A 57,671-nucleotide genomic window follows, 5' to 3' on the forward strand; every position below is an offset into this window, starting at 1 on the left:
TCAGCCGGGCCCAGGGCAGGGCGCGGCAGAAGATATCCGTGCTCAGGCTGTTGCGGATGGTCCAGACTTTCAGATGTTTGCCCTGCAACTGCGGCTCGACCAGGATGCGGCGGCCGGTGGCCGCGATCCGGTAGCCCAGTTCGATATCCTCGATCGAGGGGACCTCATAGGTTTTTACGTCGAACCCACCGACCTCCAGAAACACGTCGCGCCGGATGGCGCCGCACCCGGCCCAGAAGGTGCGCGCCTCGCGGCGGGCCCGTTGATGGTGATAGCGATGCAGAAGGTTCTTGTAGCGTGAAAACCAGGCCTGCCCGTCCGGGGCATCATCATAGGATCCGAACACGGCACCGACATTGTCTTCGGACATCGCCCGGCGAATATGTTCCGGGCCATCGGGCCAGGCGATGACATCGGAATCCACGAACCACAGGATATCGCCCGTGGCCTGCTGGGCGGCCAGGTTGCGGGCGGCTCCGGGACCGCCATTGACGGGCGTGGCCAGAACGGTTGCGCCCATTTCCCGTGCCAGCGCCGCAGTGCCGTCCGGGGACTGGTCATCCACCACCAGAACCTGCTGCACCTGTCCGGTATTCAGCATTTCAATCAATGGGGGCAAAACGCGCGGCAGCAGATGTTCGGCGTTGTAGGCCGGCATGACCACGCTGATGGAAAGGGATTGATCTGAACTCACGAAGGATCTCCGGCAATGATACGCGAAGCGCCTGAGCGCTGAACAAGGAAAAGAAAGGCCGCTGTAAAGGGCAACAACCACATCACGCGCGCGCCGTAACGATCCGCGGGTTGAGATACTCCTCCGCAGACCAGAGCGTTGACCGCTATTCCGATCAGGATGAACAGCGCAAACAGCTTCATGTCACGCGACACACGACCCGGCCGCAGCAGAACAAACACGATAAAGGCAAAAGACACGGCATAGATCGCGCCGTGCACGATATCGGCCGTTTCTATCCAGCCCCTGTCCCAGGCCAGATTCCCTTTCTGAATCAAATCGTACTGCGCCTCGTCGAGGCGAGCCAGGGTGCGCGCGTTGGTCAATTCCACATCCGTCGGAATTGTCATGTTGACGCTATAGCGCATAATCTGGTGATAGCCGTTTTTGGCCAATGCGAAAGACGTCGCAATCGGCCTGGACAGGAAGACTGCCTTGGCAAAGTTCCCCTGTGCCAGCGCCACTTGTTTTTGCTCCTCCGGCGACAGCAGACGGAACGACCCCAACTGAGAGGAGCGCTCGAAAATGATATGGGATGCGGTCAGTCTGTAAGGGTCATCCGACCATGAAAGCGCCTCATGCAGCGCGCAGGTTGGTATACTTGCATCCGGGCAGACATCCTTCAGATAGTCCATCCCCGGCCCGTCAACGATAAGCCGCGCAGTGATATGCGGGGTATAGACAACTTCCTTGTTCATCTGGGCTTCAACGGTGATCTGGAAGGCCTTGCGCTCGGCCGCCGCAAGCGTCAGGAGCATCACCATCAGGACCGTTGCGCGCCAGCGCCCCGGCATCCTGCGACCCAGAGCCGTCAGGGCGACAAAAGGGATCATCAGCCCTGTGATCGCCAGATGCGACGGATGCAGCACAATGCAGAACAGAGCCAGCCCCGAGATCAGAAAAAGCTCCCAGAGGCGCATTGTCTGCCCAAAGGCGGTGAGTGCGGCAATCGCGATCAGGAGAATTGGTGCGAATATGTCCGGCATCATATAGGCGATGTAAAACGGCAAAGAGGTGCTGGCCGCCGCCAGAAGCGGGATTGCCGTCATCAGCATTGTGTTCTGCGCACCGCCCAGAGACCGGCCCGCCGTCCGCGCCAGCATCCAGGCTGTAAAAAGCGTGGCAGCCAGATGGATGACCGGAACAGCGTAAAGGGCGTCGGCGCGAAAAAACGCGGCCATGATGAGGCCATAAATCAGCGAGCGGGAGCCGGTTGCAGTCCCGTCCTCATCTGCGGTGTAAGTGCCGCCTGTCGTGCTGGTCTCGTTCACCGGCGGCAGAAGGCTGTTGAGGGCCACGCTGCCCTGCCGGATGTAACTGCCTGTGTCAAAATAATAGAGCGGACCACCGTTGACCAGAAACACGGACAGGCAGGCAAGAACCGCCAGCGTGGCCAGCAGGGCCGACCGGGTCTGCAAGGCCAGTTTGTCCGAAGGTGCCGATACGCTCATGTCATTTCCGCAGCATTTGGTCTGGTCTCGCGGGATGCAGCCACATCTGGACCGGGCCCGATGTCCGGGCGCGTGTCATTGAGATTTGAAACAGACGTGTTCATCAGCGTTCCTGGCTGCCTCTGTCCAGCGGGCTGTGGGGCCGAATTCCACTGTGGCCACCGCCCAAAATCGCGTTAAGCAATCATTTGATAGCAAGAAAACCTTCGAAACAAATATACTTCTGAATACTCATCACATCCTTGAAACCGGCCCGGCCCAGCAGATCCAGATTGCCCTGGGTGGAAAATGGCTCCAGCACGCTTTTCAGGCTGCGCGCCTTTTCGACGATTTCCTCGCTTGAGAATCCGTTGCCGATTTTGAATTCGTTGTAGAGCTGAGTCACAAGATCTTGAAACCGCGCATCCGGCCCCCGGACCTTTTCGAACATGACAAACGCACCGCCCCAGTTCAGGGTGTTGTAGATCTTGGTGAACAGTTCCTGCCGGTACCGGGGCGGGATGAACTGCATTGTATAATAGCTGACGATCATGTCCGCCTTTTCCATCTCCATATGACGGGCATCGTCATGAAGAATGGAAATGTTCGGGACGTCCGCGCAATGAGCTTCGGCGACCTTCACCATTTCGGGTTCGACATCGATGCCGATCCAGCGTGCGTCCGGCTTTCCCGCATTGTGTTCTGCCAGCTTGCGGATCAACTCTCCGGTCGATGTGCCGATTTCATAGCAGAGACTGTCATTGCGGACGAAGAAATCGGAAACCTGACAGATCAGGCCGTGACCCATTTCATAAAGAGGAACAGACAATTTGATGTGGTCTACAAACGTATCGGGAACACTGCCCCCAAAGGTCCAGTTCGCATTCTCAGCGGCTATGTTCTGGCCAACGCCCATGCGCAATGTCTCCTCGCTAAATAGGCAGGCACAATAGACAAACGGCTAAACAAGGGCTTCCGATTGAAAATGCGTGCCTGAACTTGGTACAATAACAATCCAAAGCTACACGAAACTTTCGGACCGTCGAAGAAGAAATATGGCGGAGCCCGGGTTTGTGGCCTTTTTCCCTTCTGTCGCGATCCGCAGGGCCCTTGTCGCGGGCCGAAAGTGGACAGTGCGCTGAAATGATTTGTATTGTTTCTTGCCTTGTGCGGCACGGGGGCGCCCGTCATGTGAAAAGACGTGCCGGCTGCATTTCATGACAGAGTGATCGGGCGTGGTTCTGCATTGCCTGAACCGGTTCGGATTATGCTTGGTGCAATGTGAAAACGCTTGGAATCGCCGGCAAGTCGGCATGTTCTCCAGACGCAGATTCGCCTTATTCGGGTGATTCTGGTTCACGATAGGGAAACAAACTGTAACTCAGGTATCCATTGTGCCGGACAATGGGCCCTTGCGACAAAAAAAAGCCACAATTCCGAGGAAAATCCTTCGCAATCAAATGGAAATGAATTATTAATAATTGCAGTAGGTGCCCTGCCGGGATTTCGAGCGGGTTGTGTTATAAAAATCAAAGGTGGGACTTTGTATGTTTAAAAGTTTGAAAATGATGGCGGCAGGGATTGTTGCTGCTGTGATGATGGCCGGATCGGCCAGCGCTCTGACCTCGGTGTCAGCGGGTGGTGGTCCTCTGCTGGGGGGTGGATATGACATCACCTCCGACACGCTCTTCTCCGGTACGGTTTCCACGATGGGTGGACCTGGAATGTACGCAGTCAACTTCCAGTCGCCCCGTGATCCTCTTTTTGGTGTAGCGAATGCTTCGATCACTGTAAATTTGCTGGGTACCTTCACGGCTCTGACAGTGAGCTGGGTCGACGCATTAAATCCTGCCAACGTATTGGCATCAACGTCGGTTCTGGGCGGTGTTCAGACGACACTCAGCACACTGTTCAGCAGCGTCAGCCCGAACAGCTTGAGCCAGAATTTGGTGTTCAGCTGGGCCAACTCTCAAGGGGCGACCGATGCCAATGGCAATCCGGTGCCGGTTACGTTTGATTTCGACGTCGCACCAGTTCCGCTGCCCGCCGGTGGTCTGCTGCTTCTGACAGCGCTTGGTGGTTTGGCTCTGACGCGTCGCCGCAAGGCCGCCTAAGCGACACACAAACCTGACAAACAGGACAAGGGGCCGTTTCGCGGTCCCTTTTCTTTTGATCAGATGTCGCCACCTGCTGCCTGGCGCAACATCCAGATCATCCGCTGACATCTGAGCCGGAACAACGTGATGACCGCCCGACTGGTTTCGCCCGCCGAGGCCAGCTTGTCGCTGGTAAGGATTTTCGGGGTATGCACAATTGCACTGGCCGGCATGGCCAATCCACGGATCGCCCACCGCATGCGCGCGGCGGCGTTGGTGCCATGCAGCAGATATGCCTCTTGGGTCGTGCGCCGCCACTTGGCCTTGAGGGCGGGCCAGTTCTGCCGGGATGGATGGCTGACACGAAAGTCGTCCCGGTAGATCAGGCTATACCCGCGCGCGACCGCGCGCATGGTCCATTCCCGATCTTCCGAGACACCGTTGATGAACCCGCCGATCGCATCGAACACATCGCGCCGGGTCAGCAGGTTGCCGGCGCCGGAAAACCCTTGAACCTCGATATACCTGCGGAAGTTGAATGCAAAAACGGCCTCGAACGCTTCTGCGCCGCTGCGCGGGGGCGGGGTTTCGTCAAAGACATCTACCCGGCCACCAATCAGATCGGCTTGATCCGCGACCTGACGCCCGACGCTCAACCAGTCCGGCGCGGGTACGCAATCGGCATCGATGAAAAACAGCCGGGGCGCCCTGGTTTCTGCAACCCCGCGATTGCGGGCATGGGCCGCGCCCTTTTGGGTTTCCACCACGAAACGCACCTCGGGGAAGGCCTGGCGCATCGTGTCCAGCGACACCGGAGAGTTATTGTCAACGACAACGATTTCGGTCGCCGTCAGATCGTTCTCTCTCAGGGCAAGAAGACATCGTTCCAGCCGGGGCAAATCGTTGTAATGGGGAATGATCACCGCATCGGCCGGAGCCGTATCAGTAGGATCCGTACTCATTGCCAAACGTCCCGCTGATGTATCGGCATTTGTTCAGCACGATCCCCATGACGCTGGTCAGTTCCGCCAGTTGCTGTTCGGAAACGTCGATATGGTCGATGCTGGTTTCTTCGGCCGCAGCCAGAAGCAGGGCACAATCGACATTCCTGAGAAAGCCGTGGCTGTCATCGCTCATCATCAGGGGGGGCGTGTCGAACAGAATGACGTCGGGTTTGTAATCCGCCTCGAGCTGTTCGAGAAATTCGATCGCCCGTCGGCTTTGCAAGATTTCCGCCGGGTTGCGCGTGGGCGTGTAATTCAGCCCGAAAATCACGTTCTTGCCATACCGCAGCGCATGTTCGTGAAACGGCACCGATCCCTGAATGACGTCGGCCATGCTGTGGTTGCCGGTTTGCTTCAGAATCTCGGCCAGCCCCCTGCGCCGCATGTCGAAATCGATCACGATCGTCCGCAGATCTTCCTGCCGCCCCAGGCTGAACGCCAGGTTGGCCGTCGTCGTGCTTTTGCCGCACCCGCTGTACGGGGAGGTCAATGCCACCCTGCGCCATTTGTTGGACAAGATCTGTTGCAGCATCTTGGTCCGCAACATGTCATAGGGGGTGGCGTCTCCGCCGCCAGCAAGCGATGCAAGCCGGTTGCGCACTGCAAGTTTGGGGTCGATCTGTATCTCGGGCACGCTTTGCCACCGGGCGTCACGAGCGTCTTCTGACGGGGCATGACGGGGCGGTTGTTCCATGACCGGCGGCGGGCTTTCGCGGCTCTGCCGTTCCTCGCGCGCCTTTTGAATCGCTTTCTGAAGACGGTCCATCACACATTCACCAAATCAATCGAAACAATACTCACCAGTATGTCTCCAGTTTATCCATCACTCTCTCGGTAATAAGATCGAGAGGCAGGTAATAGGTATGCACTGCCCAGACCCCGGCCGGCACTCCGATTAGAATGGCCAGTATGATCCCACCCCATACCGCGCGCTGCATCAACACTTCACCGCGGGACGGAGCATAGGGAATAGTGGCGATCGGCCAGACATCAAGCTTGCTGATCAGGTCTTCGGGCCGACGCACGGAGCGATTCAGGATCTCCAGCAGGACCACAAGCCCCAGCCCCAGTGCGATGCCAAAGGCAGCGCCCCCGCCGGCGATCATCAAGCGGTTTGGCTTGGCCGGCTCGCTTGGCGTAGAGGGATGCTCGATGACGGAAATACGTTGCCCCTGGGACGTGACTTCGATCCGTTCCCCGGTTGAAGCATCGGCCAGGCGACTGATCGCGACGTTGTACTGGTTCTGAATATTGTCGTGTTCGCGTTGCAGTTCTGCAAGCGTGATGGCGTTGGCCGGGGTCTGGTCAATCGTCAGGGTCAGCGCGTCGAGCCTGTCCTGAAGCACCCGGCGCTGATCTTCGAGCGCTGCAATCTGCGAGTCGATCTGCGCCAGTTGCAGGTCAAGGGATGAATTTCCCGTCTGGTTAGATGGCGCCGGGGCGTTTGCTTGTTCGGCAGCTACAACTTTCTCAAGCTTTTCAATCCTGGCGCGCAGCAGTTTGATCTGCGGGCTGTTCTCGGAATAGACCACAAGCTGATTGTCGAGCTGTGACTGCAGCTGACTTAACTGCTGTTGTGCCGGGGTCTGGTTTTGTTGCGGAGGCCCGACAACCTGCCCTGTCGAACTGAAGATATTCATGAGATTTTCCCGCTGTGACTTAAGGGAAAATATCTGCTGATCCGTCTGTTCAAGATTGGTCTGCAATGCCCCTTGCTGCGCCAGCCTGAACTGCAGACTGTCGGGGAGCGCATCGGAATTATCATTCTTGAACTCGAGAATGCGGGCGCTGCGTCTGCTTAGCTCGTTGCTCAGGCGGTCAACTTCCAGCTGGAAAAAGGCCAGCGTGTCGGTCGCGCGCTCCTTGCGATACGAGACGTCCAGCTTCTGGATTTCCGTCAGATACGCATTCAATACACCAGCTGCGATCGGACCGGTTCGCGCCTCGAAACTGATGGTCATCAGGTTGGCCTGATTGAGACCGCTTGAAATCCAGATCGAGGTGTTCTTGCGCATGGCTTTGACGATCTGGTCAGGGCTTGCTTCATCCTGGTCGGGCAGCACCTGAAACTCGCGCGCAATTTCCAGAAGGATCGGACGGGTCAGCAGGCGCTGTTCGATGATCTGAAGCTGTTCCGCCGCGGGTGTCGTGACGGTGCTGGCCGCCAGGTTGCCCGGAATCTGAGGCGATTCAACAATCAGGCGCATGGTCGAGACATACGTGGCAGGCAACGTTCTGGCGACAATGAATGACGCTACAGACACGATCAGGGCGACGATCAGGAAATACGGAAACCGTCTCAGGAAAATGGAAAAGTAATAGCGAACCGGGCCCATATCAGACTGTCAGCTCCTTCTCGAGTGAGTTTCCGCCAAAGAACACGCCATCTTTGACCACCTGCTCTACAACCTCTTCATCCACCTTCTCGGCCTCATTCGTCCAGGCATAAAGCAGGGCAAAGTCGCAGAACTGGTTCACAAGTCGCGGAACACCGCGCGTTTGCTTGAAAATCTGCTTGCAGGCCTCTTCGGTGAACTCATCGCCTGAACCGCCAGCCGTTTTCATCCTATGCCTGATATAGGCTTCGACCGAAGACTCATCCATCCGTTCAAGATGAAAACTTGCGGCCACGCGCTGTGTCAGCTGGCGCATCTTGGGATCAAGAACCATGTCGCGCAATTCAGGCTGACCAACCAGAACAAGCTGGATCAGCTCATCCGTGTTCGAGTTGATATTGGTCAGCATCCGGATTTCTTCCAACCCTTCGACGGTCAGGTTCTGCGCTTCGTCAAAGATCAGAACCACACGCCGCCCTTCTGCATATTCCGCGACCAGGAAATCCTGTAATTCCCGGAACAGCTGTACATAGGGGGCGTCGTTGTCGATTGGCAGGCCTAAAGCGTGCAGGACCCATTGCAGCAGCTCTCCTCGGCCGCCTTGGGCATTCGAGATCAGCCCTACGGTGATCGACTGCTCCATCTCGCTGAGAAGATGCTGTACCAGGGTGGTTTTTCCGGCCCCGATTTCCCCGGTCAGCACGGTGATGGGCGCACAGCTCATGATGCCGAATTGCAGGACCGAGTAACCGCGCTTGTGCAGCGGCGACCAGTACATGAATCCGGGATCCGGAAGCAGCGTGAAGGGCCGTCGGTCAAGCCCGAAATAATCTAGATAAAACCCGTCGCTGGACGCCATTGCACCTCGGTTGCCTTCTGCCTTGTCAAACCTCGTACTGGCCCCCCGGAGATTATCCAAACTCATACTCTGAACCACCAGAAATCCCTTACACAAAGAACACATCACAAAACAAAAAGTACTTGGGTACTAGTTTGTCACAAAATCAAGATAGCAGGCACCACTAAACTGCACACGCGGTGAATTGACCTTTCCGCTTTCTCAATCTGAGGTGATCGGTGCGATTGTTTCCGTTGCGCCCATATTGGGTTGACCGAGAAAGAGGCGACCAGAACCTGGTGTGATCACACATTAAAAAAGATTCTAAAGGTGGAAATCAAACCTAAAGGGTGAAATTTTCGCTCATTGTGTCCCGTGAGGAAACGAAAATTCATGAATTTTCGTCGGATCAGCTGGGCGCAGCTTTACGATACCGTAAAAAAGCACCTGTATTCAGCAACCAAAGAACACGTTCGCCCGCATTAATGTTTTGCAAGGCAGGTGGAATTTGTTAACAGTTGGATACGGGAAAGCGGCCTCGCAAGTGAGTAAGTGCAGGGCCGAAGTGGTATAAAAATATAAGATTTTAAATATATGTGGTTGAGGTCGAGCGTGTTCGGTTCGTAAGTTTGGTGAGTGGTTCGTGAGTAATTGTGTGTGTTGGGGGTTTAAATAGTGACAAGTCATTCGAAAGAAGTGGCCAACGCTGGCGCGGGCTACTCCGGCATTTCTGTTGTGCCTGCCGCAGTGTCATATCCAGGGATATACAGAAGCGGAGGCAAGCGTCTTTTTGACATAGCGTTCGCAGTGCTTGCAGCGCCTTTTGTCGTGCCGGTGGTGCTGTTGCTGGCTGCGTTTCTTGCCTGTCAGGGCGTGACCCCGTTTTATCGGCAGGAACGTGTCGGCAAGAATGGCAAAGCCTTCAAGATGCTTAAATTGCGCACCATGGTCCATGATGCTGAAGCCGTGCTTCAGGAACATCTGGCGAAGAACCCCGAAGCCCAGGAAGAATGGGACCGTGATCAGAAGCTGCGCAATGACCCGCGTATCATCAAGTTCGGAACTTTCCTGCGCAAATCCTCGATGGATGAGCTGCCGCAGTTCTGGAACGTTTTTATCGGTGAAATGTCCGTGGTCGGCCCCCGCCCGATGATGGTGAACCAGAAAGAACTTTATCCTGGAAAATTCTATACCGCCATGCGCCCCGGCCTTTCGGGACCCTGGCAGGTTTCGAAACGCAATCAGTCCACATTTGCTGAGCGTGCGTTTCACGATACCGAATATTGGAAAAGCATGTCGTTCAGCACAGATGTTTCAATCGTGTTCCGGACCATCTTTGTTGTCCTGCGCGGCACGGGTTGCTGAGAACGGGCCATACAGCCGAACAGGTTGATTGGTTGTATGCTTTTTCCTTGAGTTTTGCAGGAGAACAGCAATGAGCTGGATCGTACCTCCTATTGGCGCACGGCTGATCGCGGCCCTTTTTGCGGCGGCGCTCCTGCTGAGCGCATGCGACTCGGCCGAGGAACGGGCCGAAGCGCATTTCCAGGCCGGGCTGGCCCATCTGGAAGCCGGTGATGTCGAACGCGCACTTGTTGAGTTCAGGAATGTTTTCAACCTCAACGGCCAGCATAAAGAAGCACGCCTGACCTTTGCCAGGGTGGAGCGCGAGCGCGGCAACATCTCGGTTGCATATGGTCAGTATCTGCGGCTGATAGAACAGTATCCAGACAACCTTGAGGGCCATCGCAACCTTGCTGAGATGGCTCTGGAAGTGGGGAATTGGGAAGATGTCAGGCGTCACGGCGCATTGGCAAGCGCTCTGGCTCCGGATGATATCGAAATCAAATCCATCAATAACATGCTGGCTTATACCGACGCTGTCAGGGATGGGGATTTCGCAGGTGTGGACGTCGCCGTCCATAGGGCCCGCGAGATGATCAAAAGCCATCCGAAACTGATGACCGCGCGCCAGATCGTAATTGACCATCTGATCCGCGATGAGGACTGGCCCGGTGTTCTGGAGGAAACAGAGGTGGCCATAGCCACCGATCCAATGGAAGAAAGCCTTTATGGAATCCGGCTCCGCGCACTTCAGGAACTGGATATGCCCGCAGAAATCGAGGCGTTTCTTCGGCAGATGGCCGTGACATTCCCTGACGATGAGGGCGTCGAGCAGTTGCTTGTGGAACACTATATCGATCAGGGGAATCTGGATGCGGCAGAACAGATGCTGCGGGCCGAGGTGGATCCGCTTGCTGAAGATCACATGCCGACACAGCGGCTGATCGCCTTTCTGAACGATAACCGCGACTCTGCGGCGGCCATTGCCGAGCTGGATACGATCATCTCTCAGAACGGCCCGAACACGTTCCAATTCAAGACGGTGCGTGCAGCGCTGAAATTCCGATCGGGTGATGAACAGACCGCGATCGCCGAGATGCAGACACTGCTGGAAGGGGCGGAAAGAAACATACAGACCCGCGCCAGTGAGGTAGAGTTTGCCCTCATGCTGTTCCAGGTCGGCCAGCCTGATGAAGCCCGTGCTTTGGTTGAAAAAGTCCTGTCCGAGGATGCAGCTCAGGTCAGCGCTCTCAAGTTCAAGGCGTCCTGGCTGATTGACGAGGACAAGACCGGCGATGCGATTGTGCTTTTGCGCGAAGCGCTCGGTCAGGCACCCCGCGACCCGCAATTGATGACCCTGATGGCCCAGGCGCATGAGCGCAACGGAGACAGGGAACTGATGGGCGAGATGCTGGCGCTGGCGACGGAAATTTCCGGGAACGCACCGGACGAAACGCTGCGCTATGCCCGATTTCTGATCGCGGAAGGTGATCTGGTGATCGCCGAACGTGTTTTGGCCCAAGCCCTGCACCAGGCTCCGGAACATTCCGAGCTTCTGCTTCTGTTGGGAGAAGTATATCTGAGCATGCAGGATTGGGACCGCCTGGAAACCGTCCTTGATGCCATCAGGGATCTGGACAGCCCGGGAACACGACGCTCTGCGAATGAGCTCAGGGCGCATATGCTGGCCGCACAGCAACGCACACAGGAGCTGACCTCTTTCCTGAACGAGCTGGCGGATGATCCCGAATTTGGCCTGCCCGCCGATATCGCGCTTGTTCGCCTGATGCTTACAAAAGGGCAGACGGTCGAAGCCTTCACCCATCTTGACCAGTTGCTTGCGGAAGACCCAGATTCTTTGCCAATCCGTCTGATCAAAGCCCATGCGTTGATCAGTGAAGGCGACCGCGGTGAGGCTGAGCAGCTCTACCGTGTCATTCTTGAGGAGTATCCGACTACGACGCGGGCATGGATTGCGCTGCACGGATTGGCAACGGAACGGAACGCGCCCGATCAGGCCAGGGAAATTCTGACCGAGGCATTGGCCAATCTGCCTGAAAACCCGGCCTTGCTCATGCTGCAGGCGACGGATTACGAACGCAGCGGAGATCTGGACCAGGCAATCGCAACATACGAAAAGCTTTATCCGATCACCAATCGCTCTCTGATTGTAGCCAACAATCTTGCAAGCCTGCTGACAACATATCGCAACGATGAGGAGAGTCTGCGGCGCGCACAGGTTTTGGCGCAACGTCTGCGTGGCACACAGGAACCGGTCTTCCAGGAAACATATGGCTGGGTCGCCTACCGGGTGGGAAATTATGAAGAGGCCGCCGCCTATCTTGAACCTGCGGCAGCGGCGTTCCCTGAACATCCCCTGGTACTATATCATCTGGGAAAAACATATGCGGCTTTGGAGCGGAACGAAGATGCGCTGCGTCTTTTCCATAAGGCCAGGGCTTTCAGCGGGGCTTCTACGGAAATCGCGTCATTGGTGGAGGCTGAGATTGAACAGCTGAACGCTGTACCCACCAACAGCCACTAACACAGAGCCAATGATGCCGCTGCATTTCTGCCGCATCTTGTATGTATCAGACTCCCTGCTGATTGTTTTGCAGCTTGTGGGAAGGCATAAGTAGGAAAAAGTGAGAGATTTGAATATGCGTACAGTCCTCGGATCATTAATCGCTCTTGTCATTACCATGATCGTGGCCACCGCATCATGGGCGCAATCCTATCAAATCCAACCGGGTGATGCGCTGCAGGTTGAAGTTCTCGAAGACCCCACCCTGAATCGGACCATCCTGGTTCTGCCGGACGGGTCCATCAACTTTCCGCTTGCCGGCTCGATCCGTGCGGCCGGCCAGTCGACCAGCGGATTGAGCGCGTCGCTTTCATCGGCGTTGGCCTCGAATTTCAATACGCCGCCGACAGTCTTTATTTCAGTGGCGTCGCTGGCTCCGCCGCCGCTTCTGGGCGGACAGGCCGCATCCGGACCAACCATCGATGTTTTCATCATGGGTGAGGTCAATGTGCCCGGCAAGCATCTGGCAACCGAAGGCACGACAATTCTTCAGGTTTTGGCTCAGGCCGGTGGTCTGACCAATTTCGCGGCTCGCAAGCGCATCGAATTGCGCCGGGCTGACAGTAAAACAGGCGTGATGAGAAAATATACCTATAACTACAAAGGCTCGGGCGGTGGCATCCAAGGCAATACAGTGCTTAGACCCGGAGACGTGGTTGTCGTACCAGCACGCCGCTTGTTCGAATAGGGGCTGATACAGGTGGGGAAATCCAGGAGCAGGCTGTCCACCATTCTGGGGGGTGGGATCGCTGTCATAAGTTCGTTTACACCAGCCGTCGGGCAGCAGGCCTCGACACAGCAAACGACTGCGCAGCAAACACAAACCTCGACACAGCAAACATCCGTGCAGCAGACAACCGTCGCATCGACGGTTGTGCAGCAGACACCCAGCCAGCAACTGATCGCACAACAGGCACAGCGAAATCCGGCCCGAAGGGTCGGCCTGCCGACCGGTCAGCAGATTGGGACCGGGACCGGCCTGAGTGTGACCCTGGATTATCTCTCGTCGCTCAGACATGACAGCAATCTTCGCCTGACCGACCCTTCGCTTGGGTCCACGACCTGGTGGGAGAATACGCTGGCCCTGGGTATTCTGAAACAGACCTCGGATTCGAGACTGGCTCTTGACCTTTCCGGGCTGTACCGGATCGCCAATGAGCCGATTATCGGGACGGATTCCAGTTTTGCGGACCCGACTGCCCGCCTGTCGTATCAGCGGTCGCGCCAGAACAGCCAGCTTGACCTGCTATTGGATTACCGCGAACAGGATCTGGCTTTTAATCGTTCACTGACCGACACCAATCTGGATGGCAGAATTGATGCCGCCGATGTGACCGGAACCATCGGGGATCAGGTCAACTCCCTGGGCAACCTGAATTGGCAAACCGGCCTGAATGATCCAATCGGGTTCCAATTCATCTACAGCTATAGCGAACGCACTTATACAAACACAATCGATCCGAACCTGTTCGACAACAAGTCAAGCGATTACACGGCGATCACGACATTGCGGGTGTCACCGGTTTTCCAGGCCAACTTGCGTCTCGGCTACACTGATTTCTCGGCAGAAGACAACGTGCGAACCGATGAGCAAACGACGGTTGTGACAGTAGGGGGGACCTATGACATATCCCCTGTCACCACCGTCAGTGCGAATATCGGTTACAGTCAGGTGGATGACACCCAGCGCACAACCAATACCAACACCGTGACCGAGGATTTCGTCTGGGATTTCGCATGGAACAAAACCCTGCCAGACGGCTCGGCGGATTTTCAGATTGACCAGACATTCGGGGTCAATGGGTCACGGATAAACGCAACGGCCGGCCGCAGTTTTCAGCGCGCCAACGGACTATTCAGCTTCAACCTGGGCCTGACCAGAGGACCATTCGACGAAGTCACGCCGATCGGGCAGCTTGACTACAGCTACCAGCTGGCCAGTTCCCGGATCGGAGCAACGGTGCAACGCCGGGTCGGCACCAGTACGCAGAGCATAGAAACACGTGAAACACTGGTGTTTCTGACATATGACTATTTCATCAACCCGGTATCGGGTCTGTCTTTCAGCGTCGATTACATCGACCAGGAAGACGAGGGAACCGGTCAACCCAACCCGCGCCAGCGCGGTACGTTCAGCGCGTCCTATACACGGGCGGTCACGAAAGACTGGGCTGTAAACGTGGGATACCAATATGAAATGGACGATCAGAACGGCTTTAAGGCAACTTCAAACTCGGTCTTTCTGACTTTGGGCCGACGCTTTTCTCTCAAACCCTGACGTTCATTCACGCGGTCCATGGTATCGACAATCAGGACAACCCGCGCTCAATGTCCCGAAAACGGATCAAAATAGCGGGAGCTTGGGCCGTCATAATTTCAGGCCACACCTTATTGTGCATGATGGACCGTGATGCATCACCTCGATTCGAAAAACAGCCGCAGTAATATCCTTGAAGCGGCCAGAAGAGGCTTGCCGGTCATGAACACCGTCGGGCTGTTCTGGTTTGTCCTGCTGCTGCTTGGGTCGATACCCGTCTTCTGGATCGGGATCGTGTCTCTGGGCGCCGCCTGGAGCACCCCCGAATACAGCCATGGCCCGCTGATCCCGATCATCTCGCTGTATCTGTTCCTGCGTGAACTGCGGGACATGCCACCACCCAACCCGGTTGTGCATGATCGCTGGCCGGGTGTGGCGGTGATTGCCGTGGCCCTGACCATCGCCATTCTGGGCAACCTGGCCCGTATTCCCGATATCGTCACCTATGCCATGATCATCTGGACGGGCGGCGTCATGCTGACCGTGTTCGGCTGGCAGCGGGGCAAATACCATCAGTTGCCCGTGCTGCATCTGGTGTTCATGCTGCCCCTGCCGCAGTTCGTCTATTGGAAGCTCACGATCTTCCTGCAATGGATTTCGTCCGAGCTGGGCGTCTGGTTCGTGCAGATGGCCGGTGTTTCGGTTTTCATCGAAGGCAACATCATCGATCTGGGGGTCTACAAACTACAGGTGGCCGAGGCCTGTTCCGGGCTGCGCTATCTGTTCCCGATCCTGAGCTTCTCGTATCTCTTTGCCCTGCTTTACCGTGGCCCGATCTGGCACAAGGTGGTTCTGCTGGTCTCGGCCGCTCCGCTGACCGTACTGATGAACTCGATCCGCATCGGTGTGATCGGCGTGCTGGTCAATCAGCATGGCATCGAGCAGGCTGAAGGCTTCATGCATTTCTTCGAAGGCTGGATCATCTTCCTGCTCTGCGTCGCCATTCTGTTCCTGATGGCCATCGGGTTGCAGCGTCTGGCGCCGAATCCGCAACCCTTTGCCGAGACCATTGATCTGGATACCCAGGGGCTGGGTTCTGTTGCCTTGCGTATCTTTGGCATTCGCGCATCGGTGGCACTGGCGGTCGCGGGTCTTCTGACGCTTGCGGTTTCAACCGCCTGGACCCTGCGGCCCGCTTCCGAAGCGCGGCCTGTGGAACGTGACCCGTTTGTTCTCTATCCACGGCAGCTTGGCCCCTGGTCCGGGTCGCCCACCACGTTGGATCCACAGGTTGAACAGGTTCTGGGTGCCAGCGATTACCTTCATGCTACCTATATCGACACCGGTTCGGGCGACTTCGTGAACATGTTCGTAGCCTTCTACGACAAGCAGACCGAAGGTGACGGCATCCATTCTCCCGAGGTCTGCCTGCCGGTGGGTGGCTGGGAAATCTTCAGCCTTGAACCTTATGAGATCAATCCTGGCAACACGCCTTATGGCAGCTTTATGGTCAACCGCGCCGTGATCCAGAAAGAACTATCGAAACAGCTGGTCTATTACTGGTTCGAGCAGCGCGGCAAGCGTATGGTCAATGATTTCCGGGCCAAGATGAGCGTCATTCAGGACGGCTTCACCATGGGCCGCACCGATGGCGCACTGGTTCGCTTTGTGACCCCCATCCTTCCCGGCGAAACCGAAGCGGATGCGGATGCAAGGTTGCAACGTTTCATGGAGCCAAGCCTGAACCGCCTGCCGCGGTTTGTACCGTTTTAGAAAGACGGCAAGCTCGACGCGATCGCAGCGCCCTGGCCACCAAATCTTTACCCCGAAGTCATTGCATCCCGGGCGTCAGATGGCATTAAGCAAATTAGATTGCACAATGATGTGTTGCTGATATCTGAGAGATCAGGTTTTTTGGTTCTTAGTAAGTAGGTAGAGATGTGCCTGCGGCAGAAATGATTACGACACTTCGACGCCGTTCACTGCGCCCGGTTCTGGCACTGACTCTGTTTGCCTGCCTCGTTCCCCTGTGCGTAACCCCTGTTCTGCCGCTGACAGATTTCTACGCCCATATTGCCCGCTACTATATTCTGGCCAAGTTGCCGGGCTCGGCCGTGTTGCAACAGAACTATGAGGCCGCCTGGCAACTGCTGCCCAATCTCGGGTTGGACATTCTGGGCACAGGTATCATGCATGTGCTGCCCCCGCTTTTGGGGGCCAAGCTGATAGCGGGGTTGATCATTGCAGCTCCTTTCGCAGGCATTTTGTACCTGTCACGCGTTCTGCACGGCCGCCTTTCGGCACTGACCGTGTTTCTGGCCGGTCTGGTGGCGTATAACCATATTCTGATCTGGGGTTTTTCGAATTTCCTGCTTGGATTGGGGGTTCTGCTGGGCGCAACCGGCTATTGGATTGCGACACAGGACCGTCCCGTCCGGCAATTGACCGTGACTATGTGCATAGGCGTGCTCCTGTTTTTCATTCACGGGCTGGCCTTTGCGCTGTGGGGGTTGCTGTTGGGTGCGGTCGAGCTGTCACTTGCTCTTGGATCCGGCAACCCGGGGGTGCGTACGCTTTTTTACAAAGCTACAAGGCTTGCGCTGGTCGCCGTCATACCAACCCTGTTGTTTACCCAAACGAAAACCATAGGTGCCGGAAGCACCACACCGATAGAAAGTCTTCTCGCCCATGCCGAACAGGGAACATTATGGGCTCGACTGAGCACCGAAGCCTATCTGAGAGTCGATGGTTTCCTTCGCGTGGCCGAAACCACATGGCAATCGATCGACTGGGGCTTTGGCATCGTATTGTGGGGCGTACTGATCGGCGGGCTCGTGACCGGGATCTGGCAGATCGACAGACGCATGAAGCTTGCGGTGGCCCTGTGCGTGCTGCTGATCCTGATCGTACCCCCGACCCTGTTCGGCGTCGGGCATTTGGGCGAACGCATCCCGCTTTTGCTTCTGGCGCTTCTGGCCGCAAGCCTGTCTCTGGCTCCCGATGTGAAATCACCGTCCCGCGAAATCGTCATTGCGATGATCGCAGGGCTGTTTCTGGCACGAAACCTGGTGCTGAGCATCGGATGGTATCAGGACGGCAGAAGTTACGCCTCGTATCTTGAGGCACTGAACATCCATGATACGCGCAGCCTGGGCGCAGGCGCCTATGTCGAAGACGCCAGGGATCCACGCTTATTCCGGCCCAACTGCCGCCCCCTGTCCTTTCTCATGATTTTTAACGGCACCGCGATCCCCACCTTCGCCGATCCCACCCAGCAACCGCTGCACGTCATCGGACCGCTGGCCCATGTTCAAAACGTGGTTCAGAACGTTGCCTCGGACGCACATCATACAGTGCCGTCCGCGATAGCCGCATTGTCTGACGCCAAAGCTGATACAATTATCGTTTGCTCGACGGAATCGTTTCCGCCTCAGATCCAGGGATTCAATATTCTTGCGACAACCGCACCATGGATATTGTATCAAAGATCAGCTTCCAAATAATTGTGTATCCCATGATAGTGCCAGTGACCCAGAGAACCGCAGATGAGTGAGCATAATGTGCATGTGATCTCGGGGAAGCCTGCGCTGTTTATCGCAGATCGATCAGACGGGCGGGATAACAATTTCAATCTGATCCGGATCATCGCGGCCAGCCTTGTGCTGGTGGCGCATGCCTATCCTCTGAGCTTGGGTGCCGAGTTCGGGCAACCGCTTGAATCCACACTGCATGGGCTGTCGCTTGGTCTGATGTGCGTATGGGCTTTCTTTGCAATTTCGGGGTTTTTCATTACGCGCAGTTTCGACCGTAACCCGTCTGCAGCATCATTCCTGATCGCCAGAGCCCTGAGGCTGTTCCCAGCACTTGCCGTGGTAACCGTGATCACCATTCTGGTTGCCGGGCTTCTGTTAACACAAGCGCCCCCTTCTGTTTTTTGGGACGAAGCCGGCAGCTACTTCATCCGCAACATGCTGTTGTTCAAACTGCAGTACACATTGCCGGGCGTGTTCGAATCCAATCCATATGGTGCTGCGATCAATGGCTCGCTCTGGTCCCTCTCCTACGAGGTCACCTGCTATGTCGGCGTCCTCTTATGTGGCTTGCTTGGATTTCTGGGAAACAAAAAGATTTTTGCCGGGCTAACGCTGCTGTTCCTGTGTTTCTATACAGTCATCGTCGTATTCATCGACGTGAACCCAAGAATCGAGGTCCTCACACGGCTTGGTCTGCCTTTTCTGTCGGGAATGGTTTTTTACATCTGGCGCCGACACGTACCATTATCCTGGTCGCTGCTGGCCCTGTCCGCCGCGTTGTCCTTTATGGCCTGGTTCACACCACTGTTTCTACCTGTCTTTGCCATTAGCCTGTCTTATGCCGCGATTTTTGCCGGCTATGCCAAAATCCCGCTTCTTTTACACTACAACAAGCTGGGCGACTATTCCTACGGGGTCTACATCTACGCGTTCCCGATCCAGCAACTGGTGGCGCAGTCTGGCGTCACGACGCCAGTCGTCAACATGGCGATGTCTTTCCCCCTAACCCTGTTATGCGCGGTCCTGTCATGGCACTTCATTGAGGCTCCGGCCATGAAGCTTCGGTTTCCGAGGAAAGCGCATGGGCAGGCAGGAACAAAACAAGTAGCAAAGTAACACTCTGGCCGATTACCCTTTCCAGATCCGCTGATACGCCGCGATCAGCGCGGGCACCTGATGCGGCCAGGCCATCTCGGATTCGACCCGGGCACGCCCATAGCGGCCCATGACGGCGCGACGGTCGTCATCGGCCAGCAATTCGGTGATCTTGTCAGCCATATCCACCGGATCATTGGCCCTGGCGTAAAGCGAGGCCTCCTGCGCCGAGAACCGCCCTTCGGTCACGTCGAACTGAACGATGGGTTTCTCGAAGGCCATGTATTCGAGGATCTTGTTCATGGTGGATTTGTCGTTCATCTCGTTCACCCGGTCCGGGTTCACGCAGACATCCGCGGTCGACAGGATCTCGAACAGGTCCTGATCCGGGGCACGGCCGGTGAAAGTGACGTAATCCGACAGGCCCATTTCAGCAGATTGTTCGCGCAGCTTGTCCAGGCTGGGGCCCCCGCCCACAAGGCAGAACTGGATGTCGTCGCGGCCCTGCACCTGTACCAGATGCGCCACGGATTCCAGCAGCAGGTCGATCCCTTCCTGATCGCCCATCACGCCGACATAGCCCACCATGTATTTCCGCCCGTTGCGCCAGGCCGGGTTCGGGGGCAGGTGCTGCAACCGGCTCAGATCAGGACCGGACCGGACGATAAACACATCCTCGGGCGCCATGCCGCCGCGTTCGATGGCGATCTTGCGATAGCTTTCATTGGTGGCGATCGACACCCGCGCCGAGGCGAAGGTCAGCCGCTCGAACGTCTTCATGAGCTTCCAGAAGAAACCGCGCTTGTCGAACTTGGCCTCGTAAAGCTCGGGGTTGATATCGTGGTGATCAAACAGATAGCGCACGCCAAACAGCTTGAACGGCAACGCCACCAGAAAGATCAGATCGGGCGGGTTGCAGCCATGGATGACGTGAAAGCCGCGGGTGAACTTGATCTTCAGCGACAGCCAGCTTTCCCAGAACAGCGCCGCGCCATATTCCAGCAGATACCCCAGCGCCCCGCTGGCATCCAGCGGCAGCGGGTGGCGATAGACCTTGATGCCCTCGTCTTCCCACACGCGTTCCTCATGGCCCTTGCCGGTGGGGCAGATGACCGAGACCAGCGCGCCTGCGGCGGCCAGCGTGCGCGCCTCCATCCAGACGCGGCGGTCAAAGGGGACGGGGAGGTTTTCCACCACGATCAGAACCTTGAGGCCCTTCAGGGGCTGGCTCTGGCGCAGCTCTTCGAACGAGATCGGCTGAACGGCGGGCACAGGGCTAGTCATATTCATAGGTTCTTACCACCTCTGCATCACCCAGGTTCAGATCATTCACGATCCGGTTTGAACCGACCACCAGATCCCAGGGTCCGGCCTCGGCCGTGGCGCGGTCCACCAGCAGGCTGCCCACGTTGGGCAGGTGGGTAAAGGCATAGCCCAGGTTCTGCCCCCGCAGATCGGCCGGTTTGATGGCCGGATCATAGACCGACAGCTGATAGCCCGCCTGCAACAGACGCCGGGCGATATCTACATTGGGGCTTTCACGCAGATCGTCGGTTCCGGCCTTGAAGGCTAGCCCGGCCATCAGCACCCGGCCCCCATCGGGCAGCCGCGCCATGATGTCCTGCGCCTGATAGGTTTTATGTGCCTGATTGGTCTGCAACAGGCTGTCGATCAGATGCGTATGCGCACCCACCTCACCGGCGATATGTTGCAGCGCACGCACATCCTTGGGCAGGCAGGACCCCCCGAACGCCCCGCCCGGACGGGTATAATAGGCCGAGATGTTCAGCTTGGTGTCCGAGACGAAAATCTCGTGCATGGTTTTTGCCGACACGCCCATGCTGTGGCAGATCCGACCGACCTCATTGGCAAAGGCCACCTTGGTGGCGTGCCAGGTGTTGTCGACGAATTTGGTGATCTCGGCCTCTTCGAACGCGGTGTAGAACACCGGCGCATCCAGGCCTTCGTGCATTTCGTCCATCACCGCCGAGCGATTGCCATCGGCCGTGCCGACAACGATCTTGGGGGGGTTGAAGAAATCATCCACCGCCGATGCCTCGCGCAGGAATTCGGGGTTATAGACGATCTCGATCGCCTGCCCCGTCCGATCGCCCAGATAGCTTTGGAAGATCGGCTCGATCAGTTGCCGCACCGTGCCGGGTCGGAAGGTGGATCGGTACGCTACGGTCAGCGGCCGCGCGCGGTCCGGTGACACGGCCTTGGCAATCTGTCGCGTCACCTCGGCCACGAAATTCATGTTGTGCGAGCCGTCAGTGGAACTGGGCGTGCCGACGCAAACGATGGCCAGGTCGACATCGGACAGGTCGGGGATTTCAACCGTTGCGCGGATCAGGTTCTTTGCAAGCGCCTCGGTCAGCAGCTCGGCCACCTTGGGTTCCTTGATCGGAGGCTGCCCGGCATTGATTTCCGAGACCTTGTCGGCATTCACATCGACGCCGATCACCTCATGCCCCTCACGGGTCAGACAGCATGCTGCCGTGAACCCCACATACCCCAGACCAAAAATCGCAATCTTCATACTGTTATACCATCTTGAAAACAGGCGCCGGGTCCAGAAAACACCGGTCTCTTCTACTTGTTACCCTTGCGCAGTCAGAATCCAATCTGAGACACTGAGGCGAAACTTCATTTTGCTATGTAATATTCTGCGCCGACTCGCCGCGACGGTACCGATTGAAACATGGTGTACCTCTCTGAAACTGGAAAAACATGCGATTTCAACACAAAAATATACTTACAGGTTTGACTAGCAGCCAGCCGACTAAATTCCTAGAACAGCAAGTGCGGGTTTTTTGAAGCGACGTTGAGGGTAGCCAGATTAGAAACATTGGTACGTTGATAAGTTTTTTGTTCCGAGTATGGAAAGGCAAGTCTTTTGAAGCCTCCAGTTGAACCAGGCGTGACTATCGCCCCGGGGACACCCGATCACAGCGCGACCCTTACCAGGGGGGCCGCAACATTGTTTGCATCGGGCGTTTTCAGCCAGTTTCTGGGCGTTTTGACATTGGTTGTGACGGCCCGTCTTCTGACGCCAACGGATTTCGGGATCATTGCCTATTTCATAATCGCGGCCGCGTTTCTGGAAATCGTCCAGCGGGCCGTTTCCATGATCCTGATCCGCCAGCCCGAGATCACCGACGATCACCTGAACACCGTGTTCACGATGCAGGTGCTGTTGGGCGTCTTTTCGGCACTCCTGATCTGGGCCAGCGCCCCTCTGATGACATTTTTCGGGCTTGCGGAACTGACATCGCTTATCCCCGCGCTCTGCTTCATCGCTATCGCAAGTTCCATCAAGAGCACACGCTTCCCACTTTTGGAAAGAGATCTCCGGTTCGGTTTCATCGCAGGGGAAGAAACGACCAGCCGAATTGCATATACATTGATGGCCATCAGCCTCACATGGATCTGGCGTGATTACTGGGCCATCGTGGTCGCCAGCGTCATCACTCAGGTCATCCGGGTCATCTGGTCCTTTTCCGTTGCCCCGATGCGGCCCAGGTTAACGCTCCGATGCTGGCATGACTGCATTGATGTGTCATCATGGTCACTGGGGGCCCAGATCACCCAGTTTCTGATCAACAACATGCCCCAGATTGTCATCGGAAGCATGCTGGGTCTGGCCGATGCAGGGATTTTCAGGGTCGGCTATCGTCTTGTGGTCCTGTTCACCAGCCAGATCATCGGCCCGTTGGAACGAGTGGTTTACCCAAGCCTTGCCAATGCCTCCCGGACCCAAGGCTCCAGCCAGGAAGCCTTCGAACGGGCCAACGCCATCCTTCTGGGGATCATCGTTCCAGCCAGCGTCGGCATGGCCCTGGTTGCCAATCACCTGATCGTTGTCGTGGCCGGTTATCAGTGGCTGGCCGCCGCACAGGTCATCTGGGTGCTTGCCCCTTTGAAGGCGATCGAGACATTGCAGGCCAATGTCCGGTCTGCAAGCTATGTCGAAGGCTCTACAAAGCGCCTGTTTCTCCGCAACACGATCCTGCTGATCGCCACAACTGCGCTGACGGTGCTGGGATCGAACTATGGCTTTACCGGCGCGATCCTCGGCTCCGGAGCCGCCAGCCTGTTTGCGATCGGTCTGGCGCTGATCATGGCCAAGGATTTCGGAACCGGTGGGTTTTTGGCACCGATCCTGATGGCCTGGCGTACATTTGCGTCGACCTTTGCCATGTTGCTTGCCGTTCTATTTGTCAGCAGCGCCTATGGCAGTGGCGACGCAGTGGGATGGGCTTATGAGACAGCGGAAGACCTGCCGCTGCTGCGCATCCGGTTCTCGGTCAAAGTTCTGGTCGGAGTTTTTGTCTATGTTGGCACGCATCTGCTGCTCTGGCGCCTTGCCGGGAAGCCAAAAGGGTTCGAAAGCCTGGCGCTGGAGCTTGCCGCAAAACTCAAACGCAAGCTGTCCAAGGCGGCGTGATGGCCCCGGTTACGCTGGCCTCACTCTGCATAAACCGCCCGCCTGATCAGGCCACAAGTTCATTTCTGAGCTGCGCTATTATGTGATCGATATGCGCAGCCGAAAGGTACTGGTGCACCGGCAAAGATACGACATTGTCTTTCAGGGTCATCGCCTCGGCCTGCCCTGACCAGTCAAGATTGCGGTTGAAGCCCGCCCACCAGGCGGTGGCACCAATCCCGGTTTTTTGCAGCGCCCGTACGACCCGGTCACGCCCCGCGACTATGATCGGCATATTCAGCGGGCAGGCATCGGCCGGAAGTTCCGGAACAAGCATGCGTATCTCGGGCAACTCGTTGAAAACATCCCGGTACCGCTGCCAGTTCGCCCGCCGGATCGCAATGGTTTCTGCTACGGAATAGGCCCGCAATGGACGGGATGTGAAGACACTCATCTGTGCGCCGCGCAGCGCCGGGTCGAAATAATAATGCCCTGGAATGTCTTCAGGTTGATCCCCGTCACTGCGGGGCGGCGGTTCTTGCCGACCGCGTGCCTTCTGAAGCACGGCCTGCATACGAGACGGCCCCAATACGGTTGCCAGACCAGCGCGCAAAAATGCTTTGGCCACGGCCTTGCCCGGAGCAGGCCGCGGAAACGGATGCCTGACGCTCAGGTCCGGCGCATTGATGATCATGGCCCCACCACCCAGAACAGGCACAAACTTGTAGAAGCAGAAAACCGATACGTCTCCGGTGCGGCCTTCTGCCGGCGAAGCACCGCTGAGAAGGCTCAATGCACAATCTTCGATCATCCGCAGCCCATGTCGATCACACAAGGCCCGCAGATCCGCCAGGTCTGGCTGCAGCACACCAAAATAGTGGATCACATATATCGCCTTCGTCCGCCCGGTAACTAGTGGCGCAATCCGTGCAGGGTCGGCACGCAGGTTTTCGGAAACCGGATACAACCGAACCGAAAGGCCCGCATCAATCAGCGGGTCGACCTCGGAACCGCAATTATAGGCAGGGGCCAGAACTTCATCCCCGGGCTGCAACCCCAAAAGGTCACAGGACGCCCGGATTGCCACGCGGGTATTATAGCTCCAAAACACCGACCGGTCCTGGAACAGGGCCGTGTACCCGCCAGCAGAATCCCGGCGAAACAGATCGGGCAACCGCATGACAGGATCGCCGCAATAAAGTGCGTTCCCACGGTCAGTCATTCGATGCCAAACACAGAGGCCAAAATTTACCCGCGCCCGATCTTGATACAGTCTTGTCTTTCAAGGTTTCGCACCGTCAAAATATTACCTCAATATACTGATCTAAATGATTTGACTTTTATAGCTACTTTTCGACAACAACGGTCCCGGTACGGTCACGTTTTAAGTGTTCACAGAATGTGGCAGTGGTTAAAAATTTGGAATGTAAGTGGTTAACGAGAGCGAAGCATCATGGTTTCATCGCCGCCCGGCACGAGTACCGAATACGCTGTATCTATCATTATCGTGAACTGGAACACCCGGGAGATTCTTCGGGATTGCCTGGCGTCCATTGCGCATGAGACCCGGCTGCCGCACGAAATCATCGTTGTCGACAACGCCTCCAGCGATGGCTCACCTGAAATGGTGGCCGATGAATTTCCCCAGGTCCGGTTGATCGCGAATACCGAAAATCTGGGCTTTGCCGCTGCCAACAATCAAGGGCTCGAGATTGCTACAGGTGCCAAGCTGCTGCTGCTCAATCCCGATACGATCATCCTGGATCATGCGATTGATGTCATGAGCGCCTGGCTCGACGCGCATCCGGATGTCGGATGCGTCGGCTGTCAGGTCTTCGAAGACCCTGAAACCATCCAGCTGACCTGTTTTGCCGATCCCGGACCGCTCAGCCTGGCAGTGATCGAATTTGGGCTGAAACGGCTGTTTACCTGGCCCGAATATGGGGGCTGGGACCGGACAACACAGCGCGACGTGGATGTGGTATCGGGCATGTTCATGCTGGTGCCGCGTCCAGTCTTTGAAAAAGTTGGTCTGCTGGATGACGCGTTCTTTATCTATTCGGAAGAAGCTGACTGGTGCCGGCGTATCCGCAATGTGGGCAAACGTTGCGTCTTCGCACCCGAGGCGCGGATTCTGCATCTTGAAGGCGGCTCGAAAAGCACCGCTCAGATCAAATCGCGCATGTATGTGCAAAAGCAGAAAAGCAAGACGATCTACGCCAGAAAGCACTATGGCCGCAGTGGTGAGTTGATAACGCGCGCGATCTTCCTCAGCAGCGCAATGTTGCGCGGAATTGCCTTTGGACTGATCGGGCTGCTGCGCGCCACGCCTGATCGCAAGGCCAGGCTGCGCCTGTCCGGAGCGGCAATCCGATATCACCTCTTCGGTCAGGAACCGATGGCATGAGGGACGCCATTTCCAACAATGCAGATATCGAGCTTGAGTGTGTCGAAAAACCTGCACACAAGCTGAGCATACAAGCCAGTTGGGACAGTTTTGTCTCGGCATCCGGTGCCGAGATATATTTCCTGTCCGACTGGCAATCTGCCTGGTGGGACCATTACGGCAAAACGTTTGCCGCCAGCCGGCATCCCGTCAGCTATATTCTGCGGAACGGTTCAGAGATTGTTAGCGTTCTGCCCTTTTGCGTTGAAACCCTTTGGGCCGGCCCCATTCCGGTGCGCGTCGCCCGGCTGGCGGGCGTGGATCCTAATTTCGCGGTCATGGAACTGCCCATTGCCGCCGGTTACGAAAACACAGTTCTCGGGGCTGTCATTGAACACCTGACCGATCATTTGAAATGTAGCGTCGTAAGCCTGTCGCCCTTGTCAGAACGCGCAGGGCAATTGGAAAACCTGCGTGCCCTGAATGGGCGTGGCCTATCCGTTTTGCGCGACATCAGCACCCGCGGGCATACACTGATGACTCTGCCTGATACCTTTGATGCGTTTATGGCCTCGCTTTCGAAAAGCCGCCGCCGCGAGGTCCGGCGGGACATCAAACGCCTGACCCCGGCAGGTGAGGTCTTGCGCACTGTAAGTTCCACGCCGGAAACCGTCGATGCAATGATGGATCGGTTCATCGCATTGCATACGCGACAATGGGAGGCCGCCGGAAAAGGGGGGCATTTTTCCGACTGGCCGGTTGCGGCAGCGTTCTATCGCAGCCTGATGCAAGGCCTGAGCCCGAAAGGCCATGCGGCAATCGATGAACAGTGGCGGGATGAAACGCTGCTGTCCAGCCAGTTGCGTTACACCCTGAACGGCAAGGTGCTTTGGTGGCTGAATGCACGGGAAGTCGATGCCGAATTTGCAAAGGCAGGCCTGGGCCGCGTCGGTCTGGTCACGCGTGTTGAAGAGTTGATCGATCAGGATGCGCACCTGATTGAAGCCGGCGCCGGCGAGTATGAATACAAGCTGAGCTACGGAGGAGATCTGGTGCCGCTTTACAATATCGTTCTGGCACCTGATCGGGCTTCAGCGCGATTACGAGCCCGCTTATTGCTTTTGTGGGCGGATGCACTGCATTTCTTTTACTACCGTGTCTGGTTCCTGAAAGTCCGCCCGCGGCTGGGAATCCGGCCGAACAGCCTCTGGAGCAGCTGGATACGGATGCAATTATGAACACGACCCTCTCGTTTCAGAAAGTCACCGCGGAAGACTGGCCCCGGATCAGCGCCGGTTTTCACGATCTGACATACGAACAGACCCTGACGTATGCGCAGGCCGCAGCACAACGGATCGGCGCCACGACTGATTTTATCACCCTGTCAGATCAGGCAGGTCAGCTGACCGCTGCCGCCTGCCTGCGCGTAAAGCGCGTGCCCGGCCTGGGGCGCGGTATCGCCTGGATCGCAGCAGGCCCCATGATGCATCACCGCGAGCAGCCCGAAATCGACCAGGACCGGCTGGATGCAACATTTGCGGCACTGCGCGCCTATGCCCAGAAAACCGGGCATATCCTTCGGCTGCGGCTTCCCGCACTGCCCTTTTACGACGTACCAGCAATAGATCAGTCTGCCGCAGCAGCGGGTTTTTGCACCACCGATCGCTCTCGGCCTTATCGGACAGTCGTCATCGACTGTGAACAGGACGAAGAAACATTGCTCAAGGCGCAACATGGCAAATGGCGCAACCACCTGCGCAAAGCGTTGAAAAGCGGTCTGTCGCTGGAAAGCGCCCCGATTTCCGAAGCCTCGGGCAGATTTCATAAGCTCTATCAGCTGGTGCAGGCCGCCAAGGGGTTCGAGCAACCTGATATTCCCCCCGAATTCTACTATCCGCTTCAGGGCGCTGATTTTTCCCATGAGGTTCTGTTTGCCCAAAAAGATGGTGTCGACATAGCTGGCATGACAATCGGCCGGACAGAAAATTTCGCGGTCTATCTGTTTGGCGCGACGACAGATGTGGGGCGTCGCTGCAATGCCGGCCATTATCTGATGTGGGAATCCATCCTGAGGCATCGGACACAGGGTATAAAATGGTACGATCTGGACGGTATCGACCCTGACACCAATCCGACCGTCACAGAATTCAAACAACGGACCGGCGGAACGGACTTGTTGGCGGCCGGACCTTATGAGTACCGGCCCGCCGGATTGGGTTCGGCTTTGATAGGCACCGCCGAAACGCTTCATTCCCGCTTGAAAAAAACACGCCAATGACCACTGGAACGAGTATCATTTTTCACGGCATCGGCACACCGGAACGTGCCCTGGAGCCAGACGAGGCCCCTTACTGGCTGTCAGTCAGTCAATTCGAATATGCGCTGGATCAGATCGCCCAAGCCCCCGATCCGGGCCATTTCACGATCACTTTCGATGATGGCAATCTGTCAGATTACAGTATTGCCCTGCCCGCCCTTGCGGCCCGTAACCTCCGGGGGCGCTTTTTTGTTCTCACCGATCGGATCGGGCAGGTGGGCTCGTTGGATGTCGAGCATCTTCACACCCTGCGCGACGCGGGCATGACAATTGGAAGTCATGGCATTGCTCACACGGCGTGGCCCACCCTGGATGATGATGCACTGACCGAAGAGCTGTGCGCATCACGGACGCAGCTTGAGGACATCTGCGGACATCCGGTGACAGAGGCCGGCATCCCCTTCGGGCGTTATGACGCAAGGGTCCTTCGGGCCTTGCGCGCTGCGGGGTACACCGCGGCCTGGTCAAGCGATGGCGGCAATTGGCGCGCAAACAGTTTTCTGCGGCCGCGGACTTCGTTGCGTGGTGACATGTCCACGCACGAGATGACTGCCACTTTATCCGGTCAAATGCCGCCCCTGCGCCGTTTGCGGCGGGCTTTGGGAATGTCTCGCCGGCGCTGGATGACGACTGGTTGAACCGGACCTGGCCGTCCGTCTTGCTGTTAACTCACCCGGAACGACCTGCGGGAACCGCGTATAGCGCATCTTCCCGCCTTCGACTGGCAACTTCACCCTGTCGCCGTCCTGATCTTCTTGGTCATCCGTATCAAGAAGCCAGGTTCCCGCCCCCAAAAGAAACATGAAGAAACAGAAAGTGGAATCCCACAAATGCACCGTGATGGCGGAAATGCACAGACCCAGCAACGCAATCAGATACCCAAGACGGGCGTCTGCGAGGGCTCCGGTCAGGTTCCTTCTGCCCAGTTGGAAAAAGACAACCAACACCGCACCCAACAGCAGAAACAGCCCCGGGAATCCATGCCGCAATGCTATCACCAGCCAGAAATTGTCCACCGTGGTCAACATGGCCATCCAGTGGGGTCGCGTATAGTCATTCAACCCGATTCCAAACAGTGGATTCTGCAGGACATCGTCAGAGGCGAAGGTGAAAATATTGATCCGCGTAAATGCGGTGCCCGGTGTCAAAGTGAAGTGTGTTGCGAAGATCTGAAACATACTCCGATTGGAGCTGACTTCGCCGACGAAATACAAAAAGGAGAAAATATAGAGAAGGATTTTCCATCTGTTCTTCAGGAACCAGAATATCCTGTTCCACGCCATCAGCATCATCTGCAGGATGACATTCATGAACGCCCCGGACGACAGGGAACAGAACACGGTGCCCCCAACGATGGAAACAAGACCGACCCTTTTATTGAGGGGCTTGTTCCACCCCAACACATACCAGGTAAGCGCAAAGGCCGGCGCACAGAACACTCCGAACAAAATCGGATGCGGCATCGTTGTCTGGGCGCGCAGCAATCCCAGTCTCGGCGGAAAATACCACTTTTGATAAACACTCATCACCTTCCCGAACAGATTCAGGAGCGGCATCTTGCCCGTGACAGCTTCATAAGCCGCAAACGGCAAGAGAACCATGATCAGAATGAAGAGGCATTTCACAAAGAACCGGAACGCATCCAAATTGCGAATATAAGTTCGGGCGATGAAATAGGGGGTTAGCGTTTCTATCATGAACATTCCGATGAACTGCCACAGTTCCTGAATGCCGTGATTGACGGCCAAAGTCAGGCTGGCCCAGAACGCAAATCCGATCACCAGGAAATCGACCGCCCTGATTTTACCTGCCTTACCGCTCAGCCATCCAAAAACAGCAGGGAACATGTAAAGAAGCAGGATCACGCGATAGCCGTTGAGTTTCAGCCCGCCAAGAAAGAAATAGAATGGCATCGCAAAAGATATGACGAGCAACATCAGGACAAGCGGTTTTGTCACCTGTTCTCTCGTTTTGGCTGATGACACAGCAATCATTCGAATATCCTGCCCTTAACTCAAGTAACTCTTCAAAAATCAAAAAAACTGGTGGCTTTCATGGCCACGCCCTTGCCATTAAACACGCCAGCGAAAATCTTCCATGTCAGTCTTCATTGAGTGGGATAGTTCTTTGCCAGCGTTGATCCGGCATTCAGGCGATCCATGAGACTGCCGGGACGCACGCCAAACTCATTGTACCCCTTTTCCCGCCCCAACGCATGGTAGATGAACTGCTGATCATAATACCCTTCCTGAGACGGGTTTTGATCCTGAATCATGGCATTGTTAAGAAGCACCCAATCGCGCTGGTTTTCATACCCCATGATGTTTGCCGCGGCGTTCTGTTCGATGACAACGGATGTCGAGTCCGGTGAGATATTGATTACCGGCACAGAATGGCCACCGGGCACATTGATCAGAGAGTTCTTTCTGACCGAAATGTTGTCGGAACCGTAGATGGAAATGCCGTGGACATGGCCGTTGTAAATCATGTTGTTTTCGATCAGCACGTTCCGATGCCGCACCTCTGGGTCTCCGATGTTCTTTCCATCTCCGCCAGCCCAGATCGTCTGGGCAAAGTCGCCGGCACCTACATCGAAGACATTGTCCCGGATCGTGATATTGGCGCTTCCGCTGTTATTGGCCCGCTGGATCTGGATCATATCGCGGTGATCGCCAACGCCATCGGCCCCGCCAAAGTTATGGATGTAATTGTTCTGAACCAAGATGTCGTCGACATTGTCGAACACCAGACCATCCGAGCGGATCGAATGCACGTCGCTGTCAGTGATCTTTATGCCGTCTGTATTAATAGCGATGATCGCCTTCCACCATGTGAGAAACTCGGAATTTGAAATATCTACATTGGCGGCGTGGAACACCAACAGACCTGTACCAAACCCCGCCCCGTCTTCTGGCGTTCCGGTGCCGCGTGCGACATCCCCGCTGAACGCGGAGTTGGAGATAGTGATGTTCCGGCTGTTGCGAACAACAAAGTTGGCCAGGTGATACGGGTCAGCGTTCTTGAAGGTATAGTCGAACCTGATGCCATCCAGATGGACATTCTCGGCCCCGTCAAGAATGGCGGCACTGAAACACGCGAGGCTGGCAGGATCAGCCGATCTGATCACCACCGGTGACGGGAAAGCCTTACCCAGTTTCAGAGTACCATAGTTTCCGGGTGCAAGCAGATAGACCTCACCGCCACGGGCATTCTGCAAAGCACTTGCCAGCGTTGCTGCGTCGGAAATGGCCTGACCTTGGGTCTGGGCCGTGAATCTGGGTTTGAATTGCTGCCTGTCGCAAGGGGTCTTTGCATGCAAGGCGGGGCTAATGAACAGCAGGATCATACCTGCCAGCGCAAGAATACGTGATCTGGGCATGACGTACCTTTCTGATCTGCGACCGTTCGGAAGCTTAGGCGAACCCCCGCATACTGTCTATTGTGGTGCCCCTCGGATCGCATGACATTTCCGAGACACTCAGCGGTGCTTTTCCGGGGTGGTCTCAATTAAATCTGCAAGCTTCCGTAGGGGCACCGGGCAATTCATTGCCGACACCTACCAGAGATACGCAAGGACGCGCCGGAATAGTGGCAATTATGTGTTCATTGTTGCTTAACGGGAATCAATTACCCAAACAGACGTCAACCGCCAAGGGAAGTGGAACAATTCCCAGTATCGAGTATCGAGTTCACTCGGAAATGAAGGCAAAGGGACGTCATTGTCCCAATGCAGGCAACAATTTCCAAACATAGCCATATTTAGGCCACTCTACTGCCCTCGGGCAGCTGTTCCATTTGTCCTGGGTGTGCGGGAACTCGTGCGCTGCCACTCACAGCGCCTATGAAACAGAAGGTGAAATATGTCGACGACAATTACGGTAACCTCTGCGGCAGAGCTGAACCAGGCCTTGTCACAGGCAACAGGTGGGGAAACAATACTGCTTGCGGCCGGCAATTACGGCAAGCTCAGCCTGAATGGTAAACAGTTTTCATCTAACGTAACGATTAAATCCGCTGATCCGAATGCAAGCGCAAGCTTCTCTGAAGCGCATCTCAATGGGGCGTCGAATGTAACGTTCGACACGATCAAATTCGATTACACGTACAGCCCTGGCGACTATCACTTCCAGAATAAATTCAGCGTCACCAACAGTTCGAACATCACATTCCAGAATTCGAACTTCGACGGTGATTTTGCCAGCGGCACCGGAACATCTGCGGATGGCACCGGATATGGCACCGGTCTGATGATCTCCGGTTCCAACAATATCGACGTCATCAATACCGAATTCTCGAAATGGTGGAAGGGCGCCATCGCTCTTAACTCCGATGGGGTGAGCTTCACCGGGAACGATGTTCATTCGATCCGCTCGGATGGTCTGGTGTTCGACAATGTCGACAATATCCTGGTAGAGAACAACTATATTCACGATTTCGGCGGCGCTGCGGGCGCGGGCGATCACCGTGACATGATCCAGGTCCAGCGTGCAAACGGCAGCGGCAGTGACAACATCACCATCCGCAACAACGTCTTCGACATGGGCAACGGAGATTACACCCAGACCATCTGGTTTGGTGGGGACGGCAAGGATCTCAGCGACCCGAACGTCATCCACCACAATGTCCTGATCGAAGGGAACGTGATCTATAACGGCCATCTGCATGGCATTTCGGTTTACGGCGCGGATGGTATCACCATCACAAAGAACTCCGTTCTGCACGTAGATGAAAAAACACAGACAGGCGGCATTGAAATTCCGCTCATCTTCGTCTCGAACGGCTCCAGCAATGTCGCGATCACCCAAAACATCACATCGCAGATTCTGGGGCATAATGGTCAGGCGGGCTGGACTGTTTCTGACAACGTCCTGATCAAGCCCACCGAATACGACCAGCACTTTACCTATCAGGCCACGGCGCAGACGGACGGCTACAATCAATACATCGTCAAACCGGGAAGCCCGGCGGCTTTGGTCAGTGCAGGTTCTGACCTCGCAAACAGCATTTCGGGTTCATATTTTGATTGGCTCAAAAACAACGGGTATACCGGGACCGGCACGCCGTCTCAGCCCAATACCGGAACAAGCCAACCCAATATCGGAACGAACCCACCACCTGCTGATACCGGGGGCAGCCAGCCTGATACCGGGGAAAACCAACCCGAGGCCGGAGGCAGCCAGCCCGAAACCGGGGAAAACCAACCCGAGGCCGGAGGCAATCAGCCCGAAACCGGGGAAAGCCAACCAGAGGCCGGAGGCAATCAGCCTGAAACCGGGGGAAACCAACCCGAAACCGGAGGCAATCAGCCCGAAACCGGGGAAAACCAACCCGAGGCCGGAGGCAATCAGCCTGAAACAGAGGCCGACATCGAAAACCCCATCAACATTGCCGAACCTCAGGGCGAGTTGATGATCGACATAAGCAATCAGGACAGCCGGGGGAACATCGGAAAAGTGCCTGGTTACGCAGAAGCCGAGGAAGTTTCTCTATCGTTCGAGATGACCCGAGGCGAAGACGATACCGGCGCCGAGCGGCTTGTCTGGAACCACTCGAACTTCGGTCTGAAGCTGACCAAAAAGGGTCATCTGGTCGCGAAAGTCGACAACAACGATGGCGGTTTCCGTGATGGCTATAAGATCAAGGATCTTGATCTGAACGACGGAGAGGCACATCAGGTGACCCTGATGGTCGATCAGAATACTGACCGCCTTCAGGTGCTGGTGGACGGCGCTGTTGTCCTGGATGAAACCGAAACCGATTTCGATTTCGCGGGCGGCAGAGAACGGGACTGGTACGTTGGCGACAGCGTGGAAAGCCTCGGGGTCGAAGACGATGTGGAATTCATTGACTCGTCGCCGAATCCATACGCGGATTTGTTTGCCTGATGGCAACAACCGCCTCAGGTTAGAGAAATTGTCAATCAAAGCACGGGCGGGTCTCAGATTTGGGGCCCGCCTGCGCCTTTTCCGGATCAGCGCCCTTCAGAACATGCAAAACTGTGCGCATACACCCTTTATGAGGCATTCCTGTTGACTTAAAGCTCATTGTGGGCAGCGCAATTCACTACGACACATGCGAAAAAAGTTTGACCCCACCCAGGAGTTTTACGCCCCCCGTATTGTAACAGGCCTTCAGGGCGGGGCTGTCCAATCGGGTCCGTTCCGAAATGAGATTGCGGAAGTTTTGTGTTTTAGAGTGAAGGAGTATTTGTCTCGACACATGATCCTGCATCGGCATCATATATGACAGACAGACGGGCCACGACCTTGCTTACGAGTAAACTTTATTCAATTACAGGACCACGAAATGAAACCTGAGAAAATGCCAGTGACCGCAGCAAGCTACCAAGCTTACCTGAACAGCCCGTACAAAAGCAGCAAGCATTCGACCTACTTCGATGTGTATGACGAGCTTTTCTCTCCCTACATCGGCAAGCCAATTACCTTCGTCGAAATCGGGGTTCTCAGTGGCGGCTCTTTGTTCATGTGGCGCGAGTTTTTCGGGCCGCAAGCCCGCATCATCGGTGTTGAACTGAACCCCGGCGCAAAACGTTGGGAACAGGATGGGTTTGAAATTTTCATCGGCAGCCAGAGCGATCCGGCCTTTCTGGAAAAAATCGCAAAAGAGGTCGGTGAAATCGACATCGTCCTGGACGATGGCGGTCATACCTATGAGCAACAGATCATAACAACCGAGTGCCTGCTGCCGCATATCCGCGATGGCGGCATGCTGGTCGTGGAAGACACGCATACATCCTATATGGAAGGCTTCGGTCCCAAGCACCGTTCCTTCGTAAAATACGCCATGAGCATGGTAGATCGCGTAAACCGGCGCTTTTCCAAACTCCTCTCGGATGCCGCGGAAAAGCGGGTTTGGGGCATCCGTTTCTATGAATCCTTTGTTGTATTCGATGTGAACCGCAAGGCGACTTCTGTCGTGTCCGTACCAACCGACAACGGCGGGGAAGACCTGAACGCAAAAGACTTCCGCCACGCGGACAACCAGGCCTATGAAAACTTCCTGAAAGCGTCCAAAAGCCTGTCGGCTCTCAAGGTCATCCCCGGTACGCGATCCTTGGCCAAGCTGGCCCGACATGTGATATCGCTGCCATCGAACCTGAAGCATGCGCGGAAACTGAAAGAGTTTTTCTGAATTTCAACCGCCTTTCCGGCTGAGCGCGTCGCTGAATAGGGATCAGCAGCGCTCCAACGCCGTCAAGCCGGGGCGCCGAAGATACCGTTTCAATGTCTCAGGCGTTTTACCACCGGCGAAATACCCTGCTGCATTGGTCAGGAGAACGCCCGCTTCATCCTTTTGGTGATGGGTTTTTCCACCAGTGAAAAAACCAGGCATCCTGCGGCAACGCTGCTGGCCAGGCACAAGATGGACAGAACGTCACCATTCACAGGTCTGAGGACAATCGAGGACACTTTATAAAAAGCGGGAATGGTGAGTATCTGGACAAGGTAGATGCTGTAGGATGCATCCCCGAGATAAACCAGAAACCGATTTGAAATCTGCGTCGCAAACAGCAGCCCAAAAACGATAAAGAACGACGGTACACCCCAGATAATGACACGGTTTGTTGGATCGACCTCAAGTTCACTCGACAGGGAGGCACATAAAAGAAGCATCCCGAAAACAAATATCAAGACCCCTGTCTTTTCCCTGATTTCAAACCCTTTGTTGTAAAAATACGCGACAGCCATCCCAAACAGGAACTCAAGCGATATAAAATCACCGGACACCAGGGACACCCCGATCAGAACCAGGCTGACAACCAGGAAAACATGGACCCACGACCTCAGGAAGAGAGACAGTCCAAAAACAAAATAAAAGAGCATTTCCCATTCCAGGGTCCACCCAACATACACAATCGGCGGCTCACCGAGCACCAGAAGCGAAGAAAACAGGAGCGATGACAATATGATGGTTCCTGAAAGTTCCATGGACCTGAAGATCCCGGGAACTGCGTAATAAACCGCCACAACAAAAAGTGTGATCAGCCAGTAAATTGGCACTATCCTTAGAATTCTCGATCTCAAGAAAGCGCCTGTGCGCCGCTTTTTCTGCATTTGAGTGTGCAGCATGACAAAGCCGGATATCACGAAAAAGATATCGACCCCATTTGCACCCCACCCGGCCAGGAAGGATAAATAATCGGTGCTTTGTCCATATGTTGATGCCGTCTTGATGACATGGAGGAAAACCACATTTATGGCAGCAAAGGCTCGTAAGGCTTGAATATTATTGATCATCTGTTTCGAGTTTGTTTCCCGGATAAAATTCTGATCGAACTGGCACGTCACGGATTGAAATGCTGTGACTGCCTCGCCCCTCAGCATTCACTGATTCAAGAGTTATCTTTCCTCCAAGCGACAAATCGATGGTGGCGCATCCTGTCGCCAATGAACGGTTCCATTTCGGCGGTGGACCCCCTGTCCGATGGGCAAGAACCCCGCCGAAAGAATGCCGCGTTCTGACGATAGATTACTGTCACTGCAATCAATATAAATGCGCGTGGTCCCCTCTTCTGCCAGCGTGCGGCACACATGCTTCAGAATTTCCACATAATAGCCCCGGCCCCGCATATCTGGAACGGTAAAACAGTGAGAGATCAGAGCACAGTGCTCGGTCATCGGGAAGAAATATACGTCCACGTTTTGGCCGAAGCGGGTTTGCGCAATGGTTGCCGGAACCCCGTCGGAAAACCCGATCCAGACGGACATGCCCGCGTTCAGGTCGCCTTGAACATCCCAGTGGATCTTGTCCTGATTGCGCTTCAGAAAGTCTTTGCTTTGATCATCAAGATCGGACCAACTGCGAAAGCACCGCACGGTCAACGTGTTTGACATGCTGTCGATCTGCCGGGCCTTGCCGCCACTCATGGCGAAGAGCAACCTATGCTGTCCGACGACACGATCCCTGAAAAGCATCCACATTGTCTTTAATCCGCCAACAATTTCTCCCCGGCGAAAGGATCGCAAGACAAGATTGAGTCGGTGGAAAGATGTCATCAAACGCCCCTGCCTGGTTTTGCCATCCTGACGGCAACAGAATCGGGATTTCGTTCGACCTCAAGAAACACAGACCGTATCCCCTGCGATCTTTCAGAAGATGCGGCAGCCAAGAAAATACGCTCCAACACCTGTGAACAGGTTGGTAAGAATTCGCTTTCCGACGTTATGGGGGTTAATTTGGTAGATGCGGCAAAAAGGCTGGCTCTTCCGAAACCAGACGTTTCCGGGTCAATTTCTGGACCCGGCCTGAAAGTACCAAAGCACCTGTGCTTTGCCTTCACGCAAGATGCTTTCACTCTGTTTCGAATTTCGAATGCCATGCATCGCCCTTTCACTTCTGCACAAACCGTCCTCAATCAGTTTGAGATGTATAGTACTCACTATCTTCATCTTGATGAGCATTCGGTTTTCTTTTTTCGAGCCCCAAAAGCGCGCGCTTGGCTACTCACATTGATCACGCCAAAAAAGTCGCTATTCCCTATGCGCGCCGTGAGGTACTTATTGGTAGCGAAAAGATACTGAAAATCGAAATTTTGCGCGCCCATGCAAAATTTTTTGAACCGAAGTCAAAACCATGATCACCTGTGCCCAAATGAACGGAAAAAGGCCCGCGTCATGGTGACGTTGAACATGAGCACCCCCACATCTCCGTCCCAGGGAAAAGCCCCGGGCCAAAGCGCTCCGACGCTCAGCATCATCGTGCCCATGTTCAATGAAGAAGAGGTTCTGCCGGCCCTGTTCGAACGTTTGGAGCAATTCCTCGGTCAGCTTGGGGAAAGTTATGAGATCATCTGCGTGAACGACGGCAGCACAGACGCGACCGCCAGGATTCTGGCTGCTGCGCATGAGCGCGATGATCGTATCAAGGTGCTGAACTTTTCACGTAATTTCGGCAAGGAAATCGCATTGACGGCGGGGCTGGATGCAGCTGCGGGTGAAGCCGTTGTTCCGATAGACGCGGATTTGCAGGATCCGCCCGAACTGATCGAGACATTTCTGGAAAAATGGCGCGAAGGATTCGATGTCGTCTATGCCGTCCGGCGCCACCGCGACAGCGATACCGCGATGAAACGCTGGACAGCGCGGAAGTTCTATAAGGTCATCAACCGGCTCTCAGGCGTGCCGATACCCGCCAATACCGGCGATTTCCGCCTTATGGACCGGCGCGTGGTTCAGGCTGTCGTTCAGCTGCGCGAGCACAACCGCTTTATGAAGGGCCTTTTTGCCTGGGTCGGGTTTCGGCACACCGAGGTGGCGTATGACCGCCCCGAGCGTGCGGCGGGGCAGACCAAGTTCAACTACTGGCGCCTTTGGAACTTTGCGCTGGACGGTATTACCGGGTTCAGCACCGTACCTCTCAGGATTGCAGGCTATGTCGGCATGCTGACTGCGTTGGCCGCGATCATCTACGGTGTTTTCCTGATCTCACGTACCCTTGTTTACGGGGTGGATGTACCCGGCTATGCCTCATTGATGGTTGCAGTGCTGTTGATCGGCGGCCTGCAACTTGTCGTGCTGGGCGTCATCGGGGAATATCTGGGGCGGCTTTATGCAGAGGCTCAGAAACGGCCGCTTTACATTGTCGAAAGCAGCCTGGGCCTGGATGATCAGGCCCATTGACCTGCCTGTGGGCAAGTCGACCAACCCGCAGGCTGGCGTTTGTCAGCCAGACACGCCCTCCCGATACGGGGTTGCCAGGAGGACCGCCCGGGTAATCAAGGCCCGGTATCAGGTTCGAAAAGCTCGGCGCTGGCCCGCAAACGTTCAATTTTCAAAGTACGTTCATAATTCTGCAGAGCTTCCCGCCGTGCATCGGTGATGACAAGGTCTCCTTCGTGAGGCCACGTGATCAGCCAGACGCGGGATGTGGGGTTGGTGTGCAAAGATGTATCGTATTCGGAGACGACGAAATTCGCATCATTGATGTAGTAAAACAGCGGCGTATCGATCCAATCCCGGTCCCTCAGAAAAACCAGATCATCGGGCAGCATTTCAGGTAGCATGGCCTTCACAATTCCCTGATAGTCATTGGGAGAGCCCGGCTTACCAGCGGCGTAAGGTATGCTGGCCGCAAACACCAAAACGCACAGGCCAATCGAGGCCAGCCTGAAACGGTGGTCCTGAAATACCCGAACTGCACCGGCCGCGCAAAGGATCAGCAAATAAGGCACGAAAAGCAGAAAGGCCCTGGGGGCCAGGATGGAAACTTTGTAGGACGCTGCAAACAGGATCAGCGGCGAGACAACCGCAACAAGCCACAAAAGCAATGTCCGTTCCTGAGGATAGTGCAGTGTGTTTGAGGGCAGCTTGGGCACAACCGCGCCCCACATGGTGCCCAGAACAGGAATGAGCAGCGCCAGAAAAGGTAAAACAGACATCGCCATCAGCGCTTCGCTCCTGCGATGGGCGATTGAGCCGAGCCAGAACATGAAGCAGGCCGAACAACCCGCTGCCAGCCCCAAAACCCATATCGGGATCTTACGCTCTGGAACCACCACCGGCGCTTCGCGTTTGGGGGCTTTCAGGCTGGCCGCCAAAAGCAGCAGGGCAAAACCCAGAACAAACCAGGTCCAGACCGGCCCGATCTGCAGCGGCGGGACTGCAAAATCGTCTTTTGCAAACAGAAATCCAAAAGAGAAATACTCGATCAGAAAGTCAGGAGAAGGATCAGGAGCCGCTCCTTTACGCGCCCGATAAACCGCATGGGTCAGTGCCGGGGCGGACAGGATAAAGGCAAGCGCCTGCACCTGAAATAGCCGAGGGGCCTGCCGCAAACCGGTCCGGCGCCAAAACCGCAGGCCATCCACGTTTGTCCGGGGCAAGACCAGAGCCGCCCAGAACACATGGATCATGATAAGGGGCCAGAACAGCTCAACCGTCAGAACCCCCGCCATAACCGAAAGGACATAAGCGATCTCAAGGCCCGGGCGCGGTTCGCGCGTTCTGACAAGACACAGTAAAAACCAGGTCGCCAGCAATGACAGGAAGGCCCCAGCGACATACATGCGGGCCATCTGGCTCCAGAACACATGAAACCCATGAAGCGACAACAGCAGCGCGGCCAGGCATCCCACAGTCGATCCAAAGATATTGCGGGCGATCAGAAAAATCAGTGGAATCGAGCCTAAAGCGAACAAAACTCCTGGGAATCGCACGGCAAAATGGGACGTGCCGAACGCTTTGGTCCAGCCCAGCATGGACACATACCAGCCCATGGGATGCGGTTCATCGTGGAAATGCCACCAGATGGTTTCAGCCAGGTTATGGCGCGGCGGCGGTTCGGATATACCGGAAACCAGATCGATGCCAGGGACATAGATTTCCGGATGGGACATACTGCGCAGATCAATTCCCCAGAGCCGCAATATCAGCGTCAGCAAAACCGCAACCGTCAAGGCAAGCAGGACGGCACCTGTGCGATACTCGCGTCTGTTGGGAAAAACAGAACCTTTTTCGGATGTCGTCATGAAATTCTTGTCTCTTACTGCGCGTTATAACCGCCGGAGGAACACAATCGTCCCGGTAGAAATGTCGAGGTCTCGTCACGAGATAAACCAGCTTTTAGTTCACCACGATGCGACCAAAACAGTCAATTCGGGCTAAGTTTGTTTCATAGCTCTCTCGACCGAGATGTACTTGCACCGGATTGAAACATTATTACACATAGCTAGAAATTGTTTCGTTAAACTGCGATCATCAGCAGAATAAGTTTCTGATGATCCAAAAATTGATATGAGTGATAAGAAATGTAATCTCTGTCGTATTCCCGGCACAGGTAGAGCCGGTTTTGCAAAATTCCGCAGGGCGCTTAGGACATAAACGTTAATGGTATCGAGTACATAGTTGGATGGGCAGGCTTTCTTTTGGCGCTTTGGCGGGAGTGACGAGTGCTATTTTAGGGCTGCTTTTGCCAGTCGGTCTGTTCACCCGGGTGTTGCGCGGCGCCGATGCGGCAGCCGATCCGGCCTTTACCCAAGGGGTTTGGCTGTTCAAGGCCGGTCTCATCATCATAGGGGCATATCTTCTTTTACTGCGGCTACTGCCGATTGGCCGTCCGCTATCTCCACAGCGCCCCGAGGTTTCTCCCGCTAGCCCGGTCCAGACACTGATCTTTGGTCTTCTGCTGATTTGCGCCGCAGCTTTACGGTTTTACCGACTTGATACCGGCATCTGGTATGATGAAATCCTGACATCCGTAAATTACATGCCCCTCACAATCGGGCAGATCGTCAGCACCTATCACGATGCCAACAACCATGTCCTGTTTTCGGTGCTGGCACGCCTGTCTTTGTCAATCTTCGGTGACAGTGTCTGGGCCTTGAGATTGCCTGCGGTCGGTTTTGGTATTGCCGGCATTGCCGCTATTTACTTTTTTGCCCGTCGCGTCGGCCCGACTCGTGAGGCTCTGTTTGCGGCGGCACTACTGGCGTTTTCCTATCACCACATCTGGTTCAGCCAGAATGCACGTGGTTACACCGCATTACTGTTCTTTGCCCTGCTTTCCAGCACCTGGTTTCTGGACGCCATGCGCCAGGGGAGCCCCCGCAAATGGGGACTGTATTGCCTCGCCGTCGTCCTGGGGGCGTATGCGCACCCCACCATGGGGCTGATGGTGCTTGCGCATTTTGCAATCTGGAGCGCGGCCTGGTTCCGGCAAAATGAAGACGACAAGCGCTACCGCTGGAACGGATTGTTTTGTGGTTTCATCCCGGTAGGTCTGTTCACGTTTCAGGTCTATGCGCTGGTCCTGCCCAGCATGGTTGGCGGTGCGCTGCTGAATTCCGGACTGAAGGGAAAGGAGAATGAGTGGACCAACCCCTTGTGGGCGCTGGCGGAATTGTTCAGCAGCCTGCAGATCGGGCTGGCCAGTGCCGGCGTCGTTATGGCTGCAGGTCTTGTCTTTGCGATCGGCGTTATCAGCTTTGTCCGAACGCGACCAGCCGTTGTGGCGTTGTTTCTGATCCCGGTTGGGGTCGGGTTCATGGTGATGACCAGCATCGGGTATACTCTGTTTCCACGGTTTTTCTTTTTCAACTTTGGATTTGCAATCCTCATTGTGATCCGCGGGGCCTTTGTGACTGGCCAGCTGGCGGCGCACGTAGCGCGATTGCCCGCACCGGCCACGAAATGGCTGCCGACGCTGTTGTGCTCCGGTATCTTGGCCGTATCTCTCCTGTCCCTCCGGCACGTGTATCTGCCAAAGCAGGATTTCGAGGGCGCCATCAATCTGATTGAACGCAGCCGTCAGCCCGAAGACACGGTGCTTGCTGTCGGGATCGCAGGATTTCCGTTCAATGAGTACTATGGCAAGGGATGGAATGTCATCGAAACAACCGATGACCTGGACCGTCTCGCCTCGCGTTCCGGCAGAACCTGGCTTGTCTATACGATGCCTGTACACGCCCGAACCACATATCCAGGGATACTGGAAAGGATCAAAAAAGAATATTCTGCGGCTGCACGGTTCCGGGGATCGCTGGGAGGTGGGGACGTTGTGGTCCACCTTGAAGAGCCCTCCAAAACACCCGGCACAGAGAATGGCGCAGATACTGTGAAGGATAACGATTGATATGTGCGGAATATGCGGAATCCTGCGGGTCGACCCGACGGCCGATCAACCCGAAGAAGGGCTGATCACAGAAATGGCGACAACATTGGCCCATCGTGGACCCAATGATGATGGCACTTGGCTGAATGAAGATGTTGCGCTGGGTTTCCGGCGCCTCTCGGTGATCGACTTGTCTTATGCCGGCCACCAGCCAATGACCAACGAAGACGGCACTGTGGTGATCGTCTTCAATGGCGAAATCTACAACTTTCAGGAGTTGAAAGAGAAACACTGCCTTGAAGAGCGCGGTCATGTATTCAAATCGCGCACGGATACCGAGGTCCTGATTCACCTTTACGAGGAGATTGGCCTCGACATGATCCCGGAACTCAACGGGATGTTTGCAATTGCGATTTGGGATACCCGCAGCAGGTCATTGCATCTGGCGCGCGACCGCTATGGGATCAAACCATTCTTCTACCAGAAAGATAATGACTATTTCCGGTTTGGCTCCGAGATCAAGGCGATCATCGCCGATAGCCGGGTTGTGCGGAAACCATCGATGCAAGCCCTGCATGATTTTCTGACCTTCAACTACATCCCGGGAACCCAGACAGCCTTTGACGGTATTTCCGAAATACCGCCGGGGCATCACATGACTGTCACCCGTGACGGCGCAATCTCGATACGGCGGTACTGGGATCTGAACTTCCATGTCGATCCCGGTATGACCGAAGCACAGGTGATTCAAAAGTCTTATGAACTCATGGACAAGGCTTTGCAGCGCCGTCTGGTCGCGGATGTTCCGATTGGCGTATTCCTGTCGGGAGGGCTGGATTCCAGTACCCTGGTCGCACTCATGCACAAACATGTGGATGAGCCTATCCACACCTATTCCGTCGGCTTCGAAGATCAGAGCTTCAATGAGCTGCCCTATGCCCGAATTGTGGCCGAAAAGTTCAACACCAAGCATCGTGAAGTAACCGTCACCGCCGATATGGTGCGGGACATGCTACCAAAATACCTGAGCTTCACCGATGAGCCATATGGCGACGGGTCTGCAATACCGACGTATTTCATCAGCGAACTGGCCAAGGATGAGGTGGTTGTCGTTCTATCAGGCGAAGGCGGCGACGAAGTCTTCGCCGGCTATGACACCCATGCGGCTTACAACATGTATAAACAGGCCCGAAAGATACCCGGGTTCATTCGGAATGGCGTGGTGAAACCGCTGGTGAACTGTTTGCCCGTGTCAGACAAGAAGCTCAGCTTCGAATTCAAGGCCAAGCGGTTTCTGGGCGGGCTGGACCTGCCCCCTGAAGAAGCCCATCTTTGGTGGCGGATTGTCCTGGGCGAAGCTGAAAAACTGGACCTTTACGCAGATGGTGTGGCCGAAACCGAGACCTTGCAGCCTTCAGTGCGGCATTTTCAGGCGGCCTACGAACATTGCGGTGCGGAAGAGACCCTGTCACGTCTGATGTATATCGATTCAACCATCTTCCTGCCCGACGATCTGATGATCAAGAATGACCGGATGACCATGGCGCATTCTCTTGAGGCCCGGGTGCCCTTTACCGACCCGGAGCTGACCGGGTTCATGGCCACAGTCCCCTCACATCTGAAAATGAAGAACCGGCGCAAGAAGCATCTTATGCGGCGTGCAATGGAAAACGATCTGCCCGACAGCATTCTCAACAAAAAGAAGGTCGGGCTTGAAATGCCCTATTCCCGCTGGCTCAAGACCGAGCTCAAGGATCTGATGATGCGTTATCTCGGACCCGAGAATATTCAGCGTACGGGCCTGTTTCGGGTTCAGGCGGTGCAAACACTGATCAACGACCATCTGAGCGGAAAACGGGACAATGGCCGCCCGCTCTGGGGTCTTTTGAACTACATGATGTGGTACGAGCTTTACATCGATGCCTAATCCGGTTTGCGAAACACCCAGAGTGTCGAAATCACATAGCTGGTGACAAAAGATGCCCCGATCGCAATCAGAAGGATGAACCAGAACGGCAGGGTTGTCACATATCCCAGAGCCGCCACCACAGCGAGGCGGGCCAGCAAAGATGACAGAACCGCCATCAGATATTTGCCATATCCCTGGAGCGAGATTGTGCCTTTGTCGGTATGCTCATAGCTGAAGATATTATGCCCGCAGTAATTGACAAATGAGCCCAGCACAAAGCCGCATATTGAGGCAAAAACATAAGGGGCTGCAAAAGTCAGAACAAGCAACAGCGCCAACAGGTAATCCGCAATCGTACCCAGAACGCTGATACTGAGAAACCTGAGGAGCAGGCGCTTGTCTTTGAGCTTTGAAATCATGGTTTTAAAGCTTCAAAATGGTCATTGGCTGAATGATAACGGGGCAAAATGGTTTCCGTTTAAATAACTATCAAGAACAAAGTTAATCCGATGGAAATCTGAGAACAATGTATTGCTCAAATCTCCCTCGTTTAGCTCTTAGGACGTATGGCAGGATAAGGTGGTTGTGTTACAAAATAAAAGCCTAACTCACTATCTGGCTTTAAACAGAGCCTTTGTGCTTGCAAACGAAACACTCACCCCTTCAGAGCCGGTACGTGTCATAAATCCAAGCGACCCATGCTTTGAAAGCAAGATGAACTGCATCAAGCTCCTCGGCCAATCCCTGATGTCGAGAGACTTCAACCGGCAGGTCGCAGAACTTTAGGTTCGGATCGCGGGGCTCAACCGCTACACTGCTCTTGGCTTACCCGTCACAGAGCCCGAAGGTTAAGTCTGTCTGGGGACGGGGTAAATCCGCTCAACCCCTGATTTGTGCAACAAGGCCCCTGGGGGGTGAACTATTTTCTGGCTCTTTGCGTAATTATCTTAATGGTTCCGGTGACCTGCCCCCCGAGGCTCCCTCATTCATAACGAGAGTCTGCGGGTCTGGTTTTCATATTCTCCGTGGTCTGATTGGGCAAGCGCGCCGGGCGCGGAGTCCTCAAATTGCTCAAGCGTCCGGCGCGCTTCTGCGGGTGTTTGGTTGCCGAGCGATGAGTGCGGCCTGACGTTGTTGTAATCGTAGCGCCACAGGGCGAGCTTCCGTCGGGCCTCGTCCAGGCTGTCGAACATCTCTTCGTTCAAAAGCTCGTCGCGGAGACTGCCGTTGAATGACTCGATGAAGGCATTCTGCTGGGGCTTGCCCGGATCGATGTAGTGCCAATCCACGCCGTTCTCGTTCGCCCATTTCAAGATTGCCCGGCTGGTGAACTCGGTCCCGTTGTCGCTGACAATGCTGGCCGGTCTGCCATAGACCCGGACAAGCGCATCCAGTTCCCGCGCGACTCTGGCCCCTGAGATGCTCGTGTCGGCCATCAGGCACAGGTTCTCGCGGCAGCAATCATCGTTTACCGCCAGAATGCGGAACCGACGGGACGCCCCGAACGTGTCTGACAGGAAGTCCAACGACCAACGTTCGCCCGGTCTCAGCGCCACCGGCATTGGTGTCCGCGATCCCCGTGCCCGTTTGCGGCCCCGTCGTCGCCTGACACCCAGCTTCTCATCCGTGTAAAGCCGATAGAGCTTCTTGTGGTTCATGATCATCCCCTTGCGTTCCAGCATCACGCCAATCCGCCGATAGCCGAACCGGCGGCGCTTGGCAGCGACGGCCTTCATCTCCTTGCGTATCTCGGGATTGTCCGGCGGGCGTTCACGCCGGACCGTCTTCGGATCGACACCGACAAGTCGGCAGGCCCGGCGTTGCGAGATGTCATGATCCCGCATCGCCCTGAGCGCTGCCTCTCGCCGCTCATTCGGCGTCGTCAGTTCTTTCCCAAAAGATCCTTCAGCACCACGTTGTCCAGCATGGCGTCGGCCAGCAGCCGCTTGAGCTTGGCATTCTCGTCCTCCATCGCTCTCAGCTTCGCGACGTCAGACACCTCCATGCCGCCATACTTCGATTTGTATTTGTAGAACGTGCCCTGGCTGAGACCGTGCTTGCGGCACACCTCCGCAGTCGGCATCCCGGCTTCCTGTTCTTTGATCATCCCAATGATCTGGGCTTCCGTGAAACGGCTCTTTCGCATTCGCTTGCTCCTTCAAAAGGTTGAGCAAACTCTACATCAGAAAGAGGGAAGTTTCGGGGGGCAGGTCACCGGCAATCACGTATCTGACATCCCGTCGATGGGTTTTCGCCAAGCCATCTTCATGAAGCAGGTTTTGGATACCCCGCTTGTTACAGCGCCTAAGACCTTAGATTCAGAATTATTTAGGCTTTAATATTGAGGCTTAAATCAAGTAAAACGCAAAAAGTTCCGAAAACGACGCCTACCGCTTTTTCTGATTTATTGACTATTCACTTCCGATAAGTATCGCTTATCATGTTTGTTTGATTTTTCCGCGAAATACACGCAGAGTGGCTGCCATGAAGCCCCCTGCCCCCTATCTCCCTTCCGCCTCCCCTGCCCTGTCGCAGGCAGATCAGGAGGCGCTGACCGATCTTTATATCCGCGGCACCCCCGCCAACACGCTGCGGGCCTATGAACGTGATCTGCTCTACATAACCGCTTGGAAGGCTGCACGGTTTGAAGCTGTACTGGACTGGCCAGAATCCGAGGAAACCGCCCTCGCCTTCATTCTCGATCACGCCCGCGATCTCAGCGTTGCACCAGAGGCGGACATCGCGCGTCAAACGGCAGAAGCGCTCATCCTGCAAGGCCTGCGAAAATCCCTCGCCTGCCCGGCGCCATCGACGCTGGACCGGCGCATCGCCTCCTGGCTGACCTTCCACCGAATGAAGAATCTCGCCAGCCCCTTTGGCGCGCCTCAGTTCAAACAGGCCCGGGCCAAAGCGCGTCGGGCGGCGGCCCGCCCGCCTACCCCAAAGTCGCAGCACCCGATCACCCGAGATGTGCTGGAACAGCTACTCGCGACCTGTCGCGGCTCCCGTCGCGACTGCCGCGACCGGGCGATCCTGATGCTGGGCTGGGCCTCGGGCGGCCGCCGACGGTCCGAGATCTCCGGGTTGATGCGCGAGGATGTCAGCCTCAAGGAGTTTGAGAAATCAGGAGTGGTCTGGATCTCGCTGCTGGAAACCAAGACCACAGCTAAGGGCGAGACGCCGCGCTTGATCCTAAAGGGCCGCGCCGCGCAGGCGCTGGTGCATTGGATCGAGGTTGGTGAGATTGCTGACGGACCGCTGTTCCGTCCCATCTCCAAGGCGGACCGGGTGCTGAAACGCCGCCTGACCCCGGATGCGATCTATCAGATCGTGAAACATCGCCTCAGGCTGGCCGGATTGCCCGAGGGGTTTGCCTCACCACACGGGTTGCGGTCTGGCTTTCTGACCCAGGCCGCGCTGGACGGTGCGCCGATCCAGGCCGCCATGCGCCTGTCGCTGCACCGCTCAATGGCGCAGGCGCAGAAGTATTATGATGACGTAGATATTGCGGAAAACCCGGCAACGGATCTGCTGGGGTGATGGAAGAATCTGTTTCGCGCGCGAAACATCATGTACCGCGCGCGTGCAACCAGGCTTTCAACTCCGCAAGAAATGTCTCGGACATTCCCTCGCCGGACAGGGTGACCTGTGCACCGTTTCGACTCTGTTTCAACTGAATGCCGCCGAATGTCTCTTTCAGGGGGGTCTTGGCAGCAGGTGGGTTTTTCCCATTCGACCCCAGGCCGCTCACTGCACGGGTCAAAGCGGAAATCTCGGCCTCCCCGCTCTGAGGTGCGGCCTTCCGCAGAGCGGTGGTGATCAAGGAAGCGGCTTTTGCCTCCTCCTTCAGAACTTTCGCAATCGACAGCCCCAACCGTTCAGGAATCGCCGAAGGGAACTGCAAATGGTCATCCAGGGCGTGATAGATCGCGATGAACGAGCCGATCTTAGATCTCTTCGCCCGGCTGGCCGACGCGAAAAGCCCACGCAGAGCGGCCGCCTCATCCGGGTAAACGCCCTGCTCTGCCGCGCGCGCCACAATCCGGGCACGCTCGTAATAGCTCAGCCCGACGCGGATCTCGTTTTCCTCGACCATGGCTACGTAAGCATCCGAAGCACTCTGTGGCTGTCTGAGGAACGCGCGTACGGTTTCAAAGCGGGCCTCACCCGTCTCCTGCGCCAGCGCCCGCAGCGCTGTCAGGCGCCGCCAGCCCGAGATCAACCCGTAACGCCCGCCCTCCAGTTCCACGACCTCGATCGGGGTCTGCTGCCCGCGGGTCTTCAGGCTTTCCCTCAGCGCCTCCATGTCCGCGTCATCTGCCGCCATGCGGTCACGCACCAGATAGGTTTCTTCGATGACGTCCAACGGCAGATCCTGCACCAAGCGCCCTTCGGCCCGCGCGGCACGCAATTCTCCGGACAGCTCTTCCAGCGCCGCCTGAGCCGCCGTGGCCCCGGCCACCTGCGCGACCGGCGGCGCGGCGCGGGGTGTATCTGCGGGAAACATGGGGTTCAGCCCAGGGGCAGGGCGGTTGTCTTCCAGATAATCCGGCCGGGCAGGGGTCAGTCGTTTGCGTTTTGCCATTGGTTTCTCCTTTTCCTGCGCGGATCAGACTCTGTTTCGGGACATGGCAGGCGTGTTTCGCGCGCGAAACATCGCGCTCAGAGCGACAATTCCGGTGTTCCCGCCTCTTCGGCCTGCCGGGCCCGTTCTTCGCCCCGCCAGACGCCGATCAGCAGCTTCTTGAACGAGGCATAGGTGGCATCAAAGGTTTCCCGCCCGCGCACATAGGTCTCGCGGTTGAAATCGCGGTAATCGGCCTCGTAGATACCGTTGACCTGTTCCCCGGCCTGACCGATCAGCGCCGTGTAGCCCTGCCAGTGCGGCGACAAGGTCCGGCCCAGATAGGCCTGCATCAGCCCGGCCAGTTCCGCCTGCTGGCTGCCGTCATAGCGGGTGATGATCGTGCGCACCGCATCCCACTGAAACGCCATCTCGGGTCGCCCCAGGGCGCGCGCGGCCATGTTCTCGCCATCCTCGATGGACTGGAAGGTGGAATGCAGCATGTCAAAGAACCGCCCCGTGGAGTCGAACTCCAGGAACGAGGCCCCCATGGGCACCAGAAGGATATCCGATGCGGCCAGCCCGTTGATCGTCAGATAGCCAAGGGCAGGGGGGGTATCGATGAAAATGATATCGTAATCGTCCAGCACCCCATCTTCGTCCAGCGTGTCGGTCAGCGCATCCCACAGCTTCCAGCTGCGGCCCTGCATCCGCCAGACGGGGATCTGGAATTCCGCCCAGTAGAGGTTCAGCTGAGCTCCGATCAGATCGATATTCGGCCAGTGGGTGGTTTGGATCAGATCGCTGCTGCGGGTCTTCAGCGCCTCGGACAAGGTGTCGTCGATCGGATGCGGGGCCTCACCCCGGTCAAGACGCCCCTGATTGTCGCGGCGCAGATGGGTGGCGTAATGACGGGCGAGCAAGGGGAACACCGTCTGCCATTCATCGCTCACCTTGCCGCCGAAGATCGATGTCATCGAACCCTGGCTGTCCAGGTCGATGACCAGAACCTTGTAGCCGTCCAGAGCCGCCGACATGGCCAGATGGGCGCAGGTCGAGGTTTTGCCGACGCCACCCTTGAAATTCGCTACCGAGACGATCTTGGCGGGCAGACCCTCGGGTCGGTAGGGACGGTATTCTTTTGCCTTGGATCCTTCCGAGGCGAAATGCGCCCGCAGCCGCAGAACTTCATCCAGCGTGAACCACTTCGCGCCGCCCTCGGTTTCGGACTGTCCCTGGGGCAAATCCGGATTGCCTTTCAGGACCCGGCGAAAATGGGCTGGTGCCACAGGGATCAGATATTTGGTGATTTCCCAGGTTGAAAACAGGCGCAGCTTTTTCTGACCGTTTTCTTCCAGCCCCCGGTTTGCCAGGTCGCTACGACCCCGTGCACAGGCATCCGCGATCTGTGAGAACTCATGTGTTCCGGTTGGATCACCCAGTTCAGCATAGGCCAGATCCGGATCGATATTGAAATACGGGGGAAGCCCCTCGGACGTTGCTGCTCGCATTGAAATACTGCCCATGTGCTATGTTTTCGCCAATATACCACAAAAGGACGCATGTGAAAGCATTATGAGCACAAAACCGGATTTTCTAAGCAAGATTAAGGGGTAGAAACCCTTCGAGACGCTGCTTTTGAGCGTACAGCAAAAAAATGTTCCGTTAGAATCCTGTTATCTTATTAGTTACGGGTCAATTCGAGTTTTCTTAAGTATAAGAAAAAAAAGAGGTTTTTGTATTTCTTGCAGATCATACTGAATCTGATCCCACGATAGAGTGACTCTGATCCCACGTTGCAGTGACTCTGAACCCACGTTCCGGCGGCTTTACGCATCCTGTGGATAACTCTACGGTGAGCGTCAATAAAACCACGAACAAAGATTCGGGCAGGACATATGGGCAGGGCAGTATGAGCGGGTCGGGGGCGTTGTTGCCTGACCGGCACCCAACGGGCGATTTTTTTGTATGCGATATCTTCGATGCGCTGCCCAAGACAGATATGGGTTCGATGGAGCATCCTATGTTTTCGCTCTCGACCCGGCCGGATCGGCGGATCCTCAATTACGAACATAACGGGGTCGAGATCACGGTGACGCCTTCGGTGCGCGGTCTGGCGACGATCCACGACAAGGACATCCTGATCTTTTGCATCAGCCAGCTGATGGCGGCGATCAATGCGGGCCGGACGGTCAGCCGAGTGCTGCATCTGAAGGCGCATGATCTGCTGGTGGCCACCAACCGCGAAACCAGCGGTGACGGTTACAAGCGTCTGCGCGAAGCGTTCGAGCGGCTGGCCGGCACAAGGATCACCACCAACATTGTGACGGGTGAAAAGGAAACCACCACCGGGTTCGGCCTGATCGAAAGCTGGGAAATCGTGCGGCACACAAGGGCAGGACGGATGGCCAGCGTCAGCGTGAAACTGTCGGACTGGCTGTTCCGCGCGGTGCTGGCGAAATCGGTGCTGACCCTCAGCCGCGATTACTTCCGCCTGCGCAAACCGCTCGAGCGGCGGATCTATGAGTTGGCGCGCAAACATTGTGGCCGTCAGCCCGAGTGGCGGATCTCGGTCGAGGTGCTGCTGAAGAAATCTGGCTCGGCCTCACCGCGCCGGGTGTTCCGCAAGATGATCCGTGACATGATCGCAGCCGATCACCTGCCCGATTATGAGATGACCGAAGAGCCGGGCGACCTGATCCGGTTCTCGCGCCGGGGTCAGGTGGTCGAGGGGCCGGACAAGCCGATCCTGCCGCCGCAGGCGCTGGAGGAGGCCAGGGCGATGGCGCCGGGCCGCGATGTCTATGCGCTGGAAGCGGATTGGCTGGCTTATTGGGCCGCGTCAGGCCGCCCACAGATCAGAAACCCGCAGCGGGCGTTTCTGGGCTATGTGGCCAAGCGGGTCGCCGGACGGGACTAGGGCATCCCGCTGCGCATTTGCTGATTTGATGGAAGATGTTCCGGTACATTGTAAAGGATCAGCCCGAATAGGCGTGATCCTGTTTCTGTGCCTGTGGTCTGAATGACCGGATGGCGAAGATCACGATGACGGCGGCAAGGATGAATGCCCAACCCGCCAGCATGTAGACTCCTATGACCATCAGGATGGACATGCCGGAGTACAAAGCAAATCCACTGGCTCCCAAGCCAACAAGGACAGCTATTCCGAGAATTCCCATCATGTTATCCGGTCCTCCGGCATTGGTTTTGGCCACGTCAGTTTCCAGAGTGGCCGTGTTTGTGCCACCGGGGTGAGTGCCCGGTATGATTCCGCGCCGGAATCATGGCAAAACTGTGAACCACCTTGGGTTAAAATTTGGTTATTTTTACCTGACGGGGCTTTGCCCCACTACTCGTTCAACACTGCCTGTTTTCAGGCATTGGAATGTTCAGTGTACTATTTAGCAAAATTTTTATGACTGCAATCTCTGCCCGCGCAAACCCTCAGAACATGCAAAGCTCCGCCGATTGGCGCAGTTCCGTGGGGTCATAAGACACCGCAATGGGGGTTCAGATAGAAATAGCGCCGAAAACCAACTGCCTGCCGACCCGCCTTTCTGCGATCTGGTGGGTTGCTCACATCTTGACCAGCCGTCCGTCTGCCACCCTGATCCCCTGCTTTTCAAAAACGTTGCGCGTGTCGAAGACCAGCGCGGCCTCGCGCGCGACTAGACCATAATCCGGGGCGCTGTGATCGGTGATGACGGCCACCGCCGCATAACGTTTCAGATTTTCTGCTGTCAGCGGCTGAGATGTCCGGCCCGCAAGCTGCGGGTATTCGCCACCTTCGGGCAGGCGGGGGAAATACGGGTCGTGATACTCGACCTCGGCCCCAAGCTTTTCCAGTTCGTCCAGCAGCACCAGCGCCGGGCTGCGGCGGGTGTCCTCGACATCACGCTTATAGGCGATGCCCATCAGCAGGATGCGCTGGCCGGTCAGGGGTTGCCCGGTTTCCGCCAGCGCCGAGCCGTTGCGCGCGGCCAGTTCCGCCGCCATCCGTGCCGCCAGCATCGAAGGGACCGCGTCATTGCTGGAGCGGGCCAGATTGATCAGCGGCGTATCAGATCCTGCATCCGCGGCGCGCCAGGCCAGATAGGCCGGAGACACCGGGATGCAGGCCCCACCAATTCCAGGACCGGGATAGAAGGGCATGAAGCCAAACGGCTTGGTCGCCGCCGCCTCGATCACTTCCCAGACATCCACGTCCATTGCTTCAAGCGCGGTCTTCAACTCGTTGACCAGCGCAATATTGACGGTACGGAAGCTGTTTTCGACCAGTTTCACCGCTTCGGCCGTGGCGGCCGAACTGACCGGTACGGCGCTGGTGACGATGGCGCGGTAGAAATCCTCGACCAGTTGCCGCGACAGCGGATCGTCGGCGCCAACCACCTTGGGGATACTGTGCGTGTCGAATTTGTCATTGCCGGGGTCTTCGCGCTCGGGCGAGAAGGCCAGGAAGAAATCGGAACCTGCCCGCAGACCGCCCGCTTCGAGGATCGGCTGAACCAGCGTGGTCGTGGCGCCGGGCCAGACGCTGCTTTCCAGCACCACCATCTGACCGGGGCGCAGATGCTGCGCGATGGTCTGCGCGGCGGCAGCGACAAAGCGCATGTCCGGATCCTGTGCGTCGGTCAGCGGGGTCGGCACGCAGATCAGGATGATATCGGCCTCGGCCAGTGCTGCGGCGTCCTGCGTTGCGCGAAAGCGCCCACTCTCCACCGCCTGTGCGATCCGGTCGGATGCCAGATAGGATATGACCTGATCGCCCTGATTAATCCGCGCCACCCGGTCGGGGTTCAGATCAACGCCGGTGGTATCAAACCCTTCATCATAGGCGGTCAGCGCCAGCGGCAGCCCGACATAGCCAAGCCCAACCACGGCAACCCGCGCATCGCGCGCCGCGATAAGCTGTTTGAGGGACTGATGGTGCGAGGTTTCGTAGTTCATAATCTATCCTGATCGTACAAAGTCACACTGAATTAAAATTAGCTTAGCAGATTGGAAACCTTCTCTCTTCATCGGATAGGACAGATCGGAAACGAAGCCAACTAATTTGTCATTCCCGGCAAAGACCCGGAATGGGTGTTTCCAAAAACAAGGCAGTCTTGAATCAGCGCGCCGATTGTTTTCGCATATGCTCGACCCATTCATCGAAGAAAACACGAGGCACATACCCGATCTGATCCTGTGCATGTCGGGTTGAAACCTCTGGCAGGCCGGCAAAAAGCCTGCGCCCGGCCATGTCAGGCATCACGGGCCGGGGGTTCGCCAGCCGGGCCTGAACGGACCGTACCCAGTCTGCGGTGGCCTCGACCCGGCGGCGCCCGACAAGGTGGCGCAGATGCGCGCTGAGCTGCCCCGCCAGAGAGGGGCCTGCGGGCGCACTGTCATTGGGCGGCGGGGGCGGGGCCGGGTTTGCAACCGGATCAATCCGAACCTCTCCGCATCCGGCAAGGCGGGCATAGCCTTCGAAAAACGCCTTCCACCCCAGCGTGTCCGGCCCGCTGATCAGGTATCGCTCGACCCCGGCCCGGGGCGATGAGGCCGCGCGCAGGGCGGCCTGCACCACGTCATCGACATGCACGGCCGGGCATTGTCCGGGCGGGTCGGGCAGGATGATGCCGCCCCGGCGCATCATCGCCAATGGCCCGTTGGTCCAGAGCGCGCTGCCGGGGCCGTAGACGATGGTTGGCTGCAAGATGGCGGCGTCGCATTTCCCCTGCAACAGTCTCTGTTCCATCGCAATTTTGGAACCGCGATAGCTTTGCACATCTTCCGGCGTGATCGGGTTGCGCTCGGTGATCGGCCCGTTTGGCCAGCTGTCATAGACCACGGCGGAACTCAGATGCACGATGTGTTTGCAGGACCCGTCTTCAGCGGCTTTGACAAGCGCGTCGAAGGCTGCAAGGTTTTCCGCGCCGGAGGCCCGGAAATCGTAAGCCAGATGAAACAGAGCCGCCGCGCCGTCCAGCGCCTGCGTCAGAGCCGGGCCGGGGTGCAGCGGGCAAACCAGTGCCTTTGCTCCGGCCTGTTCCAACGCGGCAGCCCCGTGGCGCGTGCGCAGCAAGGCGGTCACATCACATTCCAGTTTCAGCAGCGCATCGATCAGGCGCCGGCCAATAAAGCCGGTCGCGCCGGTCACGACCACGCGCTGGCCTGCAAGCCCGTCGCCGGGGCGGGGGTCTACGTGTTTTTCGGTCATGTCCGCAGGTTCAACATTCTTAATGCGTTGTGCAACAATTCAGCCCTTTTCTTAAAACTGTGCAGGCCCGGCCTGTCAGCGCACCATAGCGGTATCTACCATTTGGTGGCCACCGATCCCTATGCTAAGCCTGTGGCATTAGAGTGGATTCTGTTGGTACGAGGGTTTTTCATGCAAATATTGATCACGGGCGGGGCCGGTTTTATCGGGTCACATCTGGCCGAGCGTCTGATTGGCAATGGGCATGAGGTGACGGTGCTGGATGACCTGTCCACCGGATCTCTGCTAAACCTGTCTTCCGTTCAGGATCATTCCGCCTTTCGTTTTGTCGAAGGCAGCGTATTGGATACCGGTCTGGTCGAAGAGCTGGTCGGGGCTGCGGATGCGGTGTTTCATCTGGCTGCCGCTGTCGGGGTCAAGCTGATCATGGATCAGCCCAGCCAGTCGATTGCAACCAATGTGGACGGCACGCAGAACGTGTTGCGGGCGGCCCTGCGCCACAAGCCCCTGGTCTTCATCGCCTCCAGTTCCGAGGTCTACGGCAAGGCATCGAAATTCCCGTTCAACGAAGATGACGATCTGACGATCGGCGCCACCAGCATTCTGCGCTGGTCCTATGCCTGCGCCAAGACGTTGGACGAGTTCATGGCGCTGGCCTATGCGCGCGAGGTGGATCTGCCGGTGATCGTCCTGCGCTTTTTCAACACGACCGGCCCGCGCCAGACCGGGCGCTATGGCATGGTTGTTCCGAATTTCATCGAAGCGGCCCTGTCCGGCCAGCCGATTCAGGTTCATGGCACCGGCGAGCAATCGCGCTGTTTCAGCCATGTGGCCGATGTGATCGAGGCGCTCATGCGTCTGCTCGATGTCCCCGAAGCCCGGGGGCAGGTCTTCAATATCGGTGGTGAACAGGAAGTGACGATCCGGGGGCTGGCCGAAAAGGTCATCGCCGCAACGGGATCCGCGTCCGAAATCCGTCTGGTGCCCTATGAAGAGGTCTATCCCGAAGGGTTCGAAGACATGGCCCGCCGTCTGCCGGATGTCTCGAAGCTGCGGCGGTTCACCGGGTTCAGCCCGGCGCGCACGCTGGATGATATCATCGCTGACATCATGGCCGAGAAACGCGCCAAAGCCTACGCATGAAGAGCCAAACACGATGACACCGGGACAAAGAGTTGAAAAGCTGGTGCGCGACACCGCGACCGTGCTGCTGCCGGACCGGCTGCGCAAATGGATCCGTAAACAACAACGGTTGCACAATCTTCAGTCGGTGCCGGTTGGGTCGGTCGATTTCGGCGGGCTGCGGCGGCTGTCGCCGATCAGTGCCGTGTTCGGGCAGGATCGCGACCTGCTGACCATCGAACGCCATTACATGGAAGAATTCCTGCAAAATCACAGCGACGATATCCGTGGCCGGGTTCTGGAATTCGGTGATCCGGCCTATACGAAGAAATTCGGCGGTGACCGGGTCACGCAGGCGGATGTACTGAGCTATGTCGAGGGCAATCCGCAGGCCACCATCGTGGCGGATATCACCGATGCGCCGCATATTCCCGACAACAGTTTCGATTGCATCATCATCACCCAGACCCTTCAGATGATCTTTGAGGTCGACAAGGCGATTGCTACGCTGGAACGCATTCTGAAACCCGGTGGCGTGGTGCTGTGTACCTCGCATGGGATGACTCGTGTGGCGCGCCGTGAAGGCGTGGATGACTGGGGTGAATACTGGCATTTCACCAGCCAGTCCAAGCGCCGCCTGTTCCGGGCGGTCTTCCCGGCAGAGAATGTCGAGGTGTCGACCGTTGGCAATGTCTTTACCTGCATCTGCAACCTGCACGGCCTTGGGGCCAGTGAAATTGCGCCCGAAGAACTGTCCACCCATGATCCCAACTATGAAATGCTGGTTCTGGTCCGGGCAGTAAAGGCGCAGTGAGCGATCTTGTCATAGGGTCCGGGCCTGCCGGGGTTTCCGTCGCCCGGGCCTTGCTGGCGCGGGGGCGAAACGTCACGATGTTGGATGCCGGGGGGGAACCGGGGCCCGGGGTC

Annotated in this window: 46 protein-coding genes and 1 pseudogene (1 of these 47 running past the window's edge); 25 read left to right on the forward strand and 22 right to left on the reverse strand. The window is 56.4% G+C overall.

All coding sequences use genetic code 11. The features are described from left to right. The 3 genes from AC2FF8_RS18555 to AC2FF8_RS18565 form a co-directional block, all read right to left on the reverse strand. Positions 1-694 (reverse strand): glycosyltransferase family 2 protein (locus AC2FF8_RS18555; RefSeq protein ID WP_496880444.1); only part of this gene is annotated, 694 nt, incomplete at its 3' end. Next, positions 691-2,184: a hypothetical protein gene (locus AC2FF8_RS18560; RefSeq protein WP_496873991.1), complete on the reverse strand. Its 1,494-nt coding sequence runs from the start codon at positions 2,182-2,184 to the stop codon at positions 691-693. The genes AC2FF8_RS18555 and AC2FF8_RS18560, both read right to left, overlap by 4 nt. Positions 2,185-2,368: 184 nt before the next feature. After that, entirely contained in the window at positions 2,369-3,079 is a 711-nt protein-coding gene (locus tag AC2FF8_RS18565; RefSeq protein WP_170347013.1) for a methyltransferase domain-containing protein, read from the reverse strand. 631 nt (positions 3,080-3,710) lie between these two features. On the opposite strand from AC2FF8_RS18565, the gene AC2FF8_RS18570 reads away from it, so the two are divergent. Further along, on the forward strand, positions 3,711-4,277 hold the full coding sequence (locus tag AC2FF8_RS18570) for a VPLPA-CTERM sorting domain-containing protein (RefSeq protein ID WP_496873990.1): 567 nt from the start codon (positions 3,711-3,713) through the stop codon (positions 4,275-4,277). Positions 4,278-4,336: 59 nt separating this feature from the next. Here AC2FF8_RS18570 and AC2FF8_RS18575 read toward each other — a convergent pair whose 3' ends face one another. From AC2FF8_RS18575 to AC2FF8_RS18590, 4 genes are read right to left on the reverse strand one after another with little or no spacing between them, the layout of a single operon-like run. After that, a complete protein-coding gene (locus AC2FF8_RS18575; protein WP_480719026.1) occupies positions 4,337-5,221 on the reverse strand; it encodes a glycosyltransferase family 2 protein in 885 nt (294 codons plus the stop codon). Beyond that, on the reverse strand, positions 5,202-6,029 hold the full coding sequence (locus AC2FF8_RS18580; RefSeq protein WP_170347007.1) for a CpsD/CapB family tyrosine-protein kinase: 828 nt from the start codon (positions 6,027-6,029) through the stop codon (positions 5,202-5,204). Before AC2FF8_RS18580 ends, AC2FF8_RS18575 begins: the two co-directional genes overlap by 20 nt. Before the next feature lie 31 nt (positions 6,030-6,060). Continuing rightward, positions 6,061-7,599 carry a GumC family protein gene (locus AC2FF8_RS18585; protein WP_496873989.1) on the reverse strand — a complete coding sequence of 513 codons (1,539 nt, stop codon included), beginning with the start codon at positions 7,597-7,599 and terminating at the stop codon, positions 6,061-6,063. A 1-nt stretch (position 7,600) separates the two neighbouring features. After that, positions 7,601-8,377 carry an ExeA family protein gene (locus AC2FF8_RS18590; RefSeq protein ID WP_224859198.1) on the reverse strand — a complete coding sequence of 259 codons (777 nt, stop codon included), beginning with the start codon at positions 8,375-8,377 and terminating at the stop codon, positions 7,601-7,603. A gap of 795 nt (positions 8,378-9,172) precedes the next feature. Between AC2FF8_RS18590 and AC2FF8_RS18595 the strand changes: the two genes are divergently transcribed. The 7 genes from AC2FF8_RS18595 to AC2FF8_RS18625 all read left to right on the forward strand — a co-directional run bounded on the left by AC2FF8_RS18595 (position 9,173) and on the right by AC2FF8_RS18625 (position 19,271). Continuing rightward, positions 9,173-9,802: a sugar transferase gene (locus AC2FF8_RS18595; protein ID WP_496880454.1), complete on the forward strand. Its 630-nt coding sequence runs from the start codon at positions 9,173-9,175 to the stop codon at positions 9,800-9,802. A gap of 70 nt (positions 9,803-9,872) precedes the next feature. Beyond that, a complete protein-coding gene (locus tag AC2FF8_RS18600; protein WP_496873986.1) occupies positions 9,873-12,326 on the forward strand; it encodes a tetratricopeptide repeat protein in 2,454 nt (817 codons plus the stop codon). Positions 12,327-12,441: 115 nt separating this feature from the next. Next, entirely contained in the window at positions 12,442-13,053 is a 612-nt protein-coding gene (locus tag AC2FF8_RS18605) for a polysaccharide biosynthesis/export family protein (protein WP_496873985.1), read from the forward strand. Positions 13,054-13,209: 156 nt separating this feature from the next. Then, complete coding sequence (locus tag AC2FF8_RS18610) at positions 13,210-14,643, forward strand: hypothetical protein (RefSeq protein WP_170346997.1); 1,434 nt, start codon at positions 13,210-13,212, stop codon at positions 14,641-14,643. A 201-nt stretch (positions 14,644-14,844) separates the two neighbouring features. Further along, complete coding sequence (gene xrtD / locus AC2FF8_RS18615; protein WP_496873984.1) at positions 14,845-16,395, forward strand: VPLPA-CTERM-specific exosortase XrtD; 1,551 nt, start codon at positions 14,845-14,847, stop codon at positions 16,393-16,395. Positions 16,396-16,577: 182 nt separating this feature from the next. Next, positions 16,578-18,125 carry a hypothetical protein gene (locus AC2FF8_RS18620; RefSeq protein WP_496873983.1) on the forward strand — a complete coding sequence of 516 codons (1,548 nt, stop codon included), beginning with the start codon at positions 16,578-16,580 and terminating at the stop codon, positions 18,123-18,125. A gap of 42 nt (positions 18,126-18,167) precedes the next feature. Continuing rightward, positions 18,168-19,271, forward strand: coding sequence for an acyltransferase family protein (locus tag AC2FF8_RS18625; RefSeq protein ID WP_496880445.1), 1,104 nt, complete (start codon positions 18,168-18,170; stop codon positions 19,269-19,271). A 12-nt stretch (positions 19,272-19,283) separates the two neighbouring features. On the opposite strand, the gene AC2FF8_RS18630 is transcribed toward AC2FF8_RS18625, so the two are convergent. Further along, positions 19,284-20,540 (reverse strand): glycosyltransferase family 4 protein, encoded by a 1,257-nt coding sequence (locus AC2FF8_RS18630; protein WP_496880446.1) that lies wholly within the window; start codon positions 20,538-20,540, stop codon positions 19,284-19,286. Then, positions 20,527-21,789 (reverse strand): nucleotide sugar dehydrogenase, encoded by a 1,263-nt coding sequence (locus AC2FF8_RS18635; protein ID WP_496880447.1) that lies wholly within the window; start codon positions 21,787-21,789, stop codon positions 20,527-20,529. The genes AC2FF8_RS18630 and AC2FF8_RS18635 overlap by 14 nt, the downstream gene beginning before the upstream one ends. Before the next feature lie 381 nt (positions 21,790-22,170). Here AC2FF8_RS18635 and AC2FF8_RS18640 point away from each other — a divergent pair, with 381 nt between their 5' ends. Then, positions 22,171-23,697, forward strand: a complete 1,527-nt coding sequence (locus tag AC2FF8_RS18640; RefSeq protein ID WP_496880448.1) for an oligosaccharide flippase family protein — start codon at positions 22,171-22,173, stop codon at positions 23,695-23,697. 46 nt (positions 23,698-23,743) lie between these two features. On the opposite strand, the gene AC2FF8_RS18645 is transcribed toward AC2FF8_RS18640, so the two are convergent. Next, on the reverse strand, positions 23,744-24,898 hold the full coding sequence (locus AC2FF8_RS18645) for a DegT/DnrJ/EryC1/StrS family aminotransferase (protein WP_496873979.1): 1,155 nt from the start codon (positions 24,896-24,898) through the stop codon (positions 23,744-23,746). Positions 24,899-25,129: 231 nt separating this feature from the next. On the opposite strand from AC2FF8_RS18645, the gene AC2FF8_RS18650 reads away from it, so the two are divergent. Genes AC2FF8_RS18650 through AC2FF8_RS18665 form a run of 4 tightly spaced genes read left to right on the forward strand, consistent with a single transcriptional unit; the run spans position 25,130 to position 29,017 of the window. Beyond that, positions 25,130-26,083 (forward strand): glycosyltransferase family 2 protein, encoded by a 954-nt coding sequence (locus AC2FF8_RS18650; RefSeq protein ID WP_496873978.1) that lies wholly within the window; start codon positions 25,130-25,132, stop codon positions 26,081-26,083. After that, on the forward strand, positions 26,080-27,300 hold the full coding sequence (locus tag AC2FF8_RS18655; protein ID WP_496873977.1) for a GNAT family N-acetyltransferase: 1,221 nt from the start codon (positions 26,080-26,082) through the stop codon (positions 27,298-27,300). Before AC2FF8_RS18650 ends, AC2FF8_RS18655 begins: the two co-directional genes overlap by 4 nt. Then, positions 27,297-28,340: a lipid II:glycine glycyltransferase FemX gene (locus AC2FF8_RS18660; RefSeq protein ID WP_496873976.1), complete on the forward strand. Its 1,044-nt coding sequence runs from the start codon at positions 27,297-27,299 to the stop codon at positions 28,338-28,340. The genes AC2FF8_RS18655 and AC2FF8_RS18660 overlap by 4 nt, the downstream gene beginning before the upstream one ends. Continuing rightward, on the forward strand, positions 28,337-29,017 hold the full coding sequence (locus AC2FF8_RS18665; RefSeq protein ID WP_496873975.1) for a polysaccharide deacetylase family protein: 681 nt from the start codon (positions 28,337-28,339) through the stop codon (positions 29,015-29,017). Before AC2FF8_RS18660 ends, AC2FF8_RS18665 begins: the two co-directional genes overlap by 4 nt. On the opposite strand, the gene AC2FF8_RS18670 is transcribed toward AC2FF8_RS18665, so the two are convergent. Then, on the reverse strand, positions 28,937-30,127 hold the full coding sequence (locus AC2FF8_RS18670) for an O-antigen ligase family protein (RefSeq protein WP_496880449.1): 1,191 nt from the start codon (positions 30,125-30,127) through the stop codon (positions 28,937-28,939). The genes AC2FF8_RS18665 and AC2FF8_RS18670 overlap by 81 nt on opposite strands. A 359-nt stretch (positions 30,128-30,486) precedes the next feature. After that, positions 30,487-31,758, reverse strand: a complete 1,272-nt coding sequence (locus AC2FF8_RS18675; RefSeq protein ID WP_496873973.1) for a right-handed parallel beta-helix repeat-containing protein — start codon at positions 31,756-31,758, stop codon at positions 30,487-30,489. Positions 31,759-32,239: 481 nt separating this feature from the next. Here AC2FF8_RS18675 and AC2FF8_RS18680 point away from each other — a divergent pair, with 481 nt between their 5' ends. Beyond that, a complete protein-coding gene (locus AC2FF8_RS18680; RefSeq protein ID WP_496880450.1) occupies positions 32,240-34,264 on the forward strand; it encodes a right-handed parallel beta-helix repeat-containing protein in 2,025 nt (674 codons plus the stop codon). Between the two features lie 421 nt (positions 34,265-34,685). After that, positions 34,686-35,531, forward strand: a complete 846-nt coding sequence (locus AC2FF8_RS18685; RefSeq protein WP_496874021.1) for a class I SAM-dependent methyltransferase — start codon at positions 34,686-34,688, stop codon at positions 35,529-35,531. Positions 35,532-35,668: 137 nt separating this feature from the next. On the opposite strand, the gene AC2FF8_RS18690 is transcribed toward AC2FF8_RS18685, so the two are convergent. Both AC2FF8_RS18690 and AC2FF8_RS18695 read right to left on the reverse strand, forming a co-directional pair. Next, positions 35,669-36,724: an acyltransferase family protein gene (locus tag AC2FF8_RS18690; protein WP_496874020.1), complete on the reverse strand. Its 1,056-nt coding sequence runs from the start codon at positions 36,722-36,724 to the stop codon at positions 35,669-35,671. A gap of 15 nt (positions 36,725-36,739) precedes the next feature. After that, complete coding sequence (locus AC2FF8_RS18695) at positions 36,740-37,396, reverse strand: GNAT family N-acetyltransferase (protein WP_496874019.1); 657 nt, start codon at positions 37,394-37,396, stop codon at positions 36,740-36,742. On the opposite strand from AC2FF8_RS18695, the gene AC2FF8_RS18700 reads away from it, so the two are divergent. Then, positions 37,382-37,921, forward strand: coding sequence for a hypothetical protein (locus tag AC2FF8_RS18700; RefSeq protein WP_496874018.1), 540 nt, complete (start codon positions 37,382-37,384; stop codon positions 37,919-37,921). The two genes, AC2FF8_RS18695 and AC2FF8_RS18700, sit on opposite strands and share 15 nt — an antisense overlap. 108 nt (positions 37,922-38,029) lie before the next feature. Continuing rightward, on the forward strand, positions 38,030-39,019 hold the full coding sequence (locus AC2FF8_RS18705) for a glycosyltransferase family 2 protein (protein WP_496874017.1): 990 nt from the start codon (positions 38,030-38,032) through the stop codon (positions 39,017-39,019). Positions 39,020-39,114: 95 nt separating this feature from the next. Here AC2FF8_RS18705 and AC2FF8_RS18710 read toward each other — a convergent pair whose 3' ends face one another. Further along, positions 39,115-40,866: a glycosyltransferase family 39 protein gene (locus AC2FF8_RS18710; RefSeq protein WP_496874016.1), complete on the reverse strand. Its 1,752-nt coding sequence runs from the start codon at positions 40,864-40,866 to the stop codon at positions 39,115-39,117. 380 nt (positions 40,867-41,246) lie between these two features. On the opposite strand from AC2FF8_RS18710, the gene AC2FF8_RS18715 reads away from it, so the two are divergent. Both AC2FF8_RS18715 and asnB read left to right on the forward strand, forming a co-directional pair. Further along, positions 41,247-42,968, forward strand: a complete 1,722-nt coding sequence (locus tag AC2FF8_RS18715) for a glycosyltransferase family 39 protein (RefSeq protein WP_496874015.1) — start codon at positions 41,247-41,249, stop codon at positions 42,966-42,968. A gap of 1 nt (position 42,969) precedes the next feature. Next, positions 42,970-44,874 carry an asparagine synthase (glutamine-hydrolyzing) gene (asnB, locus tag AC2FF8_RS18720; RefSeq protein WP_496874014.1) on the forward strand — a complete coding sequence of 635 codons (1,905 nt, stop codon included), beginning with the start codon at positions 42,970-42,972 and terminating at the stop codon, positions 44,872-44,874. Here the strand turns inward: asnB and AC2FF8_RS18725 are convergent. After that, entirely contained in the window at positions 44,871-45,275 is a 405-nt protein-coding gene (locus tag AC2FF8_RS18725; RefSeq protein ID WP_496874013.1) for a GtrA family protein, read from the reverse strand. The two genes, asnB and AC2FF8_RS18725, sit on opposite strands and share 4 nt — an antisense overlap. 286 nt (positions 45,276-45,561) lie before the next feature. Between AC2FF8_RS18725 and AC2FF8_RS18730 the strand changes: the two are divergent. Beyond that, positions 45,562-45,708, forward strand: a pseudogene (locus AC2FF8_RS18730) (IS5/IS1182 family transposase); the annotation flags it as partial. Between the two features lie 134 nt (positions 45,709-45,842). Here AC2FF8_RS18730 and AC2FF8_RS18735 read toward each other — a convergent pair. Next, a protein-coding gene (locus tag AC2FF8_RS18735) for an IS3 family transposase (RefSeq protein WP_496874012.1) occupies positions 45,843-47,002 on the reverse strand; the annotation gives its coding sequence in 2 pieces (ribosomal slippage) (positions 45,843-46,753 and positions 46,753-47,002; 1,161 coding nt in all). 338 nt (positions 47,003-47,340) lie between these two features. Between AC2FF8_RS18735 and AC2FF8_RS18740 the strand changes: the two genes are divergently transcribed. Further along, on the forward strand, positions 47,341-48,396 hold the full coding sequence (locus AC2FF8_RS18740; RefSeq protein ID WP_496874011.1) for a tyrosine-type recombinase/integrase: 1,056 nt from the start codon (positions 47,341-47,343) through the stop codon (positions 48,394-48,396). Between the two features lie 28 nt (positions 48,397-48,424). Here AC2FF8_RS18740 and AC2FF8_RS18745 read toward each other — a convergent pair whose 3' ends face one another. Together AC2FF8_RS18745 and AC2FF8_RS18750 are read right to left on the reverse strand one after the other, a co-directional pair. Then, the gene (locus tag AC2FF8_RS18745; protein WP_496874010.1) at positions 48,425-49,441 is read right to left on the reverse strand and encodes a ParB/RepB/Spo0J family partition protein; all 1,017 of its coding nucleotides are present in this window, start codon (positions 49,439-49,441) and stop codon (positions 48,425-48,427) included. Positions 49,442-49,518: 77 nt separating this feature from the next. Continuing rightward, on the reverse strand, positions 49,519-50,946 hold the full coding sequence (locus AC2FF8_RS18750; protein WP_170346937.1) for an AAA family ATPase: 1,428 nt from the start codon (positions 50,944-50,946) through the stop codon (positions 49,519-49,521). 386 nt (positions 50,947-51,332) lie between these two features. Here AC2FF8_RS18750 and AC2FF8_RS18755 point away from each other — a divergent pair, with 386 nt between their 5' ends. Then, positions 51,333-52,340 (forward strand): replication initiator protein A, encoded by a 1,008-nt coding sequence (locus AC2FF8_RS18755; RefSeq protein WP_171364598.1) that lies wholly within the window; start codon positions 51,333-51,335, stop codon positions 52,338-52,340. A 58-nt stretch (positions 52,341-52,398) separates the two neighbouring features. On the opposite strand, the gene AC2FF8_RS18760 is transcribed toward AC2FF8_RS18755, so the two are convergent. From AC2FF8_RS18760 to AC2FF8_RS18770, 3 genes are all read right to left on the reverse strand, one after another. After that, positions 52,399-52,602 carry a hypothetical protein gene (locus tag AC2FF8_RS18760; RefSeq protein ID WP_480686319.1) on the reverse strand — a complete coding sequence of 68 codons (204 nt, stop codon included), beginning with the start codon at positions 52,600-52,602 and terminating at the stop codon, positions 52,399-52,401. 394 nt (positions 52,603-52,996) lie between these two features. Continuing rightward, a complete protein-coding gene (locus AC2FF8_RS18765) occupies positions 52,997-54,367 on the reverse strand; it encodes a nucleotide sugar dehydrogenase (protein ID WP_170347069.1) in 1,371 nt (456 codons plus the stop codon). 163 nt (positions 54,368-54,530) lie between these two features. Beyond that, positions 54,531-55,622: an NAD-dependent epimerase/dehydratase family protein gene (locus AC2FF8_RS18770; protein WP_496874009.1), complete on the reverse strand. Its 1,092-nt coding sequence runs from the start codon at positions 55,620-55,622 to the stop codon at positions 54,531-54,533. 171 nt (positions 55,623-55,793) lie between these two features. Here AC2FF8_RS18770 and AC2FF8_RS18775 point away from each other — a divergent pair, with 171 nt between their 5' ends. The 3 genes in view from AC2FF8_RS18775 to AC2FF8_RS18785 are tightly spaced (at most 13 nt apart) and all read left to right on the forward strand, a layout consistent with a single transcriptional unit that may run on beyond the window. Continuing rightward, entirely contained in the window at positions 55,794-56,765 is a 972-nt protein-coding gene (locus AC2FF8_RS18775) for an NAD-dependent epimerase/dehydratase family protein (RefSeq protein WP_496874008.1), read from the forward strand. 13 nt (positions 56,766-56,778) lie between these two features. Beyond that, positions 56,779-57,558: a class I SAM-dependent methyltransferase gene (locus tag AC2FF8_RS18780; RefSeq protein WP_170347056.1), complete on the forward strand. Its 780-nt coding sequence runs from the start codon at positions 56,779-56,781 to the stop codon at positions 57,556-57,558. Beyond that, positions 57,555-57,671 carry the 5' portion of a GMC oxidoreductase gene (locus tag AC2FF8_RS18785; RefSeq protein WP_496874007.1) on the forward strand. Its footprint extends 1,425 nt past the window's final position, so the window shows 117 of its 1,542 coding nt (coding positions 1-117); it begins with the start codon at positions 57,555-57,557; its stop codon lies off the right edge, out of view. The genes AC2FF8_RS18780 and AC2FF8_RS18785 overlap by 4 nt, the downstream gene beginning before the upstream one ends.

Source organism: Ruegeria sp. YTSA144 (assembly GCF_059610125.1).

Excerpts from the sequence above, each read along its gene's own strand:
- AC2FF8_RS18560 (WP_496873991.1), bottom strand. The coding sequence starts at position 2,184 with ATGAGCGTATCGGCACCTTCGGACAAACTGGCCTTGCAGACCCGGTCG.
- AC2FF8_RS18565 (WP_170347013.1), bottom strand. The coding sequence starts at position 3,079 with ATGGGCGTTGGCCAGAACATAGCCGCTGAGAATGCGAACTGGACCTTT.
- AC2FF8_RS18570 (WP_496873990.1), top strand. The coding sequence starts at position 3,711 with ATGTTTAAAAGTTTGAAAATGATGGCGGCAGGGATTGTTGCTGCTGTG.
- AC2FF8_RS18575 (WP_480719026.1), bottom strand. The coding sequence starts at position 5,221 with ATGAGTACGGATCCTACTGATACGGCTCCGGCCGATGCGGTGATCATT.
- AC2FF8_RS18580 (WP_170347007.1), bottom strand. The coding sequence starts at position 6,029 with ATGGACCGTCTTCAGAAAGCGATTCAAAAGGCGCGCGAGGAACGGCAG.
- AC2FF8_RS18585 (WP_496873989.1), bottom strand. The coding sequence starts at position 7,599 with ATGGGCCCGGTTCGCTATTACTTTTCCATTTTCCTGAGACGGTTTCCG.
- AC2FF8_RS18590 (WP_224859198.1), bottom strand. The coding sequence starts at position 8,377 with ATGTACTGGTCGCCGCTGCACAAGCGCGGTTACTCGGTCCTGCAATTC.
- AC2FF8_RS18600 (WP_496873986.1), top strand. The coding sequence starts at position 9,873 with ATGAGCTGGATCGTACCTCCTATTGGCGCACGGCTGATCGCGGCCCTT.
- AC2FF8_RS18605 (WP_496873985.1), top strand. The coding sequence starts at position 12,442 with ATGCGTACAGTCCTCGGATCATTAATCGCTCTTGTCATTACCATGATC.
- xrtD (WP_496873984.1), top strand. The coding sequence starts at position 14,845 with ATGAACACCGTCGGGCTGTTCTGGTTTGTCCTGCTGCTGCTTGGGTCG.
- AC2FF8_RS18620 (WP_496873983.1), top strand. The coding sequence starts at position 16,578 with ATGATTACGACACTTCGACGCCGTTCACTGCGCCCGGTTCTGGCACTG.
- AC2FF8_RS18625 (WP_496880445.1), top strand. The coding sequence starts at position 18,168 with ATGAGTGAGCATAATGTGCATGTGATCTCGGGGAAGCCTGCGCTGTTT.
- AC2FF8_RS18630 (WP_496880446.1), bottom strand. The coding sequence starts at position 20,540 with ATGAATATGACTAGCCCTGTGCCCGCCGTTCAGCCGATCTCGTTCGAA.
- AC2FF8_RS18635 (WP_496880447.1), bottom strand. The coding sequence starts at position 21,789 with ATGAAGATTGCGATTTTTGGTCTGGGGTATGTGGGGTTCACGGCAGCA.
- AC2FF8_RS18645 (WP_496873979.1), bottom strand. The coding sequence starts at position 24,898 with ATGACTGACCGTGGGAACGCACTTTATTGCGGCGATCCTGTCATGCGG.
- AC2FF8_RS18650 (WP_496873978.1), top strand. The coding sequence starts at position 25,130 with ATGGTTTCATCGCCGCCCGGCACGAGTACCGAATACGCTGTATCTATC.
- AC2FF8_RS18655 (WP_496873977.1), top strand. The coding sequence starts at position 26,080 with ATGAGGGACGCCATTTCCAACAATGCAGATATCGAGCTTGAGTGTGTC.
- AC2FF8_RS18660 (WP_496873976.1), top strand. The coding sequence starts at position 27,297 with ATGAACACGACCCTCTCGTTTCAGAAAGTCACCGCGGAAGACTGGCCC.
- AC2FF8_RS18665 (WP_496873975.1), top strand. The coding sequence starts at position 28,337 with ATGACCACTGGAACGAGTATCATTTTTCACGGCATCGGCACACCGGAA.
- AC2FF8_RS18675 (WP_496873973.1), bottom strand. The coding sequence starts at position 31,758 with ATGCCCAGATCACGTATTCTTGCGCTGGCAGGTATGATCCTGCTGTTC.
- AC2FF8_RS18680 (WP_496880450.1), top strand. The coding sequence starts at position 32,240 with ATGTCGACGACAATTACGGTAACCTCTGCGGCAGAGCTGAACCAGGCC.
- AC2FF8_RS18685 (WP_496874021.1), top strand. The coding sequence starts at position 34,686 with ATGAAACCTGAGAAAATGCCAGTGACCGCAGCAAGCTACCAAGCTTAC.
- AC2FF8_RS18690 (WP_496874020.1), bottom strand. The coding sequence starts at position 36,724 with ATGCTGAGGGGCGAGGCAGTCACAGCATTTCAATCCGTGACGTGCCAG.
- AC2FF8_RS18695 (WP_496874019.1), bottom strand. The coding sequence starts at position 37,396 with ATGACATCTTTCCACCGACTCAATCTTGTCTTGCGATCCTTTCGCCGG.
- AC2FF8_RS18705 (WP_496874017.1), top strand. The coding sequence starts at position 38,030 with ATGAGCACCCCCACATCTCCGTCCCAGGGAAAAGCCCCGGGCCAAAGC.
- AC2FF8_RS18710 (WP_496874016.1), bottom strand. The coding sequence starts at position 40,866 with ATGACGACATCCGAAAAAGGTTCTGTTTTTCCCAACAGACGCGAGTAT.
- AC2FF8_RS18715 (WP_496874015.1), top strand. The coding sequence starts at position 41,247 with ATGGGCAGGCTTTCTTTTGGCGCTTTGGCGGGAGTGACGAGTGCTATT.
- asnB (WP_496874014.1), top strand. The coding sequence starts at position 42,970 with ATGTGCGGAATATGCGGAATCCTGCGGGTCGACCCGACGGCCGATCAA.
- AC2FF8_RS18725 (WP_496874013.1), bottom strand. The coding sequence starts at position 45,275 with ATGATTTCAAAGCTCAAAGACAAGCGCCTGCTCCTCAGGTTTCTCAGT.
- AC2FF8_RS18740 (WP_496874011.1), top strand. The coding sequence starts at position 47,341 with ATGAAGCCCCCTGCCCCCTATCTCCCTTCCGCCTCCCCTGCCCTGTCG.
- AC2FF8_RS18745 (WP_496874010.1), bottom strand. The coding sequence starts at position 49,441 with ATGGCAAAACGCAAACGACTGACCCCTGCCCGGCCGGATTATCTGGAA.
- AC2FF8_RS18750 (WP_170346937.1), bottom strand. The coding sequence starts at position 50,946 with ATGGGCAGTATTTCAATGCGAGCAGCAACGTCCGAGGGGCTTCCCCCG.
- AC2FF8_RS18755 (WP_171364598.1), top strand. The coding sequence starts at position 51,333 with ATGAGCGGGTCGGGGGCGTTGTTGCCTGACCGGCACCCAACGGGCGAT.
- AC2FF8_RS18760 (WP_480686319.1), bottom strand. The coding sequence starts at position 52,602 with ATGATGGGAATTCTCGGAATAGCTGTCCTTGTTGGCTTGGGAGCCAGT.
- AC2FF8_RS18765 (WP_170347069.1), bottom strand. The coding sequence starts at position 54,367 with ATGAACTACGAAACCTCGCACCATCAGTCCCTCAAACAGCTTATCGCG.
- AC2FF8_RS18770 (WP_496874009.1), bottom strand. The coding sequence starts at position 55,622 with ATGACCGAAAAACACGTAGACCCCCGCCCCGGCGACGGGCTTGCAGGC.
- AC2FF8_RS18775 (WP_496874008.1), top strand. The coding sequence starts at position 55,794 with ATGCAAATATTGATCACGGGCGGGGCCGGTTTTATCGGGTCACATCTG.
- AC2FF8_RS18780 (WP_170347056.1), top strand. The coding sequence starts at position 56,779 with ATGACACCGGGACAAAGAGTTGAAAAGCTGGTGCGCGACACCGCGACC.